This is a genomic window from Serratia aquatilis, assembly GCF_044865145.1.
Lineage (GTDB): Bacteria > Pseudomonadota > Gammaproteobacteria > Enterobacterales > Enterobacteriaceae > Chania > Chania aquatilis.
The window spans coordinates 4,142,134-4,199,804 of the sequence record NZ_CP173186.1 but is presented as its reverse complement, the minus strand read 5'-3'; the positions used below and the strand labels follow the sequence as shown (position 1 = coordinate 4,199,804).

Here is a 57,671-nt window from a genome sequence, read left to right as displayed (position 1 = left end):
TCCGTTCCGAGTTGCTACAAAAGGGCGTCGAAAAAGAAATCGTGCAGGCCGCCCTGGCAGAATGTGGCATCGATTGGTGCGAACAGGCCATGCGGGTTGCATGCCATAAATTCGGCGAGCCGCTTCCTCAGGAATGGAAAGAGAAAGCCAAATTGCAGCGCTATCTACTCTATCGCGGCTTTTATATGGAAGAAATTCACTCAATTTATCGCGATTTTGCACAATGAATGCACACGGGGTTTTACTTCCCTCCTAAGAAAATTTATCTTATCCACACTTTTAGTTCGTGAACCAGAGGATATCGTCAAGATATCGCACCTTTGATCACGCGTCGTTATCTAGCCTTTCCGGGAAAATTATGAGCAAGAGCACCGCTGAGATCCGTCAAGCGTTTCTCGATTTCTTTCATAGTAAAGGTCATCAGGTTGTAGCAAGCAGCTCCTTGGTGCCTAACAATGATCCGACATTGCTGTTTACCAATGCCGGTATGAACCAATTTAAGGACGTTTTCCTGGGGCTGGACAAGCGAGCATACTCGCGTGCAACCACGTCACAACGCTGCGTGCGTGCCGGTGGCAAGCATAACGATCTGGAAAATGTGGGCTATACCGCCCGTCATCATACCTTTTTTGAAATGCTGGGGAACTTCAGCTTCGGTGACTACTTTAAGCCGGATGCCATCAGCTATGCGTGGGAACTGTTGACCGGTGAAAACTGGTTTAACCTGCCAAAAGACAAGCTTTGGGTTACCGTCTATGAGACTGATGACGAAGCTTTCGACATCTGGCAACACCAGATTGGTGTTCCTGCTGAGCGCATTATCCGCATCGGTGACAACAAGGGCGCGCCTTATGCTTCAGATAACTTCTGGCAGATGGGTGACACTGGCCCATGTGGCCCTTGTACCGAGATATTTTACGATCATGGCGATCACATCTGGGGCGGGCCTCCAGGTAGTGCGGAAGAAGATGGTGATCGTTATATCGAGATCTGGAACATCGTGTTCATGCAGTTTAACCGCCAGTCTGACGGTACCATGCAGCCGCTGCCGAAACCTTCCGTGGATACCGGTATGGGTCTGGAGCGCATCGCTGCGGTGCTGCAACATGTCAATTCCAACTATGAAATTGATGTGTTCCGTACACTGATTGAAGCCATCGCTAAACTGACCGGCGCAACCGATCTGAGTAACAAGTCACTGCGCGTTATTGCCGATCATATTCGTTCCTGTGCTTTCCTGATTGCTGATGGCGTTATCCCTTCGAATGAAAACCGTGGTTACGTGCTGCGCCGTATCATTCGCCGTGCGATCAGACATGGCAACATGTTGGGGGCTCAAGATACCTTCTTCTATAAACTGGTTGCTCCACTGATCGAAGTGATGGGGCCGGCAGCGGATGAGCTTAAACGCTTGCAGACTCAGGTTGAACAGGTACTGAAAACCGAAGAAGAACAGTTTGCTCGTACGCTGGAACGTGGTCTAGCGTTGCTGGATGATGAACTGGCTAAACTGCAGGGTGATACCCTGGACGGCGAAACGGCATTCCGCCTGTATGACACCTATGGTTTCCCAGTGGACCTCACGGCGGATGTTTGCCGCGAACGCGGTTTAAAAGTCGATGAAGCCGGTTTTGAGCAGGCAATGGAAGCTCAGCGCCGCCGTGCACGTGAGTCCAGTGGTTTTGGTGCAGACTATAACAGCATGATCCGTGTTGATGGCACCAGCCAATTCAATGGATACGACTGCGAAGAGCAACTGGCTAAAGTGATCGCGCTGTTCCGCGATGGTCGGCCAGTGGAAGAGCTCCATGCTGGTGAAGAAGGCGTGGTGGTTCTGGATGAAACGCCATTCTACGCAGAGTCGGGCGGTCAGGTTGGTGATAAAGGTGTGCTTAAAGCTGCGGGGCTCGAGTTTGCTGTCAGCGATGTGCAGAAGTATGGTCAGGCAATTGGCCACTTGGGCAAACTGGCTACCGGTACGCTGAGATTGAACGACAGCGTCGATGCCGTTATTGATAGTGCGCGCCGAAACCGTATCCGCTTGAATCACTCTGCAACCCACCTGCTGCATGCAGCACTGCGCAAGATCCTGGGTGAGCATGTATCGCAGAAGGGGTCATTGGTTAACGATAAATACCTGCGTTTCGATTTCTCGCATTCTGAAGCAATGAAGCCTGAGCAAATCCGGCTGGTGGAGGATTTGGTCAATCAGCAGGTCCGTCGAAATCTCCCCGTGCAGACAGAAGTGATGGCGCTGGACGACGCGAAAGAGAAGGGCGCGATGGCGCTGTTCGGCGAGAAATACGATGACGACGTACGTGTGTTGTCCATGGGGGATTTCTCAACCGAGCTGTGTGGCGGGACTCATGCCAATCGTACCGGTGATATCGGTTTGTTCCGCATTCAGAATGAATCCGGCACCGCTGCGGGGATCCGCCGTATTGAGGCGGTAACGGGTGAAGAGGCGATTGCTACCCTGCACCAGCAGAGCGATTTGCTCCAGGATATTGCCCATCAGGTAAAAGGTGACAGCAATAGCCTGAGCGATAAAGTGCGAGCGGTACTTGACCGCACTCGTTCACTGGAAAAAGAGTTGCAACAACTGAAAGATCAGCAGGCTGCCTTGGAGAGTGCTTCTCTATCAAGCAAAGCGAAGCTGGTTAACGGCGTGAAACTGTTGGTTAGCCAATTGGATAACGTTGAGCCGAAAATATTGCGCACAATGGTTGATGAACTTAAGAATCAACTGGGATCCGCGATCATCGTTCTTGCAACGGTGGAAGAAGGAAAAGTCAGCCTGATTGCTGGTGTCACCAAAGATTTGACCGATCGGGTTAAGGCTGGCGAACTGATTGGTAACATTGCACAACAAGTTGGCGGTAAGGGCGGTGGCCGGCCAGATATGGCCATGGCAGGGGGGAATGATATCGATGCCTTGCCTGCAGCACTGAACAGCGTAGAAGCCTGGGTGGCCTCTAAGCTATGAAAATAAATAAATAGGCACAGAAAAACGCCATAATCCCGATAGGTTATGGCGTTTTAAACAGTGCTAACACAATGTAGTTACAATTACGGGAACAAAGTTTCTCTGGTCAGCTAAACTTATCTTCAATGTGGAGTGACACTAAGTCTACTTACATTTATTGTAGGGTATTGACTTACGTTTTCACTGTATATCATGGATAATAGCGGGGAAACTGAGAGACCCGACTCTTTTAATCTTTCAAGGAGCAAAGAATGTTAATTCTGACTCGTCGAGTTGGTGAAACCCTCATGATTGGCGATGAGGTAACGGTCACAGTGCTAGGGGTGAAAGGCAACCAGGTTCGTATTGGTGTGAATGCCCCCAAAGAGGTGTCGGTTCACCGTGAAGAAATCTATCAGCGCATCCAGGCCGAGAAGTCTCAACAGACGACTTACTGATTTCTAAGTAGCGTCTCGTTCCATAACGAGGCGCTATTGCTCTCCCGCTACAACGTTTTTATCTCTCCCCAGCTTTTTTTTCTAAAACTCATCTTTTTGTCAAAACTTTCACGTGCGGTGTCGCCGGGTTTTCTTGTTGATAAAACCCTCTTTTTGCCGTGAAATCATCCATGTTGCCTGTGAATTGTGCAAACGCGCATGAGTTGGGAAAAATTGTTTGACTTATAAGTCGGGGAAAGTAATATGTGCGCCACGCAGTGCCGATGAGCTTCTCTAAAAGCAGTTAGGCACAATTCGAAAGAAGCGTATGGTGAGGTGGCCGAGAGGCTGAAGGCGCTCCCCTGCTAAGGGAGTATGCGGTCAAAAGCTGCATCCGGGGTTCGAATCCCCGCCTCACCGCCATTTGCATCCATAGCTCAGCTGGATAGAGTACTCGGCTACGAACCGAGCGGTCGGAGGTTCGAATCCTCCTGGATGCACCATATCTAGCCATATGGTCAAGCTGTCAAAGTAGTACCATACGGTATCAAAAAGAATTCCTGTGCATCCATAGCTCAGCTGGATAGAGTACTCGGCTACGAACCGAGCGGTCGGAGGTTCGAATCCTCCTGGATGCACCATTCTTCAGTGCAGTTTCACGGAACGAAACACACTCGCTATAAAAATAAGACTGCATCCATAGCTCAGCTGGATAGAGTACTCGGCTACGAACCGAGCGGTCGGAGGTTCGAATCCTCCTGGATGCACCATTTAAGAAAAACCCGCCTTGGCGGGTTTTTCGTTTTACGACCGCGAGGAGAGCGGTTGGAGGTTCGAGCCGAGCGAAGCGAGACAACGTTGCTTTAGCAACGGCCCGAAGGGCGAGGCATAGCCGAGTTATCCTCCTGGATGCACCATTTAAGAAAAACCCGCTTTGGCGGGTTCAGACTGCTGACAACCCCCGTTATTAGGGAGAGCGTGCCGATGGGGTCGTAACGGCGTAAGCCGTCGGAGCGCCCCTCGGTGCGCTAGGCCCGGGTATCTCAGGTCAGAAGGCGACTTTGTCATCAACCTCAACCCGCTTTGGCGGGTTTTTCGCTTTATATCTCCAGAAACCTCATTTCAACTCAGCATTTTCCACCAGGTTGAAGCCGCGACAACCTTGCGGCTTTGCGCTAAAGTGGTTTTCCTTCCTTAATGGTCATGGAGTCACGATGTACGATCGCTACCAAGGTCTTATTTTTGACATGGATGGCACCATTCTGGACACTGAGCCGACGCACCGTAAGGCGTGGCATGAAGTGTTGGCACGTTATGGCATGAAGTTTGATGAAACGGCCATGGTGGGGCTGAATGGTTCACCAACTTGGCGAATTGCCCAGGCGATCATTGCCTCATATCAAGCAGATCTCGACCCTTATCATCTTGCCGCGGAGAAAACTCGTGCAGTCGAGGGAATGCTGTTGGACACAGTTCGACCATTACCGCTGATTGAAGTGGTAAAATCTTATTATGGCCGCCGTCCTATGGCGGTGGGAACTGGCAGCGAGCACCGAATGGCGGAGATGTTACTGAGTCACTTAGGGCTGCTTAACTGTTTTGATGCGCTTGTCGGTGCTGATGATGTTCAACGCCATAAGCCAGAGCCGGATACTTTCCTGCGCTGTGCTGAATTGATCGGCGTACCGCCAGAACGTTGTGTGGTGTTTGAAGATGCTGATTTTGGTATCCAGGCCGCCAGGAGTGCCAATATGGCAGTGGTAGATGTTCGTACGCTGTGAGTAGCACGCTGGCGGTCATGTCGCTGTTTGGTAGCAGTTTCCTCAGTGCTACACTGCTGCCGGGCAATTCAGAGATCGTATTGGTCGCGCTGTTGACCAATAGCAGTGTTTCACCAGGTTTTTTGGTGCTGGCTGCAACGTTGGGAAATACTCTGGGTGGGTTGACCAATGTAATTATCGGGCGCCTGCTACCGGCGATGAAACCGCAACGAGGGTTGGAAACGGCTCTTGGCTGGTTAAATCGCTATGGCCCGGCTGCGCTGTTGCTCAGTTGGGTACCGGTTGTGGGCGATTTGTTGTGCGTGTTGGCAGGCTGGCTGCGCATGCCATGGGCCCCCGTTACACTGTTTCTATGTGTTGGCAAGGCGTTGCGTTACATCATACTTACTATGATTACACTGCAGGGGCTTGCCTGGTGGCAATAGCCAAGTGAATATAACTCAATATTCTCTTGAGCGCAGATTCAGTATGCTTACGAGTTATGGATTTTAGAAGCGGGAGGTCAATTTGATCCCGGACGTATCACAAGCGCTTTCTTGGTTGGAAGCACACCCTCATGCTTTAAAAGGGATCCGGCGCGGTATTGAGCGTGAAACATTGCGAATTACCGCTGATGGCTCGCTCGCTAGCACAGGGCATCCGGAAAAGCTGGGGGCTGCATTAACGCACCATTGGATTACCACGGATTTTGCCGAGGCGCTGTTAGAATTTATTACGCCGGTTGATGACAACATCGATCACTTGCTGACGTTCTTACGTGACATCCATCGTCACGTTGCGCGCAATTTAGGTGAAGAACGCATGTGGCCGTTCAGCATGCCATGCTTTATCGAAAGTGAGCAGCATATCGAGCTGGCACAGTTTGGCACGTCCAATATTGGCCGTATGAAAACGCTTTACCGTGAAGGGCTAAAGAACCGCTATGGCGCGTTGATGCAGACAATTTCCGGTGTGCACTACAATTTTTCCTTGCCGCTTGAGTTCTGGCAGGCATGGGCGGGTGTTAAAGACGCCGAAAGTGGTAAAGAGCAGATCTCTGCGGGATATTTCCGCCTGATACGCAACTACTATCGCTTTGGTTGGGTGATCCCTTATCTGTTTGGTGCTTCACCGGCAATCTGTTCCTCTTTCCTGCAAGGGCGAGAAACCTCGTTGCCGTTTGAACGTAATGAGTATGGGATGTGCTATCTGCCTTATGCCACCTCACTGCGCCTGAGTGATCTGGGCTATACCAATAAGTCACAAAGCAACCTGGGCATTACCTTTAACGACCTGCAGAGCTATGTCAAAGGCCTGAAACGTGCCATTGCTACACCTTCTGAAGAGTATGCCAAGCTTGGCGTGAAAGAGGGCGATCGCTACCTGCAACTGAACAGTAACGTGTTGCAGATCGAAAACGAACTCTATGCACCAATCCGGCCAAAAAGGGTGACCAACAGCGGTGAAACACCGTCAGATGCCTTGCTGCGGGGGGGCATTGAATATATTGAAGTCCGCTCGCTGGATATCAACCCATTCTCGCCAATCGGCGTGGATGCGGTACAGGCTCGCTTCCTGGACTTATTCCTGGTGTGGTGCGCACTGGCGGATGCGCCGGAAATGAGTAGCGATGAACTACTCTGCACCCGCAAAAACTGGAATCGTGTGATCCTGGAGGGGCGCAAGCCGGGGCAGACTATCGGCATCGGTTGTGATGATACACGCAAACCGTTGAGTGAGGTGGGGAAAGCATTGTTCGGCGATCTGAAGCGGGTTGCTGAAGTGCTTGATAGTGAAGCCGGTAATCAACTATATCAACAAGTGTGCGATGAGCTGGTTGCCGCATTTGACGATCCGGAACTGACATTCTCTGCCCGTATCCTTAAAGTATTGAAAGCAGAGGGGGCGGGCCGTGCGGGCTTGGAACTGGCTGAACAATACCGCCAGATGCTGATGCAAGAGCCATTGGAAATTCTGACAGAAGAGCAACTGGCGCAGGAGCAGAAGGACTCATGGCAGCGTCAGCGCGACATAGAAGCCAGTGATACGCTAAGTTTTGATGAATTTCTGAAAGCAAACGGCGGAAGCTGAAAAAGAAAAAGGCCACATCAATGTGGCCAAATATGCATCTCTAATAGCAGGGATGATGATAACAAATGCGCGTCTTTCATATACTGAGACTCACTGGTTTGGAAAAGGTTTCCTTGAGTGGGAAAAATTTTTGAAATAATTACGCTTTAACGAGGAAATGACGATATGCCACTGCTGGATAGCTTTACCGTAGACCATACCCGCATGGCAGCTCCGGCTGTCCGAGTTGCTAAAACCATGAAAACGCCTCATGGCGATACCATAACCGTATTCGACCTTCGTTTTTGCCGCCCGAATCTGGAAGTGATGCCGGAGCGCGGAATTCATACGTTGGAACATCTGTTTGCTGGTTTTATGCGTGATCATCTAAACGGTAACGGCGTTGAGATTATCGATATTTCACCAATGGGATGCCGCACCGGTTTCTACATGAGCCTGATTGGTGTGCCTGAAGAACAACGCGTAGCTGATGCCTGGAAAGCTGCAATGGCCGATGTCCTGAAAGTCACCGACCAGCGCAAGATCCCTGAGCTTAATGAATTCCAATGTGGTACCTACCACATGCACTCACTGGAAGAGGCGCAGGAGATTGCCAATCACATTATCGAGCGGGGTGTGGTGGTTAATCACAACGAAGAATTGGCTTTGCCGAAAGATAAATTGCAAGAACTGCACATTTAGTTTCGGAATTGAAACCAATTAATGAAAAAAGACGCGGCTTTGCGTCTTTTTCTTTGCGTCTGACTAGTGGTTTTGCAGGCTAGACTGTAATGATTTTATCGGCGTCACGCGCACCTGTTTGATCATATTATCCTGCACATCGAGAATGTCGATATCATAGTGACCGATGCGCACTCTGGTACCTGTGCTGGGGATATCCTCCAACTCTTCCAGGATCATACCGTTAATGGTTCGCGCCTCAGTGGCAGGCAATGTCCAGTTGAACGCTTTATTTAACTCACGTACGTTTGCTGTGCCATCGATCAACACCGAACCATCGCTCTGAGGATTGACCTCTTCCGCCAGCGTTGGCGACATCGACGTTGTGAAGTCACCGACGATCTCTTCAAGGATATCTTCTACCGTGACCAGGCCCTGAATATCCCCGTACTCATCGACTACGATGCTGACCTTTTCTTTATTGCGCTGAAACTTCACCAACTGGATGCTGAGTGGGGTACCTTCTGGCACGAAGTAGATTTCGTCGGCGGCACGCAGCAGGTTCTCTTTATTGAACTCTTTTTTCTCGGTCATCAGGCGGTAGGCTTCACGCACTCGCAACATGCCGATGGCATCGTCCAGTGAGTCACGATAAAGCACAATGCGCCCATGTGGCGAATGTGTCAGTTGACGCATGATCGACTTCCAGTCGTCATTGATGTCAATACCGACGATCTCGTTGCGTGGCACCATGATGTCATCAACCGTCACCTTTTCCAGATCCAGTACCGAAATCAGCATGTCTTGATTACGGCGTGAAATTTGTGATTGGGATTCGTTCACTATGGTTCGCAGTTCATCCTTACTTAATGCACCGCTGATACGAACATTGGTGCGTATACCGAAAATACGCAGTAGCAGGGTAGTGATGCCATTGAGAAGCCACACCAGTGGGAACATGATCTTCTGCAAGGGGGTCAATAGGAAACTGCTTGGGAAGGCGATACGTTCAGGATAGAGCGCAGCAAAAGTTTTCGGTAATACCTCCGCAAACAGTAGCACGACAAAGGTCAGTATTCCGGTAGCAATGGCTACGCCAATATCACCATACAGGCGCATCCCGACGATAGTTCCCAAAGCTGAAGCCAAAATATTTACCAGGTTGTTGCCGATCAACACCAGGCCGATTAACCGATCAGGCTTCTGCATAAGCTTCTCCACCCGGCGAGCGCCTCTATTTCCCTGTTTTGACAGGTGACGGAGACGATAGCGGTTGAGCGTCATCATGCCGGTTTCGGATGCTGAAAAATAAGCTGAGATCACAATCATTAACACCAGAATGAAAATGAGAGTCCCTGTCGAAACGTGCTCCAACGCGGTATTCCTTATGTAGCTGAAAAGAAAGCCTAACCGGAGTCAGGGGTGCTAGATTCTATTTTAGCGCACCATGACTTCCTGGATCAGACGGCTGCCGAAGTAGGCCAGCGTAAGAAGAAAAGAGCCAGCGAAGCTGAACCAGACAACGCGCCGGCCACGCCAACCTTCATGATAATGCCCCCACAGAAGCACGATATAGACGAACCAGGCCATAATTGAGAGCACGGCTTTATGCACGTTCTCCTTGCTGAACAGGTTATCCATATAGAGCAGGCCGGTGCACAAGGTCAGCGTTAGCAGCACCACTCCAATCTGAGTGATGTGGAACATTTTACGTTCAATACTCATCAACGGTGGCATATCGGCACTGAAGTGGAGCTTCTTATGCTTGAGGAGGTAATCGAGCCAGGCGAGTTGCAGAGCGTATAACGTGGCGATAATTAACGTCGCGTATGCGAATAGCGCCAAACCGATATGGACCATCAACTCCGGGCTGGCTTCTAGATGGGTAATGAATTCACCTGGCAGAAAGCTGGCAAATGCCAGATTGATCATCGCAAAGCTGTAGACGATGGGCAGCAGGAACCAACCGCGATCGCGCGAAGCGACGAAGGTCATAACCGAACAGATAATCAGGCTGACGATAGATCCGATGTTCAGCAGACTCAGGTTTTGGCCGGCACTGACATCAAAAATACGCTGCTGCAGCGCAATGGCATGGCAGACCAGCGCCACAGCCGCTGAAAAAATAGCCAATCGACGGTATGCACTATTCTTCCGCAACAAACTGGGAATGATCAGTCCAAGGCTGAGCAGGTAGGCCATCAGAGCCACAATAGAAAAAACTGGCATAGCGTTATTTAGCATCGGCGTGGTTAATTTGAACGTCAGTATAGCGTTGAGCGAGTCTCACTCCAACCAATCTCCAACGCTGAAGCAGAGATCGTAGCAGCTTCGTGTTATAATCGCCGCAATTGTGTCGCCACTGCGGCCTGACTCTTACGTTGAGCATGAGACGATGTTTGAAAATTTAACCGATCGATTATCGCGCACTCTGCGCAATATCAGCGGCCGTGGCCGGCTGACAGAAGAGAACATTAAAGACACCCTGCGTGAAGTGCGTATGGCATTGCTGGAAGCGGACGTTGCGCTACCGGTTGTGCGTGACTTCATCAACCGCGTAAAAGAGAGCGCGGTTGGTCATGAAGTCAATAAAAGCCTGACGCCGGGCCAAGAGTTCGTCAAGATCGTCAAAAACGAACTGATTGCCGCTATGGGTGAAGTCAACACCGAACTGAATCTGGCTGCCCAGCCACCGGCAGTGGTTTTGATGGCGGGGCTACAGGGGGCGGGTAAAACTACCAGCGTGGCCAAGCTTGGCAAGTTTCTGAAAGAAAAACAGAAGAAAAAGGTTTTAGTGGTTTCTGCCGACGTGTATCGCCCAGCGGCGATCCGCCAGTTGGAAACTCTGGCTGAAGGTGTTGGTATTGACTTCTTCCCGTCAGATATCAAAGAAAAACCGATCGATATCGTTAACCATGCGTTGCAGCAGGCCAAACTGAAGTTTTATGACGTATTGATTGTCGACACCGCAGGTCGTTTGCACGTTGATGAAGCAATGATGGACGAGATCAAACAGGTACACGCGGCGATCAAGCCGGTTGAGACCCTGTTTGTCGTGGACGCCATGACTGGTCAGGATGCTGCCAACACGGCCAAAGCCTTCAATGAAGCACTGCCGTTGACCGGCGTGGTGCTGACCAAGGTCGATGGTGATGCTCGCGGCGGTGCAGCGTTATCTATTCGTCATATTACCGGCAAGCCAATCAAGTTCCTCGGTGTGGGTGAGAAAACCGATGCGCTTGAACCTTTCCATCCCGATCGTATCGCCTCACGTATTCTTGGCATGGGCGATGTGCTATCGCTGATCGAAGATATCGAAAGCAAGGTTGATCGCGCGCAAGCGGAAAAGTTGGCTAACAAGTTGAAGAAAGGGGATGGTTTCGATCTGACCGACTTCCTTGACCAACTGAAGCAGATGCGCAATATGGGCGGCATGGCTAGTATGCTGAGCAAACTGCCCGGCGCAGGCCAACTGCCCGATAATGTGAAATCGCAAATGGACGATAAAGTGTTGGTGCGTATGGAGGCGATTATCAACTCGATGACGCTGAAAGAACGTGCCAAGCCCGAAATCATCAAAGGTTCGCGTAAGCGTCGCATTGCTATGGGCTCGGGTATGCAGGTGCAGGATGTTAACCGTTTGCTGAAGCAGTTTGACGAAATGCAACGCATGATGAAAAAGATGAAAAAAGGCGGTATGGCGAAAATGATGCGCGGCATGAAAGGTATGATGCCGCCAGGTTTCCCGGGCCGTTAAGATCTGGCGCATTGATAATGCGCCAGGTTTACTGATTTACCATTCGTGGTAAAAACCGTCCGAAAGTGTGATGGCCGTAAAACGATTTCCTGGCAATCGACGCTTTAGATTGCTTTTTGCGCCAAAATGAGTAAAATTTTCGGGCTTTTTATATTGCAACCGGGCCCCGTTCCCTCAATGGGGCCCGGCTGTTTTATTAACTAAAGAGGATGTTATGGTAACAATTCGTTTGGCACGTGGCGGCGCTAAAAAGCGTCCGTTCTATCAAGTAGTAGTGACCGACAGCCGCAATGCTCGTGATGGTCGTTTCATCGAGCGTGTAGGCTTCTTCAACCCGATCGCATCTGGTCAGGCTGAAGCACTGCGTCTGGACCTGGACCGCATTGAGCACTGGGTTGGTCTGGGTGCAACCGTTTCTGATCGCGTTCACGCGCTGATCAAAGACGCTAAGAAAGCAGCTTAATCTGTCGCGGTGGTGGCAATGAGCAAGCAACTCAAACCGGTAGTACCGATCGCGCCGATTGTACTCGGTAAAATGGGGTCTACTTACGGCATTCGTGGTTGGCTCAGAGTGTTTTCATCCACCGAGAACGCCGAAAGCATATTTGACTACCAGCCCTGGTTTATCCAGCGCTCTGGTCAGTGGCAGCTTGTCGAGTTGGAAGACTGGAAGCGCCATAGTCAGGATCTGATCATCAAAATCAAAGGTGTTGACGATCGGGATGCGGCGAATTTACTGACGAATTGCGAAATCGTGGTGGATTCTGAGCAATTGCCTCCTCTGGAAGGCGATGATTATTACTGGAAAGACCTGATGGGCTGCCAGGTAGTCACCACCTCCGGATACGAGCTGGGTAAAGTCATTGATATGATGGAAACCGGTTCTAACGACGTAATGGTCGTGCGGGCAAACCTGAAAGATGCATTCGGTATGAAGGAACGACTCGTTCCGTTTCTTCATGGGCAGGTTATCAAGAAAGTCGATCTCGCTGCCAAAATCATTGAGGCAGAGTGGGATCCTGGTTTTTGACCTCCGAATTTAATGGTCGAAGCAAGTGGAATAACAAAATGGGGATTGGCTTGTGTTCATTGGTATTGTAAGCCTGTTTCCTGAGATGTTCCGTGCGATCACCGACTACGGGGTAACTAGCCGGGCGGTAAAAAATGGCCTGCTGAGCGTGCAGTGTTGGAGTCCACGAGACTTCACCTACGACCGGCATCGTACCGTGGATGATCGCCCTTATGGCGGTGGCCCGGGAATGCTGATGATGGTGCAACCTTTACGGGAAGCCATTCATGCAGCGAAAGCAGCGGCAGGCGAGGGAGCAAAGGTGATTTATCTGTCACCTCAGGGGCGCAAACTGGATCAAGCCGGGGTGTGCGAACTGGCGGCTAATCAGAAGATGATTCTGGTGTGTGGCCGTTATGAAGGGATAGACGAGCGCGTGATCCAAACCGAAATTGACGAAGAATGGTCAATCGGCGATTACGTTCTCAGCGGTGGTGAATTACCGGCAATGACCCTGATCGATTCGGTCGCCCGTTTTATACCGGGTGTTCTGGGCCATCAGGCTTCAGCAGAAGAAGATTCCTTTGCTGATGGATTGTTGGACTGTCCGCACTATACCCGCCCGGAGGTGTTGGAAGGGATGGAGGTTCCGCCAGTTTTACTGTCGGGCAACCATGCCGAGATACGTCGCTGGCGCTTAAAGCAGTCGCTGGGCCGTACCTGGCTTAGAAGACCTGAACTTCTAGAAAGCCTAGCTCTGACTGACGAGCAAGCGGTGTTGCTGGCCGAGTTCCAACGGGAACATCGTGCCAAGTAACAGGACTATGAAGGGAACGTCTGAGCATTGTCTCGACGAGACCGATATATCAGTTTACCTAGGGTAAGAGACATATTATGAGCAACATTATTAAGCAAATTGAACAAGAGCAGATGAAGCAAGACGTACCTTCATTCCGTCCGGGTGATTCCGTGGAAGTTAAGGTATGGGTCGTTGAAGGTAGCAAGAAGCGTCTGCAGGCATTCGAGGGCGTGGTTATCGCTATTCGTAACCGCGGTCTGCACTCTGCATTCACTGTTCGTAAGATTTCCAACGGCGAAGGTGTTGAGCGTGTATTCCAGACTCACTCCCCAGTAATCGACAGCATTACTGTTAAGCGTCGTGGTGCCGTTCGTCAAGCCAAACTGTACTACCTGCGTGAGCGTACTGGTAAGTCTGCTCGTATCAAAGAGCGTCTTAACTAAGATACAGCTAACGCTGCATCCAAAAGTTAATAGCTATCAGGGGTTTACCGTTATGGTAAGCCCCTTTTTTATGTTCTCGATTAACAGAGTAAAAAGCGCCGTTCAAATGTTGTTAATGGTAAGGCGACAATTGTCAGCAAAGTATGGGTGGATACAGGAAACTCATAGAAAGAGCCCATTATTGATGAGCTCAAGGAAGAGGTTAAAAAAGCCAGGTGTGGCTACAAACCATACACCAGCGTAACCGAGGTTGTGGTATCAGTGCTTTTTGGTGCCGAAGCTGGCGGATTGCTGTTGTAAGTTACCGTATAGGCGAGGCGCAGAGCGAAATCGTTATTGATCGAGACGTTCAGTGCGGTTTCAGAGTTCACCGTGGTTTGATCGTTAACCAGAGCAGATACACCCTCGGATAAGCGCGCGTTGTCTGTTAGCTTGTAAGAGTAGTTGGCTGCACCGTAAGCCAGAGCTCGGGTAGTGCGGCCACCACCACGGTATTCGTCATGGCGCACGCCAGGACCGAATTCCACACGCAGATCGTGAAGTGGGCCATTAAAGATCTGACGCCCGTAACCCCCTGTCATCGTTGAGCGTGAATCATAGCCGTTGTAACGATCGTTCAACCAGCCAAACTGACCAAACATATAGTTGCGTTCTGTCAGGTTGTGACGAGTACGGGCACCAGCCTGATATTTCTCTGAGGAACGTACGTTGGAAGAGGTGGTATTGTTCGCTGCTCCCCACAGGCTGTAAGCCGCTTCACTGGTAAACCAGGTCATGGAGGTGTTGGCCAGTAAAGTGGAGTTCTGTGAGTTGCCAGTCTGAGCGTTATAACCCGCTTGAATGTTACCATCAAAGGGCTTCTTGGCAGTTGAAGGGTCGTCCATTGCGGTGAACAGAGTATTATCGGCAAATACAGAAACACTGGTGAAGGCGGTCAAGCAGCTAAAAAATAGCGGAATGGCGCGACGAGCGCGTAAAGAGAGCATTTTGGATCCAGTTGTTAAGAGTGACAATAAGTGATAACCATCACATTATATCGTTTCATTACTGTAACAAAAATAGCCTTCATTAGCTCAAGTTATCAATTTTGTGCCGCTACTTATTCACTTTTCATCTACCTGGTTTTTCAGATGTTGGAGGTATTCGCCGCAGCAAATAAAGTATGTGATCTTTGAAGTAAGATACGGCAACGGAGATAACAGCCCGCTGCCGTAGGGGAAGTCATTAGAAGAAGGTAGTGACCAGAAGGTAACCGGTGATGCAAGAGCACAGCACGCCGATCAAGCCTGGAATAATGAAGCTGTGGTTGATGATAAATTTACCAATGCGAGTGGTTCCAGAACGGTCAAAGCCGATGCAAGCCAAATCACTTGGGTAAGTCGGCAATACAAAGTAACCGTATGCAGCTGGGAAGAAGGCAAGCAGCATTTTCGGGTCAACACCCAGTTGTAGAGCCATTGGAGCAATAGCCGTCAATGCAGCTGCCTGGCTGTTAACCAGTTTGGAAACCAGGAACAGCACGATCGCGTAGGTCCAAGGCTGGCTCTTCACCACATCTTCCAACAGTACTTTTAAATCCCCCATGTGGGCCTGGAAAAAAGTATCACTCATCCATGCCACACCGAACACGGAGAAAATAGCCACCATCCCCGCTTTGAAAACGGCACCATTGGCAATATCTCCTGGTTTGACTTTACATCCCATCAGGATAACTGCGCCTGCAATCAGCATCATCATCTGGATAACCAGGTTCATCGAAAGCGGTTTCAATGCACCTTTGGCATCGGCAAATGAAGGGCGCAGATCGGCAAAAGCACCGAGTAATACGACGATGGCGATGGCTGCGAAGAAGATCGCAGTAGACCAGTATGCCTGTTTAGGGAACTTCTGGTTGAGTAGTGTCTCGGTACTGCCATAAATATAGGCACGTTGTTCAGGATCCTGGATTTTTGCCTGGAATTCTGGGTCCTTATCCAGCTCTTTACCGCGACGCAGACTCCATAGCGCAGCCATCAAAACACCAACCAGTGAAGCTGGAATAGAGACGGCAAGTATTTCTAGCAGCGTGTAGGCTTTGCCAATACCGTGGCCAGCTGCAATGATTGAAACCAAGGACACAACGGCTACCGAAACCGGCGAGGCTGTGATAGCCATTTGTGAGGCGACGGAGGCAACAGCCATTGGACGTTCAGGACGGATCCCTTTCTTAATGGCAATGTCAGAAATAATTGGGAACATGGTGTACACCACATGACCTGTACCGCAAAGGAACGTCAGCGTCCAAGTGGTAAAGGGGGCAAGTAGTGTTATGTGCTGTGGGTGACGGCGTAGCAGTCTCTCTGCGTATTGCATCATAACGTTCAGGCCGCCAGCCGTCTGCAAAACCGAAGCGCAGCCGATCACGGCCAAAATTGTCAACATGACATCGACAGGCGGTTTACCAGGTTGCAATCCGAATATAAAACAAAGCAAGAATAAACCAATACCACTTATTAAACCGAGCCCCATACCGCCAAATCGGGTACCGACCAATAAGCAGAGAATGATAATTGTAAATTCCAGAGTGATCATGAGAATCCCTTAGTAAGAAAATAAAAAACTAGTACTCGATGCATTTTTAATGCAGGTTTTATGTAGCCTGTCTATGTAGATTGTCCGCTTAGTTTTGTAAGCCACGGGAGTGATGTTGGTATCCATGAACTGATTCATCTCGATATATCAATGAATTGTCAAAACCAAGTCACTGCCTGCCTGCATATTGAAATCTATAGGGTATCCCTCTAAAGAGGTGCTGATGATTGAGTGCCATGATTATTTATTTGTTAAGGGATAACTGTGAGATCCCGCAATTTTTATTCAATATTCATTATTAATATCGCATGACAAACAGAAATGAATATTGAATGAAAACCAATTGACGATTATTTGTACTTTATTTGTTTTTTAGTTGTTTAATTTATTGGTTTATTTAATTAGCCTACTAATAAATCTCTCTTTTACCCAAGTCACTTCAAGTTGCCGTTCGGTGGCAACTTAGCAAGATAGCAAAAACTTTAGTTCAACAAGATCTTTACCCTGAAACCAATACCTGACCCTTACCGCAACTTTATGAGCCAGTCTGAGGAAATACAATTCGTACAGATAGATTTACATATTGACCGCTTTGGTTAACGCGATAGTGACTGTTCATGTTTGCTTTTTTTCATTGGTTTTTTTATTTTTAATATAAAAATCAATTAATTATTTTTATTTTACAGGTGGGTGGACCTACTGTGACTTGCATGGTAAGTTTTTATTTACAACAAATGGATTTAAAACTTTACAACTCATGCTAAGGTAGTGCCCTGTAACGCTCAATGTTCTAACAACGCTCACGCATAACAAGCCCAAGACAGGAAACAGCATCATGCAAAAAGACGTGCTCAACAACGTACATATCAGTGCAGAACAGGTTCTGATCACCCCTGAAGAGCTAAAGAATCAGTTTCCGCTAAGCATTCGCGATGAAAGTGAAATTGCGGCCGCTCGTCAAACTATTGCCAATATTCTCAAAGGAAAGGATCACCGCCTGCTGGTGGTTTGTGGGCCTTGTTCAATTCATGATCCTGATGCGGCGTTGGATTACGCGCGTCGTCTGCAAACCCTTTCGGCTGAATTGAGCGATCAGCTGTATATCGTTATGCGTGTCTATTTTGAAAAGCCCAGAACTACGGTTGGCTGGAAAGGCTTGATCAACGATCCATACATGGACGGATCGTTTGATGTTGAAGCCGGTTTGCACATTGCGCGTCGCTTGCTGTTGGATTTGGTAGGTATGGGGTTACCGTTGGCGACTGAGGCATTGGATCCTAATAGCCCACAATTTCTGGGTGATTTGTTCAGTTGGTCGGCGATAGGGGCTCGTACCACCGAATCTCAAACGCACCGTGAAATGGCATCAGGTCTCTCAATGCCGGTGGGCTTCAAGAACGGTACCGATGGCAGCTTGGGAACAGCGATCAATGCCATGCGCGCAGCGGCAATGCCGCACCGTTTTGTCGGCATCAATCAGTCTGGGCAGGTTTGCCTGCTACAAACCCAGGGTAACCCTGATGGGCATGTGATCCTCCGTGGAGGCAAGACACCGAACTACAGTGCGGAGCATGTTGCTGCTTGCGAAAAACAGATGCAGGAAGCGGGACTCCATCCTTCCTTGATGATAGATTGCAGCCATGGTAACTCGAATAAAGATTATCGCCGTCAGCCTGCCGTTGCCGAATCAGTGGTGGAGCAGATTAAAGCGGGTAACCGCTCGATCACCGGTATCATGCTGGAAAGTAATCTGCACGAAGGTAGCCAGTCTTCTGAGCAGCCCCGTACAGATATGCGTTACGGCGTTTCGGTGACTGATGCCTGTATCAACTGGGAAAGCACTGAGGCTCTGTTGCGCCAAATGCACCAGGAGCTCGGCGCTGCGCTGATGGCACGCACTGGAGAGTAGGAAGTTATGGTGGCTGAACTGACCGCACTACGCGATCAAATTGACGAAGTAGATAAAGCGTTGCTGGCGTTGCTGGCAAAACGCCTGGCCTTAGTGGCAGAAGTAGGGGAAGTCAAAAGTCACTACGGCTTACCAGTCTATGTCCCTGAGCGAGAGGCGGCCATGCTGGCCTCTCGCCGCAAAGAGGCTGAAGGGCTTGGTGTTTCGCCGGATTTGATCGAAGACGTGCTGCGCCGCGTAATGCGTGAGTCCTATACCAGTGAGAACGATAAAGGTTTTAAAACACTGTGCCCGCAACTACGCCCGATCGTCATTATCGGCGGTAAGGGGCAGATGGGACGGCTGTTCAATCGTTTACTGACACTATCTGGTTATCAGGTAAAGGTACTGGATCAGGAAGATTGGCCACAGGCTGATGAGCTGTTGGCTGATGCTGGAATGGTCATCGTTAGTGTACCTATACACGTAACGGAGCAGGTGATAAGCCAACTGCCACCTTTGCCGGATGATTGCATTTTGGTCGATCTGGCTTCGATAAAGAATCGGCCACTACAGGCAATGTTGGCAAGGCATGGCGGCCCGGTGCTTGGGCTGCACCCGATGTTCGGCCCTGATGTTGGTAGCGTTGCCAAGCAGGTGGTGGTGTATTGTGATGGTCGCCAGCCGGAAGCTTATCAGTGGCTACTGGAACAACTGCAAGTGTGGGGCGCTCGGCTGCATCGCATCAGCGCCGTTGAGCACGATCAGAACATGGCCTTTATCCAGGCGTTGCGCCATTTTGCTACTTTTGCTTACGGCCTGCATCTGGCCGAAGAGAACGTGCAACTTGAGCAATTGCTGGCGTTATCTTCACCGATCTATCGGTTGGAACTGGCGATGGTGGGTCGGCTATTTGCTCAGGATCCGCAACTGTATGCGGATATCATTATGTCTTCAGAAGAAAATATTCATCTGATCAAACGTTACTACCAACGTTTTGGTGAAGCGATCACACTACTGGAGCTGGGTGATAAGCAGGCATTTATCCAAAGCTTCCAGAAGGTAGAGCATTGGTTTGGTGATTACGCTCAGCGTTTCCTGGTTGAGAGCCGCTCATTGTTACTGCAGGCGAACGACAGCCGCCAATAGCGTTCCTTAAACGCCGTAATTGTCAAGCTATCACGGACAATTAATGAGCACAGTCAGAGGGTTCGGCAATGCCGAACCCTTTTTATTTGCTAAGAAGGATCAACGGGTACAACGTTTTCGCTTGGGTAGCATCCCAAAACTTTTAATGAACGTGTAATCGGTGCTAAACCTTTCAGTGCCTTCTCCATCGCGTCAGAACGCAGGTTAGCTTGGACATCGATATAGAACATCTCCTCCCACGGGTTGCCATTGATCGGGCGTGATTCCAGCTTGGTCATAATAATGCCATTGTCACGCAGCACCAGAAGTGCCTCAACCAGGGCACCAGATTGTTGGCCAGTTGCCATAATCAAGGTGGTTTTAGCTGGAACCTGTTCGGAAACCTCAATGGCTTTGCGTGCCAGTATGATGAAACGGGTAATGTTCTGCTGTTGATTAGCCAGACTGTGCTCAAGAACCTGCAGATTGTACAATGCCCCGCCGGCCTCGCTACCTAAAGCAGCGGCTTTTGGCGATTTCAACTCGGCGACTTTCTCCATTGCGGCGGCGGTGCTTTCGCAATACTCAATTTTCCAATGCGGATAACGATTAATGAACTGGCTGCATTGCTGGAAAGGCTGCGGGTGGCTGTAGACGACCTCGATTTTGCTTAGGTCGGTTTCACCTGCTACCAACACGCAGTGATCGATTGGCAGAGTGAGCTCACCTACGAGGGAAAGACTGGTATGTTGCAACAGGTCATAGACATCATTAATTGAGCCTGAGCTGGTGTTTTCGATAGGTAAAATAGCGTAATCCGCCTGACCAGTCTCAACCTGAGTGAAGATATCTTGGAATTTCTGGCAGCCACATTCGATTAATTGATCGAAATGGCGGGCAGCGTATTGGCGCGCGGCCAAGTGAGAGTAGGAACCTTTTGGCCCAAGGAAAGCGATACGTGCAGAATGCTGACTGATGTGATTAAGCTGATGTTGTAACAGTGCCTGCTGGGTGAGTACGGAATCTTCTATAATCAGTTGAAACAGGCGGGTCACATAAAATCCGTCGAGATCATAAGGTTTGGCTGCTGTGATCAGGGCGTTCAGTAGATCCCGCTCACGCTCTTTATCGCGGATTGGGCGGTGTGAATGGAGTTTGGTTTTGCCTACCTCCACCGCCAGCTCACGGCGTTCGGCCAGCAGGGCCAGTAATTTCATATCCAGTGCGCTTATGCGTTCGCGTAGCACGAGTAATGGGTTATCAGTCATAATCAGCTTTGCCTTGTAATCTTATATTCCATCGTCTTTCAAGCTGCAGCGTTGTTACTCCAGATACCTAGCTCACTAAGTTTCGGGAGTTGGCCGCTAGGCTGCAACATGAAGTCCATAGGGTAGCGTTGTCAAATGGCCATAAAAAAAGCCTCCTGTCTCAGGAGGCTTTGTTGTTCGTCTTCGCATTCTTTATCACACGACGAAACGCCTCCCAATCAGGGGAAGGTAAAAAAGAATGCGAAGAAAAACGTTTTGTGGTTCATAGCTATCCAAAAGTGCGCCAATCAGGCTTTAAAGTAACCGCTGGCTTTTCTCTCTGTCAATAAAAACCGCCAGCAAAAAACGCGCCCTTCGGCGCGTTTGATGCGAAACAACCTGTTACTGGGCTATTCCTCTTCCGGAATCACTTCAGGAGCCAGATCTTTCACACTGGCGTATGCGCGGCGCGCTTCGCTTTTGTGCTGTACTTTGTTCAACTGCCGCTCAAGCTTGGCGATTAATTCATTAACCGCAGCATACATGTCCTCATGTTTTGCGTTAGCAACCAGCGGGCCGTTAGGTGTGGTAATGGTAGCATCTACGGAAAACCCTTTAGGCTCTTTCGATAAAACAATATGTGGGTTAATCAGTTGTGCCTGCCATTTATCCAGTTTGGTGAGACGGTCTTCGACGTGGCTACGTATTGCGGGGGTAATATCCATTTGTTTGCTGGTAATGTTGATTGTCATATAACCTACCTCTCTGTCTTTCCGTCTTGGATAGATTGAGCATACCTCGCTTTTTACCGAATTGCGTGAGAGAAATCACTTTTTTTTGTCACTTTTTGTCCAGTTAACTTAATCTGTGATTCAGCAACTGAAACAGTCATCTAATGCTTGAGTCTTGGCAGTAAATCGCGCATTATCGATAGGTTAACCGTTGGTTTGAACTTCCTAACACAGTGTTTTTATTGTGTATTTATCCAAGGCCGATAGAGTTGACAGCAAATGAAAACGGCAGCCTAGGCTGCCGTTTTGTATTGTATAGCGTGTATGTATGACTTAAGACGGGTTAGCAGCGATAATTTTTGCCACTTTGTCAGCTTGCGCATCCAATTGTAACTGGCGATAGGCGTTTTCCATCAGCGGCAACGCATCGCGGGTCGCTTTGGTATCCGGGAATTCGCGCATCATCTGCTCAACACGATTAACAACCGCGACGTACGCACCACGTTTAGTGTAGTATTCCGCCACTGAGAGTTCATACTTTGACAAACGGTCCTTCAGGAATACCAGACGTTTGTAGGCATCGCTTGCGAATTGGCTGTTCGGATATTGCTGAATCAACTGGCTGAAGTCGCGGAATGCGGTGCGAGCATGTTGTGGATCCCGATCGGAACGGTCAACCCCAAAGAAGCCCTGCAGCGCACTGTCATCCAGCGCCATATCCGTCAGACCGCGCATGTACATGACGTAATCAATGTTCGGATGTGTCGGGTTCAGGCGCATAAAGCGATCGATAGAGGCTTGTGCCAACGGTAAATCGGCAGATTTATAGTAGGCATAAATCAGATCCAACTGGACCTGTTGAGAGTACGGCCCGAATGGATAGCGGTTATCTAAAGCTTCAAGTTGCGTAATCGCGCCCTTAAAGTTACCGTCCTGCAGTTTTTGCTGTGCAGTAGCGTAGATTTCCGCAGGCGGGCTGTCGGGAACTGCATCTTTGGATGTGGAGCAACCTGCCAGCGCCAGGCTCAACGTGGCTGCCGCCACCAGATATTTCATACGCGTCATGACGTTTTGATTATCCTCAGGGTGTTATTTCGGGAGACTGTCCGTTAAGCTCCCGACAAAAGACCAGTTACAATAACACAATATATTAAACGGCATCGCCGTGAAAACCCAACGTTAACGAAGAAGCTGCATATGGCACAACAAGTACAACTCACCGCAACGGTGGCCGAAACTCAACTCGGACAACGTTTAGATCAGGCTTTGGCCGAATTGTTCCCTGATTATTCACGATCACGCATAAAAGATTGGATCCTGGAAGATCGGGTACTGGTCAATGGCAAAACGGTAAACAAGCCGAAAGAGAAAGTGTTGGGAGGAGAAACAGTCGCCATTGATGCACAGATAGAAGAAGAGGCCCGTTGGGAAGCGCAGGATATCGCCTTGGATATCGTTTATGAAGATGCAGATATCTTGGTGATCAACAAACCGCGCGACTTGGTTGTACACCCTGGAGCGGGTAACCCTGATGGCACTGTGCTTAATGCACTACTGCACCACTTCCCGGCGATTGCCGATGTGCCGCGTGCAGGTATCGTTCATCGTCTTGACAAAGATACTACCGGTCTCATGGTGGTAGCAAAAACCGTTCCGGCACAAACTCGCTTGGTAGAGGCGCTTCAGGCGCGCGATATCACCCGCGAATATGAAGCGGTAGCGATTGGCACCATGACCGCTGGTGGAACTGTTGAAGAGCCGATTGCGCGCCACTCGACCAAGCGAACTCACATGGCTGTGCACCCGATGGGTAAACCCGCGGTGACCCATTACCGTATTATGGAGCATTTCCGTGCCCATACCCGCCTGCGTTTGCGCCTGGAAACAGGCCGTACGCACCAGATCCGCGTGCATATGGCACACATTAATCATCCACTAGTAGGTGATCCACTCTATGGTGGCCGTCCGCGTCCACCGAAAGGTGCCTCGGAGATGTTTATCAATACGCTGCGTGGTTTTGATCGTCAGGCGCTACATGCAACCATGCTGCGTCTTTACCATCCTATCAGCGGCATTCAAATGGAATGGCATGCGCCGTTACCACAGGATATGGTTGATCTTATCGATGCGCTGAAAGCGGATACGGAAGAATTCAAAGATCAGATGGACTGGTAATGAACTCACTTATTCTACCCGATTGGCCGTTGCCTGCCGGCGTTAGGGCTTGTAGCACTACCCGCCATGGTGGTATCAGTTTGCCACCTTATGATTCGCTGAACCTGGGAGCCCATGTTGGTGACAATCCACAGGCAGTGGAGCGCAATCGCCAATTGTTGGTAGAAAAAGCGGGTTTGCCGCAGATGCCACTTTGGCTTGAACAAGTTCATGGAACCAGGGTTCTGACGCTGGATGTGCAAATGCCAGCAGATTTGCGGGCTGACGCGGTTTACACTAATCTTTCAGGGCTGGTATGTGCAGTAATGACTGCAGATTGCCTGCCCGTTTTGTTTGCTTCACAAGCGGGCGACGAGATAGCTGCTGCTCATGCTGGCTGGCGAGGGCTATGTCATGGTGTGCTGGAAAATACAGTTGCGCATTTTTCTGCTGTGCCAGACAAAATCACTGCCTGGCTTGGTCCTGCCATTGGCCCACGCCAGTTCGAAGTTGGTGCAGAAGTGCGGGATGCATTCATCGCCGTTGACAAAGCGGCGGCCGATGCATTTATCCCTCATGGTGAAAAATTTCTCGCGGATATTTATCTTTTGGCTCGTCAGCGCTTGCAGCGGGCCGGTATTTTCGCCATTTATGGCGGGGAACGCTGCACTATGACTCAAATGAGTCATTTTTTCTCCTATCGACGCGATGGAGTAACAGGACGTCTGGCAAGTTTGATCTGGGTGATATAACCTACTGCCCTAGGACGATCCACAGATGCATGACGTTGTACTCATAATATAGTGTCGAGATAACCTTGAAAATTTGAGGGATGACCTCATTTAATCTCCAGTAGCAATTTTGACCTATATCGGAGGTGTTATGCGTCTGGATCGTCTTACTAACAAATTCCAGCTTGCCCTCGCCGATGCCCAATCTTTAGCCCTTGGGCGCGACAACCAATTTATTGAACCGTTACATCTGATGAGCGCCTTGCTTAATCAGGATGGGGGCACGGTTCGTCCATTACTCACATCAGCCGGGATCGACGCTGCGCGTGTTCGCACAGATATCGATCAGGCTTTGACGCGTCTGCCGCAAGTTGAAGGTACCGGTGGGGATGTTCAACCGTCCAATGAATTAGTTCGCGTACTCAATTTGTGCGACAAGTTGGCGCAAAAGCGCGCGGATAAATTCATTTCTTCCGAACTGTTTGTGCTGGCGGTGCTTGAGGATCGCGGTAGTTTGACCGATCTGTTGAAAGCGGCGGGTGCGTCGGCAGAAAAAGTCTCTAAGGCCATTGAACAAATGCGGGGTGGTGAAAGCGTGGATGATCAAGGTGCTGAAGATCAGCGTCAGGCATTGAAAAAATACACCATTGACCTTACCGAGCGTGCCGAGCAGGGCAAGCTTGATCCGGTGATTGGCCGTGATGAAGAGATCCGTCGAACCATTCAGGTATTGCAACGTCGGACCAAAAACAATCCAGTGTTGATTGGTGAGCCAGGTGTCGGTAAGACCGCCATTGTTGAAGGCTTGGCACAACGCATTATCAACGGTGAAGTGCCCGAAGGGCTGAAACATAAGCGTGTGCTTTCCCTAGACATGGGCGCTTTGATTGCCGGTGCCAAATATCGTGGTGAGTTTGAAGAACGCTTGAAAGGGGTACTGAGCGACCTCTCTAAACAGGAAGGCAGTGTCATTCTGTTCATTGATGAACTGCACACCATGGTGGGTGCTGGTAAAGCTGATGGTGCGATGGATGCTGGTAATATGCTCAAGCCGGCGCTTGCGCGTGGTGAGCTGCACTGCGTCGGTGCGACCACATTAAATGAATATCGCCAATATATAGAAAAGGATGCTGCGCTGGAGCGCCGTTTCCAGAAAGTCTATGTCGCTGAGCCGAGCGTTGAAGATACCATCGCTATTTTGCGTGGTCTGAAAGAACGCTATGAATTGCATCATCATGTGCAGATTACTGACCCGGCGATTGTCGCTGCTGCGACTCTGTCGCACCGTTATGTTTCCGATCGCCAGTTGCCGGATAAAGCCATCGATCTGATCGATGAAGCGGCATCCAGTATTCGTATGCAGATGGATTCCAAGCCTGAGTCTCTTGATCGCCTGGAGCGCCGTATTATTCAGTTGAAGCTTGAACAGCAGGCGCTCAACAAAGAATCGGACGACGCCAGTAAGAAACGTTTGGAAATGCTGAGCGACGAATTAGAGCAGAAAGAGCGAGAGTATTCGGAACTGGAAGAGGAGTGGAAAGCAGAGAAAGCGTCTCTTTCCGGCACCCAGAATATCAAAGCAGAGTTGGAACAGGCCAAGATCACGTTGGAACAGGCGCGCCGCGTGGGTGACCTTGGGCGTATGTCTGAACTACAGTATGGCAAAATCCCTGAGCTGGAAAAACAGCTTGCGGCAGCAACCCAGGCCGAAGGTAAAACCGTCAAATTGCTGCGCAACCGTGTTACCGATGCGGAGATTGCTGAGGTGTTGGCAAAAGCGACCGGTATCCCTGTTGCCAGAATGCTGGAGGGCGAGCGTGACAAACTGCTGCGCCTGGAACAAGAACTGCATTCACGCGTGATTGGCCAGAATGAGGCAGTAAATGCGGTGTCGAATGCTATTCGCCGTAGCCGCGCAGGTCTTTCTGATCCTAACCGCCCGATCGGTTCGTTCCTGTTCCTTGGTCCGACTGGGGTAGGGAAAACTGAACTGTGCAAAGCGCTGGCTTCGTTTTTGTTTGATAGCGACGACGCCATGGTACGTATAGACATGTCCGAGTTTATGGAGAAACATTCCGTATCGCGGCTTGTGGGTGCCCCTCCAGGCTATGTCGGCTATGAAGAGGGCGGCTATCTGACAGAAGCTGTTCGCCGTCGCCCTTATTCAGTGATACTGCTCGATGAAGTGGAAAAAGCACACCCGGATGTGTTCAACATTCTATTGCAAGTGCTGGACGATGGTCGTCTTACCGACGGACAAGGTCGTACCGTTGATTTCCGCAATACAGTGGTAATTATGACCTCTAACCTAGGCTCCGATATGATCCAAGAGCACTTTGGTAAGGTTAACTATGCGCAGATGAAGGAATCGGTTATGGAGATGGTAAGCCATCATTTCCGTCCAGAATTCATCAACCGTATAGATGAAGTCGTGGTCTTCCACCCGTTAGGTCAGAAACACATTGCGCAGATTGCCAAGATACAGTTGGCACGGTTGTACAAACGTCTGGAAGAGCGTGGTTATGAAGTCAGCATTACAGAGCCAGCGCTAGAGCTGTTGGGTAAAACTGGTTACGACCCAGTTTATGGGGCTCGACCATTGAAACGCGCTATCCAGCAGGAAATCGAAAACCCGCTGGCACAGCAAATTCTGTCCGGCAAGCTGATTCCAGGTAAACCAGTGACGTTGGATGTAGAAAACGACCACATTGTTGCCAAGCAATAAGCTTCATAGTTGTTTGTAGCTATATAGAGGGGCGGTTTTTACCGCCCCTCTACTATTATGTTTTGCCAAATTTGCCTGGATTCGCTTTCTTTAGCTCTTAAAGCTCCATTTTTTAGTGTATAAAACATCCTGAAATGCCATTTTTGGTTGTTATTTGTTCGCTTGAGTGATTTTTTGAAATTAGGGGTTGCGGCGTTCTCAGAACTCCCTATAATGCGCCTCCACTGACCGGGAACAACGACTGACAAGTCGCCCAGCCAAGAAGCAGCAAGCCGATGAAAACACCACTTCTTAATAAGAAAAAGGCTTGACTCTTCAGCGGGAAAGCGTATTATCTGCCTCCCGCGTTACCGAGAAACATAACGGTAACCGACGCTCTTTAACAATTTATCAGACAATCTGTGTGGGCACTCACAAGACGATATCCAGCTGCTTCGGTAGCAAAAAAATATCAAGTCTTGAAGAGTGACCAAGCAATAATTCATGCGAATGAATTATTACGAAAGTTAATTTTCGAGCATCGCTGCACGAGTTGCAGCAAATCAAGCTTTTAATTGAAGAGTTTGATCATGGCTCAGATTGAACGCTGGCGGCAGGCCTAACACATGCAAGTCGAGCGGCAGCGGAAAGTAGCTTGCTACTTTGCCGGCGAGCGGCGGACGGGTGAGTAATGTCTGGGAAACTGCCCGATGGAGGGGGATAACTACTGGAAACGGTGGCTAATACCGCATAACGTCTTCGGACCAAAGTGGGGGACCTTCGGGCCTCACACCATCGGATGTGCCCAGATGGGATTAGCTAGTAGGTGGGGTAATGGCTCACCTAGGCGACGATCCCTAGCTGGTCTGAGAGGATGACCAGCCACACTGGAACTGAGACACGGTCCAGACTCCTACGGGAGGCAGCAGTGGGGAATATTGCACAATGGGCGCAAGCCTGATGCAGCCATGCCGCGTGTGTGAAGAAGGCCTTCGGGTTGTAAAGCACTTTCAGCGAGGAGGAAGGGTTTGGTGTTAATAGCACCATTCATTGACGTTACTCGCAGAAGAAGCACCGGCTAACTCCGTGCCAGCAGCCGCGGTAATACGGAGGGTGCAAGCGTTAATCGGAATTACTGGGCGTAAAGCGCACGCAGGCGGTTTGTTAAGTCAGATGTGAAATCCCCGAGCTTAACTTGGGAACTGCATTTGAAACTGGCAAGCTAGAGTCTTGTAGAGGGGGGTAGAATTCCAGGTGTAGCGGTGAAATGCGTAGAGATCTGGAGGAATACCGGTGGCGAAGGCGGCCCCCTGGACAAAGACTGACGCTCAGGTGCGAAAGCGTGGGGAGCAAACAGGATTAGATACCCTGGTAGTCCACGCTGTAAACGATGTCGACTTGGAGGTTGTGCCCTTGAGGCGTGGCTTCCGGAGCTAACGCGTTAAGTCGACCGCCTGGGGAGTACGGCCGCAAGGTTAAAACTCAAATGAATTGACGGGGGCCCGCACAAGCGGTGGAGCATGTGGTTTAATTCGATGCAACGCGAAGAACCTTACCTACTCTTGACATCCACGGAATTTGCTAGAGATAGCTTAGTGCCTTCGGGAACCGTGAGACAGGTGCTGCATGGCTGTCGTCAGCTCGTGTTGTGAAATGTTGGGTTAAGTCCCGCAACGAGCGCAACCCTTATCCTTTGTTGCCAGCACGTGATGGTGGGAACTCAAAGGAGACTGCCGGTGATAAACCGGAGGAAGGTGGGGATGACGTCAAGTCATCATGGCCCTTACGAGTAGGGCTACACACGTGCTACAATGGCATATACAAAGAGAAGCGACCTCGCGAGAGCAAGCGGACCTCATAAAGTATGTCGTAGTCCGGATCGGAGTCTGCAACTCGACTCCGTGAAGTCGGAATCGCTAGTAATCGTAGATCAGAATGCTACGGTGAATACGTTCCCGGGCCTTGTACACACCGCCCGTCACACCATGGGAGTGGGTTGCAAAAGAAGTAGGTAGCTTAACCTTCGGGAGGGCGCTTACCACTTTGTGATTCATGACTGGGGTGAAGTCGTAACAAGGTAACCGTAGGGGAACCTGCGGTTGGATCACCTCCTTACCTAAAGATATGCAGTTGAGTGCAGTGTCCACACAGATTGTCTGATGAAAAGTAATGAGCAAAAAACCTGTGGTATGGGTGGTTAAGTGCTGTGCGGTTTGTGGCTGTCAAGTGCAGTGACAAACCACAATGGCGCTCGATTTTTCTTGAAAAATCTCACCTTTACCCGAAATTATCGGATCACTGATCCGATAAGCGAATTTCGGGTCCCCATCGTCTAGAGGCCTAGGACACTGCCCTTTCACGGCTGTAACAGGGGTTCGAATCCCCTTGGGGACGCCAATCCGATAATGAGTGAAAGACATTATCACCGAATATCTTAAAGATGACTTCCAAGTCATGTTTAAGATATTGCTCTTTAACAATCTGGAACAAGCTGAAAATTGAAACCTGACAGCTGAAACTTATCTCTCCGTAGAACTATTGAGATAAGAACTAACCTGTCAGAGAGTCTCTCAAATGTTTACAGCACGAAGTGCGTCGAAAGACACCTTCGGGTTGTGAGGTTAAGTGACTAAGCGTACACGGTGGATGCCTAGGCAGTCAGAGGCGATGAAGGGCGTGCTAATCTGCGATAAGTGTCGGTAAGCTGATATGAAGCGTTACAACCGGCAATACCCGAATGGGGAAACCCAGTGCAATTCGTTGCACTATCGTTAAGTGAATACATAGCTTAACGAGGCGAACCGGGGGAACTGAAACATCTAAGTACCCCGAGGAAAAGAAATCAACCGAGATTCCCCCAGTAGCGGCGAGCGAACGGGGAACAGCCCAGAACCTGAATCAGGGTGTGTGTTAGTGGAAGCGTCTGGAAAGTCGCGCAGTAAAGGGTGATAGCCCCGTACACTAAAATGCACATCCTGTGAGTTCGATGAGTAGGGCGGGACACGTGACATCCTGTCTGAATATGGGGGGACCATCCTCCAAGGCTAAATACTCCTGACTGACCGATAGTGAACCAGTACCGTGAGGGAAAGGCGAAAAGAACCCCGGCGAGGGGAGTGAAATAGAACCTGAAACCGTGTACGTACAAGCAGTGGGAGCCTTCTTAATGGGGGTGACTGCGTACCTTTTGTATAATGGGTCAGCGACTTATATTTTGTAGCAAGGTTAACCGTATAGGGGAGCCGTAGGGAAACCGAGTCTTAACTGGGCGAATAGTTGCAAGGTATAGACCCGAAACCCGGTGATCTAGCCATGGGCAGGTTGAAGGTTGGGTAACACTAACTGGAGGACCGAACCGACTAATGTTGAAAAATTAGCGGATGACTTGTGGCTGGGGGTGAAAGGCCAATCAAACCGGGAGATAGCTGGTTCTCCCCGAAAGCTATTTAGGTAGCGCCTCGTGAACTCATCTTCGGGGGTAGAGCACTGTTTCGGCTAGGGGGCCATCCCGGCTTACCAACCCGATGCAAACTCCGAATACCGAAGAATGTTATCACGGGAGACACACGGCGGGTGCTAACGTCCGTCGTGAAGAGGGAAACAACCCAGACCGCCAGCTAAGGTCCCAAAGTCATGGTTAAGTGGGAAACGATGTGGGAAGGCATAGACAGCCAGGATGTTGGCTTAGAAGCAGCCATCATTTAAAGAAAGCGTAATAGCTCACTGGTCGAGTCGGCCTGCGCGGAAGATGTAACGGGGCTAAACCATGCACCGAAGCTGCGGCAGCGACGCTTAGGCGTTGTTGGGTAGGGGAGCGTTCTGTAAGCCGTTGAAGGTGGACTGTGAGGTCTGCTGGAGGTATCAGAAGTGCGAATGCTGACATAAGTAACGATAAAGCGGGTGAAAAGCCCGCTCGCCGGAAGACCAAGGGTTCCTGTCCAACGTTAATCGGGGCAGGGTGAGTCGACCCCTAAGGCGAGGCCGAAAGGCGTAGTCGATGGGAAACAGGTTAATATTCCTGTACTCGGTGTTACTGCGAAGGGGGGACGGAGAAGGCTAGGCTAGCCGGGCGACGGTTGTCCCGGTTTAAGCGTGTAGGGGGTGTGACCTGGTAAATCCGGTTGCATATCAACCCTGAGGCGTGATGACGAGTCACTACGGTGGCGAAGTGGTTGATGCCAAGCTTCCAGGAAAAGCCTCTAAGCATCAGGTAACATCAAATCGTACCCCAAACCGACACAGGTGGTCAGGTAGAGAATACTCAGGCGCTTGAGAGAACTCGGGTGAAGGAACTAGGCAAAATGGTGCCGTAACTTCGGGAGAAGGCACGCTGGCGCGTAGGTGAAGAGACTTGCTCTCGGAGCTGAAGCCAGTCGCAGATACCAGCTGGCTGCAACTGTTTAATAAAAACACAGCACTGTGCAAACACGAAAGTGGACGTATACGGTGTGACGCCTGCCCGGTGCTGGAAGGTTAATTGATGGGGTTAGCGGCAACGCGAAGCTCTTGATCGAAGCCCCAGTAAACGGCGGCCGTAACTATAACGGTCCTAAGGTAGCGAAATTCCTTGTCGGGTAAGTTCCGACCTGCACGAATGGCGTAATGATGGCCAGGCTGTCTCCACCCGAGACTCAGTGAAATTGAACTCGCTGTGAAGATGCAGTGTACCCGCGGCAAGACGGAAAGACCCCGTGAACCTTTACTATAGCTTGACACTGAACATTGAGCCTTGATGTGTAGGATAGGTGGGAGGCTTTGAAGTGTGGACGCCAGTCTGCATGGAGCCAACCTTGAAATACCACCCTTTAATGTTTGATGTTCTAACTCGGCCCCGTAATCCGGGGTGAGGACAGTGTCTGGTGGGTAGTTTGACTGGGGCGGTCTCCTCCCAAAGAGTAACGGAGGAGCACGAAGGTTAGCTAATCACGGTCGGACATCGTGAGGTTAGTGCAAAGGCATAAGCTAGCTTGACTGCGAGAGTGACGGCTCGAGCAGGTACGAAAGTAGGTCTTAGTGATCCGGTGGTTCTGAATGGAAGGGCCATCGCTCAACGGATAAAAGGTACTCCGGGGATAACAGGCTGATACCGCCCAAGAGTTCATATCGACGGCGGTGTTTGGCACCTCGATGTCGGCTCATCACATCCTGGGGCTGAAGTAGGTCCCAAGGGTATGGCTGTTCGCCATTTAAAGTGGTACGCGAGCTGGGTTTAGAACGTCGTGAGACAGTTCGGTCCCTATCTGCCGTGGGCGTTGGAAGATTGAGAGGGGTTGCTCCTAGTACGAGAGGACCGGAGTGAACGCACCACTGGTGTTCGGGTTGTCATGCCAATGGCACTGCCCGGTAGCTAAGTGCGGAAAAGATAAGCGCTGAAAGCATCTAAGCGCGAAACTTGCCTCGAGATGAGTCTTCCCTGGGCCTTTAAGGTCCCTGAAGGAACGTTTAAGACTAAGACGTTGATAGGCTGGGTGTGTAAGTGCAGCGATGCATTGAGCTAACCAGTACTAATGATCCGTGAGGCTTAACCTTACAACACCGAAGGTGTTTTGGATTTGAGAGAGAAAGATTTTCAGCGAAGTTCCTAGATTGGTTCTGATGGCTGTACGCGAGTGAGCGTGAAGCGGTTGGAATGAAACGAATTTGCCTGGCGGCCATAGCGCGGTGGTCCCACCTGATCCCATGCCGAACTCAGAAGTGAAACGCCGTAGCGCCGATGGTAGTGTGGGGTCTCCCCATGCGAGAGTAGGACACTGCCAGGCATCAAACAACGTTATCAGAGTGACACCTGGTAATGAGCAGGATCGCCAAGAGCGGTTTTGCCGGCATCGAAAGATGCAACGTAAAAGAATCGGTGGAGCGGTAGTTCAGTTGGTTAGAATACCTGCCTGTCACGCAGGGGGTCGCGGGTTCGAGCCCCGTCCGTTCCGCCACTTAATTGATAAGCCCTGAGTCTATGACTCAGGGCTTTTTCATATACAAATTTTTCGATTCCAGCTAATTAGCCTTCCCTAATCGGCATTCATTGCCTGTCTATTATTGCTTTAAAATCAAAATTCTTATGCTCAATAGCGTATTTTTGATCAACAAAACCGCTGCCATAATCTTCCCATACTGTTTTTATCGACAAACTGAGAGAATAAAATTATGGGCATCCCTACATTTGGTTTGGGTACTTTCCGACTACAAGATCAAGTAGTCATAGATTCCGTGAGCACGGCTTTGGAACTGGGTTATCGTGCTATCGATACTGCACAAATCTATGGAAACGAAGCTGACGTTGACAGAAGCTGAGATGGAGGAAATTGCTGTACTAGAACGCAATGAGCGTCTGGTTAGTCCGGAAGGTTTGGCACCAAACTGGGATTAATGTCGCAGCTGTCTGTAGCTCTATTGCTACAGACAGCCAGCTTATTCCTAGCGAGCGATTTTTTGGTGCAACGCGATGATCTCACGCCCCATTTCCATCAACATAATCGCGTTCATCAAGTGATCCTGCGCGTGTACCATTACCAAATGAACCGGGATTTTACCGCTTCCCTCATCCATTTCTATCAGCTTGGTTTGAACGTGATGAGCACCAGAGAGCGCTTCTTGCGCCTCCTGCATATATTGTTCGGCCTGCGTGAAATCCTCGTCTTCACGAGCACAGCGTATGGCTTGAAACACTAGGCTTCGGGCATAGCCAGCATTGGCGATCAGCTCCATAACTTCGTTTTCCAGATCCATTTCAGGCTTCCTCGATCAATGCTAATGCTTGATCTAAGACCTTATCCCCTTTCATGGTGCCGTAGGCCATCATATCGATACAGGCGATTTTTTTATTGTGCTGATTGGCGATCTTCTCGCACTCGGCCAACTTATAACGGATCTGTGGCCCTAGCAACGCGACGTCGAACTCTGCAACTGCGGTTTTATAATCACGTATCGATTTGGCACAGATCTCTGCATTGATGCCACGTGCCTTGGCTGCTTCCTGCATTTTCTTCACCATCAGACTGGTGGACATACCTAAATCACACACTAACAGGATCTTTTTCATATTAATTCTCCAGACGTTCCAGCAGATGCTGGACTAAAAGTGGAATGGGTCGGCCTGATGCCACACTGTGGCCGTTTTCTCGCCAAAGTGCACTGCCGCTGATATCAAGGTGTGCCCAGGGGATATCCGCAGGGCAGAAACGGCTGAGGAAATAGGCAGCAGAAGTACTGATAGCCGCATTGTTGGTTGGGGTATTGCACAAATCGGCAATATTGCTTTCTACCTGTTTACTGAAACGGGCATCCAACGGTAATGACCACACAGGATCGCCGCTGCGTAACCCAGCTTTAGTGAGAGTGCTGCGCAATAACTCATTCTCGGTCATCAACCCACTGAGATCGTAACCCAATGCTTTGACCACTGCGCCGGTAAGCGTCGCCAGATCGACCACGTATTCCGGCTGCTGACCTCCGTTGGAGAGCTTGCTGCCATAAGCGATGGCATCGGCCAGCACCAATCGTCCTTCTGCATCGGTGTTGTTGATTTCAACTGTTAACCCGCTGTAGCTGGTTACTACATCGCCAGGGCGCATTGCCGCTGGACCAACCATATTTTCTGCCAGAGCAAGCACGCCAACCAATCGTACAGGCAACTTCAGTTCTGCTACTGCCAGCATTAAACCAAATACGTTTGCAGCGCCACACATGTCGTACTTCATGGTGTACATGCCATCGCCACTCTTGAGCCACAAGCCACCGGTATCAAAAGTGATGCCTTTACCAACGTAGGCGCTGAATGGGCCGTCGTCACTCCCCTGATAACGTATGACTACCAGGCGCGGAGGGTTAACAGCGCCTTTACCCACCGCTTGCAGCAGGCCAAGACCTTGCTGGGCTATTTGCTGTTCATCCAGCACTTCGCAGCTCAGGCTTGGGTATTGTGCTATCTGGCTCGCTACCTCGCTGGCAAAAAATGCCGGGGTACAGCGGTCGCTTGGCACATCAGAGAGGCGACGTGCTGCCATCATTCCCATTGCAGCGGCGGCAGCTTGTGGGACACAGGTTTGCAGTGTTGCCAACTGTTCGGGCAGACAGAAGAAAACCAACTGCTGGATGCGCGGTGTGGGTACAGTTGCTTCCCTCTTAAAACCCAGGTCGCTTAACTGATAATCCTGATTGAACAGAAAGTGCAGTAGATGGCACATAACTGCTCTATTGCTGTCATCAAACAATGTGCAGTCAACGATCAGCCGAGAACTCGTTGGACTACGCAGTAATGAACGCAATGCTGCTGTAAGAGTATTGGTTTGTGCGTCGTGCCACAATTTTTCGGGGAGCAGAGTAATGCGACCTGCCGGAGCACAACCATAGAGGCAATCTGCGGTTTGACTATGGGCTTTGGCTTGCAGAGCCTGTAACAAATCGCTATTGAATGGGAGTTGCAGCAAGTGACTTGCTGCATGGCTAATTACGTGGCTGTTGAGATCCAGCTCAGGTATCTCGATCACTAGCTGGTAATTAATCATAATGAATTTCCTCAATCGGAGCGCGAATACGTTGAGCATATTCCTGCAGCCATTGCTCACTGGCTGGAGTGAAGTGAGTATGCTCAGCTCGGCGCTCCGCCAGAAATACGGTGGGTGGCAGAGTGGCGCTGGCAGCCACGAAAGAGAAGGTTTTAATATTGGTGGAGATACCGAACTCACCTTGCCGATTCATGCAGACCACCGAAAGATCGCCCACCCGACCAAAGCGGGAAATCAGTTTGTCCTCCAGCTCAAACACTACTGAGTCCGCCGCCTGCTGTGGCGACATGCCTTGCTGCATTCGGCGGACAATTTCATAACTGGTGCAACCCTTCATCAAATCCTCGCCCACACCAGTCGCAGTCGCAGCACCGATTTGGCTATCGCAGTAGAAACCAGAACCAATCACTGGCGAATCACCTAGGCGGCCACGGCGCTTCATGAACAGCCCACTGGTTGAAGTTGCCACGCTCATTGAACCTTGCTGATCCAGGCTGATAATACCGACGGTGTCATGGCCATCATATGGGCTAAGACCTTTATCGATGGTTTCTCGGCACCGCTTGCTGTAGTGCTGTGTGGCTCGCTCGGTGAGCATTTTCTTGTCGGCAAAGCCTTGGCTAAGTGCCCATTCGCGTGCTCCGGTTCCAACCAGAACACTGTTAAAACGCTCGCGACTCAAGGCCTGTGCAACTTTCACCGGGTTCGCAATATCCACCAGATTACCGACGGCACCAAAGGCAAGAGTATCTCCATCCATAAAGGCAGCATCCAGTTCTACCTCACCGTTTTCGGTAGGTAACCCGCCATAACCCACTGATTTGTAGAATGGGAAGTCCTCTACGTTGGCAACTGCGCTCACAACGCTTTGTGCGGCGCTTGCACCATGTTTAAGCGCTTCGCTGGCTTCAGTTACCCCTTCCAGTGCCATACGCCAGGTTGCAATCATTCCCCACATGTCATACTCCTGATAATTAGCCGATAACGTTTGTCGCCTTTAACAGCGCGATTGATCTCTGGCATTACTGTGCTTCGCTCTGGCGATACTGTTTGTCTAGAATGCGTAGGAAAGGCAGATAGAGCATGGCACCAATAAACAGATTGACGATCTGCATCAGGCTACCGCTCAGATGGCCAGTTACGATGAACCCGCTGATAACTGGTGGTAGCGTCCATGGAATGAATACACCGGTGGTAACGGCGACTGCACCCAGTTTCATTGCTACGTATTGCACGGTAACCAACACTATTGGCACCAGATTGAATGGGATCAGCATGATTGGATTCATGATCACCGGCAGGCCAAACAGGATCGGCTCATTAATATTGAAGATCGAAGCACCGGCTCCTAAACGTCCGACTTCGCGGATACTTTTACTGCGGGCGAAAAACAGAATAGCGATCACCAGTGACAGGGTTGCTCCGGCACCGCCCATCCAGATCATATCGAAGAACTGTTCTGTAATGATGTGTGGGGGGGTTACGCCAGCCTGAATAGCCGCAATATTGTCTGTTTGGTTTTCCATCCACAGTGGGCGAATGATGCCGTTGACCATAGAACCAGAGTTGATACCAACCGACCACAGAATAGTGATACTCAGCACCGTCAACAGTGCGCCAACGTAGGAGGTCCCAAAGTGGCGTACCGGCGTAGCTACAACGTCATAAATAAACTGATGAATGGTTTGATAAGAGGTGTGCTCGAACAAAATACGGATTGCCAGCACCAGAATAATCACGAAAAGCGCCGGTAAAAGGGCTGCGAAAGATTCCTGTACCGCAGGAGGAACGCCTTCTGGCATTTTGATGATTACATTACGGCGTTTCAGGTAACAGAACAGCTCAGTCCACAGCAGTGAACCGATCATCGCCACAAACAGACCTTTGCTGCCTATCCACTCTGTTGGGATCACGGTGATGTTGCCCAGCGCTTCTACCTTGATAAATGGTGTAAGGATCAGAAAACATACCAAAGCCAGAATACCGCTGGAGATCCGATCTTCTTCGTAATGTTCAGCCAGACGGTAAGCAGTGAGAAAGCTGACGAACAGTGACATGGTGGAGAATACCGCGTTAAACGGGATCTCAATGATATTGCTCCAACTGGCACCGAATAGGCCGGTCATAAACTGCTGATAGCTCTGGTTAGGAAACGAAGAAATGACCAGCAGGATTGAGCCAACAATAATGAACGGCATAAAAGAAACATAGGCACCGCGGATTGCGCACAAATGTCTCTGCTGCGCGGCTTTCGCTGCCAGAGGCATGAGCTTGGCTTCAAGAAATCCCAGAACATTGTTCATGGTGAACCCCGTAAGTGTGCTTATTAGATAAGAGGGTAGGTTTGATGATTTATCGATTTGGATTATCAGTGAATGGATTTTATAGAAAGGTGAAATAGTTCACAGTGTGACGCAAAATTATAAAATATCTCACAAGATTGGTTATCATAAAGTATCGTTTTTAGCACAGGACAAACCATGGAAATCAAGCTGCATGCAAATGCGACCACTACGCCACGGGTGCGGCGCTATATCCAAAAATCTGACAAAAGCGACCGTGTATTGGCGCAAGAACTGGGTATTTCTGTGGCCACAGTGCGCCGCTGGCGTCAGCGGCAGGATGTTACCGATCGTCATACCAAGCCAAAAAATGTTCGTAAAGTATTAACGGATGAACAAAGCCAACTGATCAACTGGCTGAGACAAAAGTTACAGTTGCCGCTGGATGAAATGCTGGTAATAGTCAATCAAGGCATGCTACAGCCGATCTCCCGAGCTGGATTGGACCGTTACTTACGTGGCGTGGGCCAGCGTAGTGAAGACGAAAATAAAATATTGCGCGGTAAGAAGGCGCTTAAAGCGGGTGAGTTGCCGGGAAATCTTTCTCTTTTTTATCAGAGGGTCAGCCTGTTGGCTGAAGATGGTGGGGAGCAACATATCTTGTGGGCACAGGAGCAAGTCAGTGGCTGGTTAAGTGCGCGTGCGTTTGCGGGAGCGTCACCGATGCTGGTGGTTAATTGGCTGAAGGAAGTGTTTCAGCTTTGCCCTGGTGATATACAATCTATTGAGACTGAAAATAAAAAGCTGTTTGGCAATAGTGAATCTGAAACCTACCCGCTGCAGCAATGGTGTATTGCGCAAGGGGTGACGCTGAGGCAAGCCCCTTCACCACAGATGGAACTGGTATTGCGGTTGGATGTCTCTCTCGCAGAATTGTTACCTGTGGCCAAAAATGGATCGCTGGATGCCATATTGCAGGCTATATGTGCTAGCTTTAATGAACAGTGGCCGCAGAAAAAACTGGGTGATCAAACACCCAGCGCATTTTGGTTGCAACATTTGCCAAGCTGACGGTGACACAATGTGGTTTCAGAGGAACAGGATCCGCTGTATGGCCTACGGCGGCGTTCGCGGCAACAAACGATATAAATTCTGTTCCATCGATTTTCACGGTCAAAACTTGCGGGGTTATTCGCATAAAGCGCTCTTCAAGGCCAACCTTTACAGACATATACGTTTAACCGATTGAAATCAGCCAAGCTCACCCCTATAACAAGAGGTAATGTATTCCCTAAATGCCATGCTGGCTGGGCGATGCAGGCGTATAATCATTTCATTAACTGTGGCAATACTGCTGCCAGTTTCATACGAATGCGAAATAGGCGAATAACGTGCCGAAACGAACTTATGCAATGAGGTATGTTGCAGGTCAACCAGTTGAGCGAGTTTTCCCTGGTGCTCTCAACCAGCCGTTACCCCTCGGGGCGGCGCTGCCATCATCCAGCGTGCTGCGAGTGATGGTGTGGAATATTTTCAAGCAACAACGTGCCGATTGGCTTTCTGTATTGAAGAACTACGGTAAAGATGCCCAACTGGTTCTATTGCAGGAAGCGCAGACCACGCCTGAATTGGTCAATTTTGCCACCTCCAACTATCTAGCGGCCGATCAGGTACCTGCTTTTGTATTGCCGCAGCACCCCTCGGGAGTCATGACGCTGGCTGCTGCGCATCCGGTTTATTGTTGCCCGTTGCGCGAACGTGAGCCATTGCTACGTCTGTCCAAGTCTGCATTGATTACCGTTTACCCGCTTTACAGTGATCAACTTCTGATGGTGGTAAATATCCATGCGGTGAACTTCAGCTTAGGGGTTGATGTTTACAGTAAACAGTTGGGGCCAATAGGGGAACAGATCGCCAGCCATAAAGGGCCGGTGATCATGGCTGGGGATTTCAATGCCTGGAGCCGCAAGCGCATCAATGCGTTATATCAGTTTGCTGGTGACATGTGTTTGCACGAGGTTAATTTCCCCCATGATCATCGCAGCAAAGCGTTTGGTCGCCCGTTGGACTTCATCTTTTACCGTAATCTTGGTGTGGCGCAGGCATCGGTATTGGTGACTAAAGCCTCAGATCACAATCCGTTGCTGGTAGAGTTCCATCCAGAAGCCGATAAGCCGGTTTGGTAAAATAGACAGACAATAAAAAAGCATCCCGAAGGATGCTTTAAAATGCTCTTTGTGCCTAGATTTAGCTATCAGGCGATGTCTTGTTGTTCACGAACAAGGTCAGGTTAAGACCTGGCTGCAGACGACTGGCTTTGGCAAGTGCTGAGTTCCAGCGCTTTACGTCGTTAATATCAACACCGTGTCGGCGCGCAATACTGGCCAGCGAATCACCTTTACGGACCTTATAGGTAATACTGCTGTCATTTTTTCGAGTATTGCTAACTTTGCTAGTCTTAGCACTCTTGCTGCTGTTGCTCGTATTGTTTGCTACCTGCAGGCTTTGCCCAATCTTAAGCTTGCTTTTACCACGCAAGTTGTTCCAGTTCTGCAGATCGCTGGTCTTGACATTCAACCGCTTGGCGATAGTGGATAACGTATCACCTGAACGAACTTTATACGCACTTCCGCCAGATAGGCCGCTGTTTTTGGCCAATTGACTGACCTTGGGTACAGTAATTTGCCCATCGGCCAACGAGTCTTTCAATTGATCGGCATGCCCCTTGGGAACCATGATGTAATGGGGCCCGTTAGGTGCGGTTACGCCTTTCTTGTAACCAGGGTTATAAGCTTTCATTTTGGTAATTGAAAGCCCAGCCATCTCAGCCGCCTGAGTGAGTTCGATCTGCTGCCCGACATCAATCCGCGCCAGTGCACGGGTTTCATCAGTTTTCGGTAACCTGATGCCGTACTTTTTGCTGTGCTTAATAATATCGCTTAGGGCCAGCATTTTAGGGACATAGATCGACGTTTCACGTGGAAGCGACAATGCCCAGAACTCAGTAGACCTACCTTGGCGTTTATTTGCCTTAACCGCTTGCATTACACGGCCCTCACCGCTGTTGTAAGCCGCGATGGTCAGTAACCAGTCGCCGTCAAACATGCGGTTTAACCGTTGCAACATATCAAGCGCTGCGGTTGTCGAGGCAACAACATCACGCCGCCCGTCATACCACTGGTTGTTCTTCAAACCATAATTGCGACCCGTTTGAGGCACGATCTGCCATAACCCTGCGGCATTGGCATGTGACGTGGCGTGTGGGTCAAAAGCGCTCTCCACTATGGGTAGCAGTACCAGTTCCATCGGCATATTACGTTTCTTAATCTGCCCGACAATCCAGTACATGTACGGCTCTGCCCGTAATGTTACATCGTGGAGATAGCTCTTACTGTTTAGATACTTTCTTTTTTGCTCACGGATCCGGTAATTATCCGGAACCTCCATCTTCAGCTCGTCGCTAATGAAGTTCCACAGGTCTTTTTGCGCGGCACCGCTATTGCTTAGCCACTGCGCCGAGCTCGCTCGACCATTCGCTGTGTACTCTCCTGCTTCACCTTCTTGACCTGCCGAAGACAAACTCTGTGCATGCTGTTCTGGTACCGATACGCCCTGCTTGGACGCCTGGCAACCTACTAGCAAGACCGAGGCGAGAATTATCGCTTTAGTCTTCATATGTGTGTCAATTTAGTTGCTTAAAAGACGAGCAATAATACTTTGCTTCGCAAAAAAACACAACTAAAAGGTTAGAAGCGGTCCTTTCGTAGGCGTAATTCAGAAAAAACCGAATGAAGTGTTTGTGGTGGCAAGTGAAAGCCTATTTCTTTTTGTAAATCAGTATCATGGCAGCGTAAAAAGAGATTAATTCTACGCTCTAATTGTAGAGTTGTGGGGACGCTAGGTGTGCCTTTTGCGCGTAACATCTCAACTTGTTGCTGATATGTTTCAATTTCTCGATCTTGTGGCAAAATAGCCCGCGCAAACTTAAGATTCGACAGAGTATATTCGTGTGCGCAACAAATTAAGGTTTCATCGGGAAGTTGCGCGAGTCGTTGAAATGAGTGGTACATTTGCTCTGCTGTCCCTTCAAAAAGCCTGCCGCAGCCTGCAGAAAACAGGGTGTCCCCGCAGAAAATATAAGGTGCACTGTAGAATGCAACATGACCCAGGGTATGGCCGGGAACAGCAATTGTTGTGAACTGAAACCCATTAATCTTGACAACATCGCCATCGTTGACAATGCGATTTGAGCCCTTGGTCGCAGTTTCTTGTGGTCCATAGACAGCCAACTTTGGATATTGAGCAGTAATCCCCGCCACGCCGCCAACGTGATCGTTGTGATGGTGGGTCAGCAATATAGCATCGGGGGTGAGATGCTGGCGGGACAATGCCTCCAGAACAGGGGCTGCGTCTCCGGGGTCGACGATAACACAGTGCCCTTGCTGATTATCCAATAGCCAAATGTAATTGTCCTGAAAAGCAGGAATGCTGATAAGATTCATAGTAAACCTCTCGTTGGCAACGGCTTGAAAGAAGAAAATAAATCATGAAACCAGCCCATACTCTGCAAAATCTCACTAGCCCACACTCATGGGCTGAGTTGCCGTGGGGGGAATACTATCGTGGGGCGCTTGAGCAGCAGTTGCAACCCTGGTGGCCAAAACTGTTTGGTTTCCACCTACTGAAAATCGGTAATCTCAGCGCCGCGCTGGACACTGAAAAGTGTGTTATTTCGCATCAGGTTAAAGTCGGTTTGCAAGGTAGCAATCTTGATGTACTGGCAGACCCATACCAATTGCCCTTTGCCGCAAAATCGGTTGATGCCTGCCTGTTGGCCCATACGCTCTCTTATGCCGACAATCCGCACCGCATGTTGCGAGAGATTGACCGGGTGATGATTGATGATGGCTGGTTGATTATCAGTACTTTTAACCCTTTCAGTTTACTGGGGCTAGGCAAACTGATCCCAGGATTACGCCAGCGCCAGCCTTATGTCAGCCGGATGTTTAGCCAGATGCGTTTGCTGGACTGGCTCAGCCTGCTGAATTATGAAGTGATGGAGCAGTCGCGTTTCCATGTGCTTCCCTGGCAGCGAAAAGGAGGTACTTTCCTGGGCACCCACTTGCCGGCGCTTGGTTGCCTGAGCGTTATTGTGGCACGGAAGAGAACCCTGCCACTCACGCCAACACCGATGAAATTCGGTGTAAGGAAGCCTTCCCTCAGCCGCGCGGTGGGGGCAACCAAGAGTTACCGCAAACCGGGTAATGCCCCTTAAGCCTCAGGCTGATAGCCCAAGTCATCTTGCGTCGGGTTACCGGCCGCATCGCGCGCCAGCACATCACAGCGTTCGTTTTCCGGGTGGCCGGCATGGCCTTTGACCCACTCCCAACGGATGGTATGGTCGCCAATAGCTAAATCCAGACGCTGCCAAAGATCGACGTTCTTCACCGGCTTTTTATCGGTTGTTTTCCAGCCACGTTTTTTCCAGTTATGGATCCAATTGGTGATACCTTGACGGACATATTGGCTATCGGTGCTCAATATCACTTCACAAGGTGTAGTCAACGCTTCGAGTGCGACAATGGCCGCCATTAACTCCATACGGTTGTTGGTAGTCAAGCGGAAGCCCGCACTGAACATTTTTTCGTGTTGCTTGTACCGCAAAATTGCGCCGTAGCCACCGGGGCCCGGATTACCGAGGCAAGATCCATCGGTGAAAATTTCTACCTGTTTGAGCATCTCTGGTAGACTCTTCCTATCAGTTTTATAAAGGCCAAGTCTGACATAAACGAGCGCTATGAGCACTGCAATATGATCTCTACACCAACCAGACAGATTGTTCTTGATACCGAAACCACCGGTATGAACAAATTAGGGGTTCACTACGAGGGCCACCGCATCATCGAGATCGGCGCCGTTGAGGTGATCAACCGTCGCTTTACCGGGCGAAACTACCACGTTTACGTCAAGCCAGATCGGCTGGTGGATCCTGAAGCCTATGGTGTTCATGGTATCAGCGATGAATTCCTGGCAGATAAGCCAACTTTTGATCAAATCGCCGATGAGTTTCTGGATTTTATTCGGGGCAGTGAGTTAGTCATTCATAATGCGGCGTTCGATATCGGCTTTATGGACCACGAGTTCCGTATGCTGCAGCAGAATATCCCGAAGACGGAAACCTTCTGCACCATAACCGACAGCCTATTGATGGCTCGTCGCCTGTTTCCAGGCAAGCGTAACAACCTTGATGCGCTGTGTGGCCGCTATGAGATAGATAACAGCAAACGAACGCTTCACGGCGCTCTGCTCGATGCCGAGATCCTGGCCGAAGTCTATCTGGCGATGACCGGGGGGCAAACCTCGATGGCCTTCCAAATGGAGGGGGATACTCAGCAAACGGATTCAACGCAGGAAATTCAACGGATCGTAAGGCCTGCAACGGCAATGAAAGTGGTGTATGCCAGCGATAACGAATTGCGTGCTCATGAGGAGCGCCTGGATCTGGTAGCCAAGAAAGGGGGGAGTTGCCTGTGGCGTACAGAGGCTGAATAATAGCGTATTCAGTGTGAAAAGGCCTTGAACGCGCTAAAATGCCGCAGCCTCCGTTGAAAAACTGTGCAAACGACTCTTTTTATAAGAAAATACGTTGACGGAATGCAGGGGCAACCGTAATATTCGCCTCGTTCCCTCACAGGGGAACAGTTTGTGGAGCGGTAGTTCAGTTGGTTAGAATACCTGCCTGTCACGCAGGGGGTCGCGGGTTCGAGCCCCGTCCGTTCCGCCACTATTAAGAAGCCCTGAGTTAGCGATAACTCGGGGCTTTGTCTTTATATCTCTTTGTGATTTCTACACCGCAATCGTGCGCAGTTTCCCTGCATGAAAATGTAGGTGCTCCCCAGCTATACGGAACAGGTAGCGTTTATCATTGAAATGCACTTTGCCACCGGGCTCAACCAACAAGAAACGGTTAACGGCACCTTCTGGTGTTTTCAGCGCCAAACTGCCGCTGATTAACGCATCTGTTTTCACGGCCAAGTGTGTAGCCAGCCTATAACCTGCTATTTGGGCAGAGCGCTTTCACTCGTATCCAGTAGTAAACATTTCCAGCAGTACGATCAGATCGCGCTGGGCTATGGCAGATAAATAGGCATCGAACTTGCAACGGTTGGCCACACCCTGTCGTCAGAACAGTGGCTACTGTAACAGGGCGATTTTTAGAGTCGACATAGCTTCTCCGCCGCGCTATTCAACGTTGCATCTTGTTTAGCGAAGCACAGCCGGATTAATTTATGTGGAAAAGGCTCAGCACAGAAAACGGATAGTGGGATTGCCGCTACCCCGGCGTACTCGGTTAACCAATGGCAGAAAGCCACGTCATCCAGATCGGAAATGGCGCTGTAATCCGCCAGTAAGAAGTATGTTCCTTCGCAGGGAAGTATTTCCAGCCGGCTGTTAGCCAGTGCCTGTATAAAACGATCGCGTTTAGCACGGTAGAACGCTGACAACTGTTGCCAGTGTTCAGGTTCGGCACGCAGCATATCGGCCAGTGCCAGTTGTGCAGGGGTATTTACCGAGAATGTCAGATATTGGTGGACCTTGCGCACTTCTGTGCTCAACGCTCTAGGAGCCACACAGTAGCCCACTTTCCAGCCGGTCATATGGAAGGTTTTACCAAATGATGAGACAGCGATAGCACGCTGGCGCAGCTGTGGGTGGGCCAGCACGCTGGCATGCCCACCTTTGGCAAAGCAGATGTGTTCATAGACTTCGTCACTCAGGATGTAAATTTCCTGCTGCGCGATGGCTGCCCACAATTGCTGCATATCCTCTACCGCCCAGGCTGTAGCCGAGGGATTCTGCGGGGTATTCAGGATCACCAACCGGGTACGGGGCGAAAGCTGCTCGGTGAAGCCTGGCCAATCCACTTTGAAGGCGGGAGGTTGCAGGGCGATTCGCTTGAGTATGCCTCCGCAAAGTTGCACCGCAGGGGCATAGCTGTCGTAGCTTGGATCGAAACAAATCACTTCGTCGCCGGGGCGTACCAGAGCACTGATCGCGGCGAATAAGGCCTCGGTAGCCCCGGCGGTGATAGTTACCTCGCTATTGGCATCCGGCTGCCAGCCATAAAGCTGGGCGGTTTTATCTGCAATAGCTTCACGTAGCGCGGCGACACCGGTCATCGGTGCATATTGGTTGGCCCCCTGGCTGACGTGCCAATTCAAGCGCTCTTTCAAATATGCCGGGCCATCAAAATCTGGAAATCCCTGTGACAGGTTGATTGCTTGATGCTGCTGCGCCAGTGCACTCATTTGAGTAAAAATTGTGGTGCTGAGACCGGGCAATTTGCTGGTTGGGGTCGGGGCTTCAGTGCTCATTTCCGGCTAATACTCCTGGCGCTTATATTGCCAACACTATAGCACGATGTTAGTCTTTGGCAATCAAGACGTTTAGATGGCTATATGCTTATCACTACCTTGCAGGGAACAGAGTAAATGACGGAAAACCCGCAACTACATGCCTTATTGGCTGCCTGCCGCTGGATTGGTGAAAAAGGCTGGTGCCCGGCGACCGGCGGCAATATGTCGCTGCGCCTTGATGACAAACACTGTCTGGTGACCGAGTCAGGTAAGGACAAAGGGAGCCTGACCGAACAGGACCTGCTGCTGGTGGAAACGGCGACCAGCTATGTTCCTAGCGGTCGAACCCCTTCGGCAGAAACCGGCCTGCATACGCTGATCTACCGCTTGTACCCACAGATCGGTGCGATCCTGCATACCCATTCAGTCAACGCTACCGTGCTTTCCCGCGTAGAAAAAAGTGAAGCGCTGGTTCTGCAGGGTTACGAAATGCAGAAATCCCTCAGCGGGCAAAAGAGCCATCTTGATTGCGTCAACATTGCTATTTTTGATAACGATCAGGATATTCCGGCGTTGGCCGCAAGAGTGGCCACGTTTGCCGAAACGACGCCATTACAGTATGGCTTTCTGGTACGTGGCCACGGTTTGTATTGCTGGGGCAGACAGGTGGCGGAAGCACGCCGCCATCTTGAAGGGCTGGAATTCCTGTTCCAGTGTGAACTACAGCGCCGTTTACTGGAGGCCAAATGATCCGCGCCATTGTTACCGATATTGAAGGAACTACCAGCGATATTCGCTTTGTCCATCAGGTGCTGTTTCCTTATGCCCGTGAACGGTTGGGGGAGTTTATCCGTAACCATTTCGACGAGGCAGAAGTTGCGGCACCACTGGCGGCGCTTCGTGAAGAGATAGCTCAACCGGATGCCGATAATGAACAGCTTATTGCCACGCTTTACCGTTTTATGGATGAGGATTGCAAATCTACCGCGCTGAAAGCCTTGCAAGGGATCATCTGGCGTAGCGGCTATCTTAATGGTGACTTCAAAGGGCACCTCTATGCTGAAGTCGCTGAACAGTTGGCTATCTGGCAGCAGCAAGGGCTGAAGTTGTACGTCTATTCTTCCGGTTCGGTCGAGGCACAAAAGCTGCTGTTTGGGTATAGCGATGCTGGTGACCTGCAGCCATTATTCAGCGGTTACTTCGATACTCATGTCGGGGCGAAGCGTGAGACGGCATCGTACCAGAATATCGCCAGGGCAATAGGTATTCCCCCGGCGGAGTTGTTATTCCTTTCTGATATCCATCAGGAACTGGATGCGGCGCAGGCTGCGGGTTGGCATACCTGCCAACTGATCCGCGATGCAGCCGATCCACAAAGCCGGCACCCGCAGGTAAACCGTTTCGATCACATCAAGTTAGGGGAGTTTGTCTCATGAGTGGATTGACCATTTTTAGTGATAAAGAGCCGCAGCAGGTGCTGTGGCAGAGCAATGACGCTCAGGCTATTCAGCAGCAACTTGCCCAGATTGGTGTGCGTTTTGAACGTTGGCAGGCTGACCGCCAGTTGGGAAACGATCCGCAACCAGAAGCGGTGATTGCCGCGTATCAGCATGAAATCGATCGGCTGGTGGCAGAGAAGGGTTATCAGAGCTGGGATGTGATCAGCATGCGGCCAGACAACGCCCAACGTGAAGTGCTACGCGAAAAGTTTCTTGCCGAGCATACTCATGGTGAAGATGAAGTGCGTTTTTTTGTCGAAGGAAAGGGGTTATTCTGCCTGCACCTGGAAGGGAAAATTTTCCAGATCCGGTGTGAAAAAAACGATCTGCTCTCTGTGCCTGCCAATACCCGCCACTGGTTTGATATGGGATCTGCGCCAAATTTCACCGCTATCCGCCTGTTTGACAATCCGCAGGGGTGGGTGGCCCATTTCACCGGGGACAAGATTGCTGAGGCTTACCCGCGTCTGGATTAACCTTTATTCTCTCCTGCCTTTGGGAGTGCGTTTCTCCTGCCCATTTGCCGGGCAGGAGAAACGAAGTAGGTCAACGGTTCTGGTACTTGATTATCAAGATCGGCAACGCAAACAGCAACGTCAGCAGATTAGCCAGGCTAACCGCCAGGTTTTCGATTAAAACCCCATAAATCAGCCACATCAGCACCCCCACAACAAACATGCCATACATCAAGAGCGAGATCCCTTGAGTGTTGCGGGTTGAGATCACCTTGATGGCCTGCGGTAGAAACGAAAGTGTTGTCAGGCACGCCGCCACGTAACCGATGAGAGAAATCCACTCCATGCTTACCCCTTTGCCTCGGGTATCAGAATGTGCTTGATATCGGGAGTGTGCACCTCCTGAACCTGATGATATTTATCCTGCAAATGGGTTTGGATGGTGTGTTGGAAGTTGCCATTGAGTTTATAAAACCGGAAGTAAATAAATAGCGTAACGCAGAAGAACAGAGCGGGCAGGGCGATCATGATGATCTGCATGCCGAAAACGGTCTCTGGTGACTGCGCGGCGTTGGGAACATAGCCGACGATGCCAAGTACTACGCCGATAAAGAACGCCGACAACGCCGAACCGGCTTTCACCACCAGAGTTTGCACCGAGTAAGCAATACTCTCGCAACGAACGTTCAGCTTATATTCACCATAGTCGACGGTATCTGCCACCATGATCACCTGCAGCACCCAGAACAAAGCAGTGCCGATATTGAATAACACCCCGGCCAACGAGATTAGGAACAGATTGTGGTATCCCACAGTAGCAATCGCCAGTAACACACCACTGCCGAGGATCGGCATGATCGAGGCTCCTGCCCACAGTGCACGGCGCGAAAGCGTTTTCACCAGGCGTGGGAACAGGATCAGCGTAATCAGGTTGGCTGCCCCCGCGTAAGACATGTAGTAAGGGAACAGCGCGGCATCGCCAATCACGTAGGTAAAATAATAAATCGCAAAGCCGGTGATAACGTTGGAAGCGATGTTGTAGGCAAGTGCCATACCGAGCAGACAGGAAAGCTGATCGTTCTTGTAGATCAGCCCGATCATGGTCTTCAGATTAATTCGGCTTGATTCTGCCGCCGGGTTGTCGGACGAATACACTTCTTTGACGTTGCGCAGGGTGATGATGGTGGAAACGACGAAGAACGCGATCAATACCAGCGTAAACATCTGAAAGCCGAAACCGCGATCTGCACCGCCGACATAATTGACAAATGGCAGTGTCACACCTGCGGTCACAAAACCGGCCAAGCTGGCGAAGAAACGGGGATAAGGCACCAGCTCTTCACGCTCACGTTTATCTAACGTGATGGTCGGTACCAGCGACCAGAATGGAATATCCATCAAGGTGTAGGTCATACCCCAGAGGATATAGGTGACGATGACGAATATCAGTTGCCCTTGGCCTTCGAAGAGATGGGCGCTGAACAGCATAAACAGCACGATGGAGTTAGTGATAGTGCCAATCAGGATCCAGGGTTTGAATTTCCCCCAGCGGGTGCGGGTACTGTTGACAATCCACCCCATGATGGGGTCGTTGAGGGCATCCCAAATCCGGGCAACCAGGAACAACGTACCGACTACTCCCACCGATAAGCCGACGACGTCGGTGTAGTAGTACATCAGGTACATGTAAACAATACCGATGGCGAAATCTTTACCGAAAGCGCCAAAACCGTAGCTGATCTTTGTGGTTATTGAAACACTCATAGGCTATAGGGCTACTGTTACCAGCTGCCCTCCTGTTATTTAGTGAAGGGGCCAGGCGTTTGATCGCCCGGCGTTCGCAAAACGGTATTGCGGTATTAGTGCAGCCAGGCCGGCAACCAGTCGCCGTGAGCGGCAATCAGATCGTCCACCAGTGCATAAATCTCCTCGATACCCAATACGGCAGCGGTATGCGGATCCAGCATTGCTGCGTGGTAAACAAAATCTTTGTTTTCGGTCAGAATGGCCTCGGTGAGCAACGTCTGTACGTTGATGTTGGTCTGCATAAGCGCGGCGAGGTGCGAAGGAAGTTTGCCCACTTTGGTTGGGCGGATCCCATTAGCATCCACCAGGCAGGCTACCTCGACACAGCATCCTTGCGGCAGGTTATCGATCAGGCCATCGTTACGTACGTTGCCATAGATGACGTTAGGTTCGCCGGTCCACAGTGAGTTCATGATGGTACTGGCGTACTCGTTGGACTGTTTGATATCAATGCGTTCTGCCGTTTTGTATTGCTCAAGTTCCTTGTGCCAGTTCGCCAGTTGTTCCACGCAGCGCTTCGGATATTCATCCAGTGGCACCTTGTAGCGTTCGATCAGGTCATTGCGTCCAGGCTTGATAAACCACGGGGTATATTCGGCAAAATGCTCGGAAGACTCGGTCACAAAGTAGCCGAGCTTCTTGAACATTTCGTAACGCACAATGTTCTTACAGCGCGGGTTACCGTGAATGTTATCTTTCGGCGCCTGACCGGCCGCATAGGCAGCCAACAGATCGGGATAAATGCTGCGGTAGTGCCCACTGGCATCCTTTTTCTCCAGCTCCAGGTAGAAGGCCATATGGTTAATTCCAGCGCTGCGGTAGCGTAATTCACTGGCGTCGATATTCAGATCCCGTGCCAGTTCCTCCGCCGTGCCCTGTACGGAGTGGCATAGCCCGACCTGTTTAATCTGCGGATAACGGGCAAACATAGCCCAGGTATTCATTGCCATTGGATTAACGTAATTGAGCATGGTGGCATCCGGACACACTTCCGTCATATCGGCGCAAATCTGCCACAGATGTGGAATGGTGCGCAGGGCACGCATGATGCCGCCTGGGCCCAAGGTATCCGCAATAGTTTGTTCCAGACCGTGGCGTTTACACACTTCAAAGTCCGTAACGGTACAGGGTTCATAGCCGCCGATCTGAAAGGCGACAACCACAAAATCGGCCGCGTTGAGGGCGGCTTTCTGATCGGTATGGCAAGTGATATGCCCGTTGGCACCGGCTGAATCCATCAGTTTACGCACCACAATGTGCGACTCTTCCAAACGTGTTTCGTCAATATCCATCAGCGCGATATGCGCAGATTTAAAGGCCTGACGATGAAACACATCACCGAGGATGTTTTTGACAAAAATGGTAGAGCCAGCACCGATAAAGGTGATTTTTGGGACCGACATATTTTTCTCCAGTGGCATGTTGAGATAACGCCATGGTGGCATGAGGTGAAGTGGTAACGCTTCCATGTTCCTGATTGAGCATTCCCATAAGCTCAGATTCTGCGCACTGCTGTTCTAAAACTGAGGTTATGGGATAAAAAGTGCAGGAAAGCAGAGAATATGGTGAGTTTCCGGCAAGGTTCTTGATTGGGATGTGGCCTCGATCCCGCCGAAATGTCCTGTGCTGTGCCATTATTCTGATAATTCAGGAACAGGAAGACGATTGCTATGGAAAACCCTGCGGTTCGCGTTCTAACGCCCGATCCCGATATGTGTAGCAGTACTGACCCAGTGGCACGCAGCCCTCTGTCGCTCTATTCCGATTATCAACGGATGGACATTGAGTTACGTGCTCCGCTGGCCATGACTTCCAGCCACTGGCATGGTCAGGTGGAAGTTAATGTACCTTTCGATAGTGACGTGGAGTACGTGATTAATGACGAAGTGGTGCAGATTAAGCAGGGGCACATCACGCTATTTTGGGCATGCGTACCCCACCAGCTCACGCGCCCGGGCAACTGCCAGAGTATGGCTATCCTGAATTTGCCGATGCATCTTTTCCTCTCGTGGCCGTTGGATCGGGAATTGATCAATCATGTTACTCACGGCATGGTGGTGAAATCGCTTACATCTCATCAAATCAGTGCCTTTGAGGTACAGCGTTGGCAGGAAGAACTCACCAGCTCTGATGAGCAAATCCGCCAGTTAGCGATTGACGAAATAGGGCTGATGCTCAAGCGTTTCAGCCTTTCCGGCTGGCAGCCTATTCTGCTCAATAAAGCCTCGCGCACTCACAAGAACGGCGTTTCCAGGCACGCGCAGTTTTATGTGAGCCAGATGTTGGGATTTATTGCTGATAACTATGATCAGGCGCTTACCATTGAAAGTGTGGCTGAACATGTGAAGCTCAACCCCAATTATGCGATGGGTATTTTCCAACGGGTGATGCAACTGACCATGAAACAGTACATCACCGCGATGCGTATCAATCATGTTCGGGCGCTGCTGAGCGATACGGATAAAACCATACTGGATATCGCACTGACCGCAGGTTTTCGTTCAAGCAGCCGTTTTTACAGCTCCTTTCAGAAATATGTTGGCATGTCGCCGCAGAAATACCGAAAACTCAGCCAGCTACGCAGACAAAGTTTCTTTTGAGCCCATTGCCTGCAGAAAAATACCGTCAGTGACCTGCTCTGGAGTGATCAGGCCACAGTCCAACACCCAACCGCTAATCAATGCCGCAGGCGTGACATCGAAGGCCGGATTATAGGTGGGGGCATCAACCGGTGCCCACTGGCAAGAGCCAAAACTGCCGCTGACGCCGGTCACTTCTGCCGCTGCCCGCTGTTCTATGGGAATAGCCGCGCCGTTCGGGCAGTCGGGATCGTGAGTGGTGTGTGGGGCGGCAACGTAAAACGGAATACGGTGATAATGAGCCAGTATCGCCAGGCTGTAAGTACCGATTTTATTGGCTACATCACCATTGGCGGCAATACGGTCGGCACCCACCCACACTGCATCAACCAGCCCTTCGGCCATCAGGCTGGCAGCCATAGAGTCACAAATCAGCCGATAAGGAATGCCTAATTCACCCAACTCCCAGGCGGTGAGGCGCCCTCCTTGTAACAGAGGCCGGGTTTCATCGACCCAAACCTGGGTTATCTTGCCTTGCTGGTGTGCGCGTAACAGAACGCCGATGGCAGTACCGACACCTGCCGTAGCCAACCCGCCGGTATTGCAGTGGGTCAGTAGGCGGCTGCCCGGCTTCACCCACTCCGCGCCGTTATCGGCGATACGATCGCATAGGATACGATCCTCATCCACCAAGCGCAGCGCCTCTTCAGCCATGGCCGCCACCCAATCTGGCTGCGCTAACGCGAGCTTCATGCGATCCAGATTGTTCATCAGATTGACCGCCGTTGGGCGGGCGGCACGTAACGTCTGCAGCGCTTGTTTCAGTTCGGTTCTTGGCAGTCCGCGTTCGGCCAATAGCGCGATCAGCAGGCTGGCAGAGAGCCCAATCAGTGGCGCACCACGAACCCGCAAGGCACGGATATGCCCGACCAATTGCTCAACGTCGTCACAGGGTAGCCAGCATTTTTCCTGTGGGAGAGCCTGTTGATCGAGGATCCAGAGTCGGTTTTCTTTCAGGGTCAGACTGGTGGTGTTAACTGTTTGCATCGGTCGTTAAATCCTCGTGTCTTTTTTATTGCATCTGTAAAGTCATTCTGCCAACATGATATTCGGAAGTATAGACGTCTAAACGCTTTTGCGTCTAAAAAATGGAAATTATCGCGACTGACCGGAAAGAACACAGGGGTTAGGAATGTCACAATATCGTACGTTTACTGCGAATGATGCCGTTGAATTCGCGCGTCAATACGGGCAGTTAGCCGATCCGCAGGCGCTGGTGAGTGCCGATGAGATTGGTGATGGTAATCTGAACCTGGTGTTTAAAATCCGCGATCGTGCAGGAGTCAGCCGGGTAATTGTCAAACAGGCACTGCCGTATGTGCGTTGCGTAGGTGAGTCTTGGCCGTTGACGCTGGATCGGGCGCGTATCGAAGCGGAGACTCTACTGATCCATGGGACGCTATGTCCGCGCCATACGGTACGGGTACTGCATCACGATCCTGTGCTGGCGGTGATGGTGCAAGAAGATCTGTCTGACCACCATATTTGGCGTAACGAACTGATAAAAGGGCACTACTATCCGCTGGCGGTAGGGCAGCTTGCGGAATATCTGGCGCAAACGTTGTTCCACACCTCCGATTTTTACCAGGCAGCGCAGGCAAAAAAAGCGGAAGTCAGCCGCTTTACCAACCCAGAGTTGTGCCAGATCACCGAAGATCTATTTTTTACCGATCCTTATCACGACCATGAGCGTAATCAGTTCGACGATGCGCTATTGCCTCAAGTCACGGCGTTAAGAAAAGATCCCGCTCTGAAACTGGCCGTTGCCGGGCTGAAACATCGCTTCCTGAGCAAGGCTGAAGCACTGTTGCACGGCGATATTCACAGTGGCTCAATTTTTGTTGGGGAGGGCAGACTGAAGGCGATTGATGCCGAGTTTGGTTTCTATGGGCCAATCGGCTTTGATGTTGGTACCGCACTAGGCAACCTGTTGCTGAATTACTGTGGCTTACCGGGATTACTCGGCCCGCGTGAGGCTGCGGCTGGCCGTGAACAGCGGCTACAGGATGTGCGAGAACTTTGGCTGATCTTTGCCGACCGTTTTTTGGCTTTATGCCAGCAACGCAGCCGTGATGCTACCTTGGCAATGCCGGGCTATGCCGAGCAGTTTTTGCAGCAGGTATGGCAGGACGCGGTTGGCTATTGCGGAACTGAGCTGATCCGCCGAACTATCGGTTTGGCGCATGTCGCCGATCTGGACAGCAGTGCCGATCCCGAAATGCGTGCTGAGTGCCAAAGCAGTGCTCTGACCCTTGGCCGCGTGTTGATCGTTAATGCAGCACAAATAGAGCATGTTGATGCACTTTTGGCGCGTATTCGCCAACACGGTTGAATGAGTCTATTCCTCTAAAAGAGAAAGGGGCGATCTGCATCGCCCCTTGGGGATCCAAGACCCGCAGCTGTTATGCAGCTTCAGTCTGTTGCTGGCGTTTTTCTTTCTTTACCGATTTCTCCGGCTTATGTGCCGCCAGTGCATCTGGTGCAAAGTCATCAACGTTAATTGAACGCAGTCTGCTTTCTTCCGCTTTCACCAGGATCTTGGCTTCATCGGCACTGATATTGCCAGCTTCCAGTGCGCGCTGTGCCAGACGATCAAGACGAGTGAAAGGCAGATTCTTGCCAGCCTGCTTACACAGACGCTGGTGGATAGGTTCTGCCGCCATCACGTCAACCAATGCGGCTTCCATCAAGCCCACCGGGTTATGCTCGCTCGGTGTCAGGTATTGGCCCCGGCCAAGACGGCTACGGGTTGCCGAAGGCTGCTGGATAATCTTCGCCAACTGGTGATCGAGACGATCCGATGGCGCTGAATGCACGCGTCCGAATGGGAAGACAACCAAGCGCATGGTCCCGGCGATAAAGCGATTCGGGAAATTACGCAGTAAGTCGTCCAGCGCCTGCTCAGCCTGATTCAGGCAATCTTGCACCCCCCAGTGTACCAGCGGCAGGTCTTCTTTCTGGCGCCCTTCATCTTCATAACGTTTCAGGGTTGCCGAAGCCAGATACATTTGGCTGAGTACGTCCCCCAGACGCGCAGAGATGCGCTCACGGCGCTTCAGGCTACCGCCCAGCACCCCCATGGAAACGTCAGATAGCAGCGCCAGGTTGGCACTCAAACGATTCAACTGCTGATAGTAACGGCGTGTTGCGTCCTTGGTTGGAGTACTGCTGGTACGGCCATTGGTCAGGCCAAGCCACAGGCTGCGAACCTTACAACTGGCAACGTGACCAAGGTGGCCGAACAGCGCCTCGTCAAAGGAATTCAGGTCATGATTCTGCGCTGCCGCCATTTCTGTCAGAACATAAGGATGGCAGCGGATAGCTCCTTGACCGAAGATCATCATGGTACGAGTGAGGATGTTGGCTCCTTCAACGGTAACCGCAATAGGCGCGCCCTGATAGGCTCGAGCCAGGAAGTTGGAGTTGCCAAGCATGATGCCCTTACCGCCGGTAATATCCATCGCATCAATGATGGCCTGCTGACCACGGTGGGTACAATGGTATTTGACAATCGCTGAGAGCACCGCAGGTTTCTCGCCCTGCATCAACGCGTAGGTGATCAGTGAAGCCGCCGCGTCCATGACATAGGTGTTACCGGCAATGCGGGCCAGCGGTTCTTCAATCCCTTCCATTTTGCCGATTGAGATTTTGAACTGGCGACGGATATGAGCGTAAGCACCGGTTGCCAAGGCAACGGATTTCAGGCTACCGGTTGAGTTGGAAGGCAAAGTGATCCCCCGGCCTACCGACAGACATTCAACCAGCATACGCCAGCCCTGACCGGCCATTTTTGGCCCACCAATGATGTAATCGATCGGTACGAACACGTCGTTGCCACTGGTTGGGCCGTTCTGGAACGGTACGTTCAGTGGGAAATGGCGATTGCCAATCTCCACCCCTGGGGTGTTGGTCGGGATCAGCGCACAGGTAATACCAGGGGATTCGTTATCGCTTAACAGACGGTTCGGATCCTGCAATTTAAAGGCAAGACCAAGAACGGTAGCAATAGGAGCCAGGGTGATGTAGCGCTTGTTCCAAGTCAGGCGCATACCCAGTACCTGTTTACCCTGCCATTCCCCCATGCACACGGTGCCTACGTCCGGGATTGCCCCTGCGTCGGAACCGGCTTCAGGGCTGGTGAGTGCAAAACAAGGGATCTCTTCGCCACTCGCCAAGCCAGGCAGATAGCGATCTTTTTGCTCTTCAGTGCCGTAATGCTGCAGCAGTTCACCTGGGCCGAGGGAGTTAGGCACACCGACGGTAATCGCTAGAATACCGGAAACTCCTGCCAGTTTTTGCAAAACAAGCGCTTGAGCATAAGGCGAGAAATCCAGGCCACCATATTCTTTCTTGATTATCATGGCGAAGAAACGGTGCTCTTTCAGATAGGCCCAAAGTTCTGGTGGCATATCGGCCAACTCATGAGTGATTTGAAAATCGTTGGCCATGCGGCACGCTTCTTCTACCGGACCGTCGATAAAGGCTTGTTCTTCTGCGGTCAGTTTAGGCTGCGGGTAATTATGCAGTTTATTCCAGTCTGGTTTGCCACGGAATAAATCGCCTTCCCACCAGGTGGTTCCGGCTTCGATTGCTTCTTTTTCCGTGGTGGACATTGGCGGCATCACTTTGGTGAAAGCACGTAGTGCCGGTGCTGAAAGCAGAGAGCGGCGCAGGGAAGTGACGTTTAATGGCAGCAGTACGATTGCCAGAGGCAGCAGCATCCAGTAAGTCCAGATGCCAATAGCGCCCATGATCGCCGTATAGGCCAGCAGAACGATACTGCCGAGCGTTAGGCTCACTCGGTGATAAAACACTACACCAATGAGTGCGAGTAAAACAACGATACTGAGAACCATCATAAGAAGCTCCAAAGTAGTAAGAGGTCCGACCTGTTGTAGCAATATAATGGTTTTAGTACACACTCATGTTTTTATCAATGTATTTACACTTTAATTACAACTTAGATCACAAACTGACAGGGGGGACAGTGAAAAGCGTCAAATCCGCGTCTACGCAAACGCCGTTTTATTCACAGTGCTTCTCGGTTTTTCTTC

At 50.5% G+C, this 57,671-nt stretch carries 48 protein-coding genes, 7 tRNA genes, 3 rRNA genes, 1 other RNA gene, 2 pseudogenes and 1 other annotated feature (1 of these 62 running past the window's edge); of the genes and pseudogenes, 38 read left to right on the top strand and 23 right to left on the bottom strand.

Annotation, left to right across the window (positions count from 1 at the left end):
• The 12 genes from recX to luxS form a co-directional block, all read left to right on the top strand.
• Positions 1–227: the 3' end of a recombination regulator RecX gene (gene recX, locus SAQUA_RS18990; protein ID WP_380678345.1), read on the top strand. The gene continues 289 nt to the left of window position 1, outside the view; the window shows 227 of its 516 coding nt (coding positions 290–516); its start codon lies beyond the left edge, outside the window; it ends in the stop codon at positions 225–227.
• 131 nt (positions 228–358) lie between these two features.
• The gene (alaS, locus tag SAQUA_RS18985; RefSeq protein WP_380678343.1) at positions 359–2,986 is read left to right on the top strand and encodes an alanine--tRNA ligase; all 2,628 of its coding nucleotides are present in this window, start codon (positions 359–361) and stop codon (positions 2,984–2,986) included.
• Positions 2,987–3,237: 251 nt separating this feature from the next.
• Positions 3,238–3,423: a carbon storage regulator CsrA gene (csrA, locus tag SAQUA_RS18980; RefSeq protein WP_004091602.1), complete on the top strand. Its 186-nt coding sequence runs from the start codon at positions 3,238–3,240 to the stop codon at positions 3,421–3,423.
• 309 nt (positions 3,424–3,732) lie between these two features.
• A tRNA-Ser gene (locus SAQUA_RS18975) sits at positions 3,733–3,825 on the top strand.
• Positions 3,826–3,828: 3 nt separating this feature from the next.
• A tRNA-Arg gene (locus SAQUA_RS18970) sits at positions 3,829–3,905 on the top strand.
• 61 nt (positions 3,906–3,966) lie between these two features.
• Positions 3,967–4,043, top strand: a tRNA-Arg gene (locus SAQUA_RS18965).
• 52 nt (positions 4,044–4,095) lie between these two features.
• A tRNA-Arg gene (locus SAQUA_RS18960) sits at positions 4,096–4,172 on the top strand.
• A gap of 27 nt (positions 4,173–4,199) precedes the next feature.
• A non-coding RNA gene (locus SAQUA_RS18955) (RtT sRNA) lies at positions 4,200–4,319 on the top strand.
• A 297-nt stretch (positions 4,320–4,616) separates the two neighbouring features.
• Positions 4,617–5,183 carry a fructose-1-phosphate/6-phosphogluconate phosphatase gene (gene yqaB / locus SAQUA_RS18950; RefSeq protein ID WP_380678338.1) on the top strand — a complete coding sequence of 189 codons (567 nt, stop codon included), beginning with the start codon at positions 4,617–4,619 and terminating at the stop codon, positions 5,181–5,183.
• Entirely contained in the window at positions 5,180–5,608 is a 429-nt protein-coding gene (locus SAQUA_RS18945) for a YqaA family protein (protein ID WP_380678336.1), read from the top strand. The genes yqaB and SAQUA_RS18945 overlap by 4 nt, the downstream gene beginning before the upstream one ends.
• Positions 5,609–5,690: 82 nt before the next feature.
• The gene (gshA, locus tag SAQUA_RS18940; protein WP_380678334.1) at positions 5,691–7,253 is read left to right on the top strand and encodes a glutamate--cysteine ligase; all 1,563 of its coding nucleotides are present in this window, start codon (positions 5,691–5,693) and stop codon (positions 7,251–7,253) included.
• Positions 7,254–7,418: 165 nt separating this feature from the next.
• Positions 7,419–7,934 (top strand): S-ribosylhomocysteine lyase, encoded by a 516-nt coding sequence (gene luxS, locus SAQUA_RS18935; protein WP_380678332.1) that lies wholly within the window; start codon positions 7,419–7,421, stop codon positions 7,932–7,934.
• A 63-nt stretch (positions 7,935–7,997) separates the two neighbouring features.
• Here luxS and SAQUA_RS18930 read toward each other — a convergent pair whose 3' ends face one another.
• Together SAQUA_RS18930 and SAQUA_RS18925 are read right to left on the bottom strand one after the other, a co-directional pair.
• The gene (locus tag SAQUA_RS18930) at positions 7,998–9,287 is read right to left on the bottom strand and encodes an HlyC/CorC family transporter (protein WP_380678330.1); all 1,290 of its coding nucleotides are present in this window, start codon (positions 9,285–9,287) and stop codon (positions 7,998–8,000) included.
• Between the two features lie 63 nt (positions 9,288–9,350).
• Positions 9,351–10,142 carry an inner membrane protein YpjD gene (locus SAQUA_RS18925; protein ID WP_380678328.1) on the bottom strand — a complete coding sequence of 264 codons (792 nt, stop codon included), beginning with the start codon at positions 10,140–10,142 and terminating at the stop codon, positions 9,351–9,353.
• 166 nt (positions 10,143–10,308) lie between these two features.
• Between SAQUA_RS18925 and ffh the strand changes: the two genes are divergently transcribed.
• From ffh to rplS, 5 genes are all read left to right on the top strand, one after another.
• Positions 10,309–11,670, top strand: a complete 1,362-nt coding sequence (gene ffh, locus SAQUA_RS18920) for a signal recognition particle protein (protein WP_380678326.1) — start codon at positions 10,309–10,311, stop codon at positions 11,668–11,670.
• 214 nt (positions 11,671–11,884) lie between these two features.
• Positions 11,885–12,133 carry a 30S ribosomal protein S16 gene (gene rpsP, locus SAQUA_RS18915; protein WP_004932501.1) on the top strand — a complete coding sequence of 83 codons (249 nt, stop codon included), beginning with the start codon at positions 11,885–11,887 and terminating at the stop codon, positions 12,131–12,133.
• Between the two features lie 18 nt (positions 12,134–12,151).
• A complete protein-coding gene (rimM, locus tag SAQUA_RS18910) occupies positions 12,152–12,700 on the top strand; it encodes a ribosome maturation factor RimM (protein ID WP_380678312.1) in 549 nt (182 codons plus the stop codon).
• Between the two features lie 52 nt (positions 12,701–12,752).
• Positions 12,753–13,496: a tRNA (guanosine(37)-N1)-methyltransferase TrmD gene (gene trmD / locus SAQUA_RS18905; RefSeq protein ID WP_380678310.1), complete on the top strand. Its 744-nt coding sequence runs from the start codon at positions 12,753–12,755 to the stop codon at positions 13,494–13,496.
• A 77-nt stretch (positions 13,497–13,573) separates the two neighbouring features.
• Positions 13,574–13,921, top strand: a complete 348-nt coding sequence (gene rplS, locus SAQUA_RS18900; protein ID WP_380678308.1) for a 50S ribosomal protein L19 — start codon at positions 13,574–13,576, stop codon at positions 13,919–13,921.
• Positions 13,922–14,142: 221 nt separating this feature from the next.
• On the opposite strand, the gene SAQUA_RS18895 is transcribed toward rplS, so the two are convergent.
• Together SAQUA_RS18895 and SAQUA_RS18890 are read right to left on the bottom strand one after the other, a co-directional pair.
• Positions 14,143–14,907, bottom strand: coding sequence for a YdiY family protein (locus SAQUA_RS18895; RefSeq protein ID WP_380678306.1), 765 nt, complete (start codon positions 14,905–14,907; stop codon positions 14,143–14,145).
• A gap of 238 nt (positions 14,908–15,145) precedes the next feature.
• Positions 15,146–16,492, bottom strand: a complete 1,347-nt coding sequence (locus SAQUA_RS18890) for an anaerobic C4-dicarboxylate transporter (protein ID WP_380678304.1) — start codon at positions 16,490–16,492, stop codon at positions 15,146–15,148.
• 835 nt (positions 16,493–17,327) lie between these two features.
• Here SAQUA_RS18890 and SAQUA_RS18885 point away from each other — a divergent pair.
• Positions 17,328–18,401, top strand: coding sequence for a 3-deoxy-7-phosphoheptulonate synthase (locus SAQUA_RS18885; protein ID WP_380678302.1), 1,074 nt, complete (start codon positions 17,328–17,330; stop codon positions 18,399–18,401).
• 6 nt (positions 18,402–18,407) lie between these two features.
• Positions 18,408–19,529, top strand: a complete 1,122-nt coding sequence (tyrA, locus tag SAQUA_RS18880; RefSeq protein ID WP_380678300.1) for a bifunctional chorismate mutase/prephenate dehydrogenase — start codon at positions 18,408–18,410, stop codon at positions 19,527–19,529.
• A gap of 89 nt (positions 19,530–19,618) precedes the next feature.
• Here the strand turns inward: tyrA and pheA are convergent, their stop codons facing one another.
• The 4 genes from pheA to bamD form a co-directional block, all read right to left on the bottom strand.
• Positions 19,619–20,776, bottom strand: coding sequence for a bifunctional chorismate mutase/prephenate dehydratase (gene pheA / locus SAQUA_RS18875; RefSeq protein WP_380678298.1), 1,158 nt, complete (start codon positions 20,774–20,776; stop codon positions 19,619–19,621).
• Positions 20,777–20,917: 141 nt separating this feature from the next.
• Positions 20,918–21,043: a sequence feature (Phe leader region), on the bottom strand.
• Positions 20,995–21,042, bottom strand: coding sequence for a hypothetical protein (locus tag SAQUA_RS18870; protein ID WP_380678568.1), 48 nt, complete (start codon positions 21,040–21,042; stop codon positions 20,995–20,997). Its footprint overlaps the feature before it by 48 nt.
• Positions 21,044–21,165: 122 nt before the next feature.
• The gene (raiA, locus tag SAQUA_RS18865; RefSeq protein WP_380678296.1) at positions 21,166–21,507 is read right to left on the bottom strand and encodes a ribosome-associated translation inhibitor RaiA; all 342 of its coding nucleotides are present in this window, start codon (positions 21,505–21,507) and stop codon (positions 21,166–21,168) included.
• A gap of 312 nt (positions 21,508–21,819) precedes the next feature.
• On the bottom strand, positions 21,820–22,551 hold the full coding sequence (gene bamD, locus SAQUA_RS18860; protein ID WP_380678294.1) for an outer membrane protein assembly factor BamD: 732 nt from the start codon (positions 22,549–22,551) through the stop codon (positions 21,820–21,822).
• A 132-nt stretch (positions 22,552–22,683) separates the two neighbouring features.
• On the opposite strand from bamD, the gene rluD reads away from it, so the two are divergent.
• From rluD to SAQUA_RS18815, 9 genes and pseudogenes are all read left to right on the top strand, one after another.
• A complete protein-coding gene (gene rluD / locus SAQUA_RS18855) occupies positions 22,684–23,661 on the top strand; it encodes a 23S rRNA pseudouridine(1911/1915/1917) synthase RluD (RefSeq protein WP_380678292.1) in 978 nt (325 codons plus the stop codon).
• Positions 23,661–24,392, top strand: a complete 732-nt coding sequence (gene yfiH, locus SAQUA_RS18850) for a purine nucleoside phosphorylase YfiH (RefSeq protein WP_380678290.1) — start codon at positions 23,661–23,663, stop codon at positions 24,390–24,392. Before rluD ends, yfiH begins: the two co-directional genes overlap by 1 nt.
• Positions 24,393–24,522: 130 nt before the next feature.
• Positions 24,523–27,096, top strand: a complete 2,574-nt coding sequence (clpB, locus tag SAQUA_RS18845; protein ID WP_380678288.1) for an ATP-dependent chaperone ClpB — start codon at positions 24,523–24,525, stop codon at positions 27,094–27,096.
• A gap of 551 nt (positions 27,097–27,647) precedes the next feature.
• A 16S ribosomal RNA gene (locus tag SAQUA_RS18840) occupies positions 27,648–29,190 on the top strand.
• A 206-nt stretch (positions 29,191–29,396) separates the two neighbouring features.
• Positions 29,397–29,472 (top strand) — tRNA-Glu (locus tag SAQUA_RS18835).
• A gap of 222 nt (positions 29,473–29,694) precedes the next feature.
• Positions 29,695–32,604, top strand: a 23S ribosomal RNA gene (locus SAQUA_RS18830).
• Positions 32,605–32,718: 114 nt separating this feature from the next.
• Positions 32,719–32,834: ribosomal RNA gene (rrf, locus tag SAQUA_RS18825) — 5S ribosomal RNA — on the top strand.
• Together the 16S, 23S and 5S rRNA genes with 2 tRNA genes alongside form the textbook arrangement of a ribosomal RNA operon.
• A gap of 94 nt (positions 32,835–32,928) precedes the next feature.
• Positions 32,929–33,005, top strand: a tRNA-Asp gene (locus tag SAQUA_RS18820).
• 214 nt (positions 33,006–33,219) lie between these two features.
• Positions 33,220–33,363, top strand: a pseudogene (locus SAQUA_RS18815) (aldo/keto reductase); the annotation flags it as partial.
• A gap of 126 nt (positions 33,364–33,489) precedes the next feature.
• On the opposite strand, the gene SAQUA_RS18810 reads toward SAQUA_RS18815, so the two are convergent.
• The 5 genes from SAQUA_RS18810 to SAQUA_RS18790 all read right to left on the bottom strand — a co-directional run bounded on the left by SAQUA_RS18810 (position 33,490) and on the right by SAQUA_RS18790 (position 37,882).
• Positions 33,490–33,801 (bottom strand): PTS lactose/cellobiose transporter subunit IIA, encoded by a 312-nt coding sequence (locus SAQUA_RS18810; protein WP_380679112.1) that lies wholly within the window; start codon positions 33,799–33,801, stop codon positions 33,490–33,492.
• Between the two features lies 1 nt (position 33,802).
• The gene (locus SAQUA_RS18805) at positions 33,803–34,114 is read right to left on the bottom strand and encodes a PTS sugar transporter subunit IIB (protein WP_380679109.1); all 312 of its coding nucleotides are present in this window, start codon (positions 34,112–34,114) and stop codon (positions 33,803–33,805) included.
• 1 nt (position 34,115) lies between these two features.
• Positions 34,116–35,579, bottom strand: a complete 1,464-nt coding sequence (locus SAQUA_RS18800) for a M17 family metallopeptidase (protein ID WP_380679106.1) — start codon at positions 35,577–35,579, stop codon at positions 34,116–34,118.
• Positions 35,572–36,537, bottom strand: a complete 966-nt coding sequence (locus tag SAQUA_RS18795; protein ID WP_380679103.1) for a N(4)-(beta-N-acetylglucosaminyl)-L-asparaginase — start codon at positions 36,535–36,537, stop codon at positions 35,572–35,574. Before SAQUA_RS18795 ends, SAQUA_RS18800 begins: the two co-directional genes overlap by 8 nt.
• A gap of 64 nt (positions 36,538–36,601) precedes the next feature.
• Entirely contained in the window at positions 36,602–37,882 is a 1,281-nt protein-coding gene (locus SAQUA_RS18790) for a PTS sugar transporter subunit IIC (protein ID WP_380679100.1), read from the bottom strand.
• Positions 37,883–38,059: 177 nt separating this feature from the next.
• On the opposite strand from SAQUA_RS18790, the gene SAQUA_RS18785 reads away from it, so the two are divergent.
• Positions 38,060–38,932: a hypothetical protein gene (locus SAQUA_RS18785; protein ID WP_380679097.1), complete on the top strand. Its 873-nt coding sequence runs from the start codon at positions 38,060–38,062 to the stop codon at positions 38,930–38,932.
• A gap of 341 nt (positions 38,933–39,273) precedes the next feature.
• On the top strand, positions 39,274–40,047 hold the full coding sequence (locus SAQUA_RS18780; protein ID WP_404413093.1) for an endonuclease/exonuclease/phosphatase family protein: 774 nt from the start codon (positions 39,274–39,276) through the stop codon (positions 40,045–40,047).
• A 61-nt stretch (positions 40,048–40,108) separates the two neighbouring features.
• On the opposite strand, the gene mltD is transcribed toward SAQUA_RS18780, so the two are convergent.
• Positions 40,109–41,536, bottom strand: a complete 1,428-nt coding sequence (gene mltD, locus SAQUA_RS18775) for a murein transglycosylase D (RefSeq protein WP_380679091.1) — start codon at positions 41,534–41,536, stop codon at positions 40,109–40,111.
• A 71-nt stretch (positions 41,537–41,607) separates the two neighbouring features.
• Positions 41,608–42,363, bottom strand: coding sequence for a hydroxyacylglutathione hydrolase (gene gloB / locus SAQUA_RS18770; RefSeq protein ID WP_380679087.1), 756 nt, complete (start codon positions 42,361–42,363; stop codon positions 41,608–41,610).
• A 44-nt stretch (positions 42,364–42,407) separates the two neighbouring features.
• On the opposite strand from gloB, the gene SAQUA_RS18765 reads away from it, so the two are divergent.
• Positions 42,408–43,136: a class I SAM-dependent methyltransferase gene (locus SAQUA_RS18765; RefSeq protein WP_380679084.1), complete on the top strand. Its 729-nt coding sequence runs from the start codon at positions 42,408–42,410 to the stop codon at positions 43,134–43,136.
• Here the strand turns inward: SAQUA_RS18765 and rnhA are convergent.
• Positions 43,133–43,600 (bottom strand): ribonuclease HI, encoded by a 468-nt coding sequence (gene rnhA, locus SAQUA_RS18760; RefSeq protein WP_380679081.1) that lies wholly within the window; start codon positions 43,598–43,600, stop codon positions 43,133–43,135. The genes SAQUA_RS18765 and rnhA overlap by 4 nt on opposite strands.
• A gap of 72 nt (positions 43,601–43,672) precedes the next feature.
• Between rnhA and dnaQ the strand changes: the two genes are divergently transcribed.
• Together dnaQ and SAQUA_RS18750 are read left to right on the top strand one after the other, a co-directional pair.
• Positions 43,673–44,413, top strand: coding sequence for a DNA polymerase III subunit epsilon (dnaQ, locus tag SAQUA_RS18755; RefSeq protein ID WP_380679078.1), 741 nt, complete (start codon positions 43,673–43,675; stop codon positions 44,411–44,413).
• Between the two features lie 155 nt (positions 44,414–44,568).
• Positions 44,569–44,645 (top strand) — tRNA-Asp (locus tag SAQUA_RS18750).
• Positions 44,646–44,716: 71 nt separating this feature from the next.
• Here SAQUA_RS18750 and SAQUA_RS18745 read toward each other — a convergent pair.
• Both SAQUA_RS18745 and SAQUA_RS18740 read right to left on the bottom strand, forming a co-directional pair.
• Positions 44,717–45,052: pseudogene (locus SAQUA_RS18745) on the bottom strand (amidohydrolase); the annotation flags it as partial.
• A gap of 23 nt (positions 45,053–45,075) precedes the next feature.
• Positions 45,076–46,236: a pyridoxal phosphate-dependent aminotransferase gene (locus SAQUA_RS18740; protein WP_380679075.1), complete on the bottom strand. Its 1,161-nt coding sequence runs from the start codon at positions 46,234–46,236 to the stop codon at positions 45,076–45,078.
• 117 nt (positions 46,237–46,353) lie between these two features.
• Between SAQUA_RS18740 and SAQUA_RS18735 the strand changes: the two genes are divergently transcribed.
• Genes SAQUA_RS18735 through SAQUA_RS18725 form a run of 3 tightly spaced genes read left to right on the top strand, consistent with a single transcriptional unit; the run spans position 46,354 to position 48,193 of the window.
• Complete coding sequence (locus SAQUA_RS18735) at positions 46,354–46,968, top strand: methylthioribulose 1-phosphate dehydratase (RefSeq protein ID WP_380679072.1); 615 nt, start codon at positions 46,354–46,356, stop codon at positions 46,966–46,968.
• Positions 46,965–47,654, top strand: a complete 690-nt coding sequence (gene mtnC / locus SAQUA_RS18730; RefSeq protein WP_380679069.1) for an acireductone synthase — start codon at positions 46,965–46,967, stop codon at positions 47,652–47,654. Before SAQUA_RS18735 ends, mtnC begins: the two co-directional genes overlap by 4 nt.
• Positions 47,651–48,193, top strand: a complete 543-nt coding sequence (locus tag SAQUA_RS18725; RefSeq protein ID WP_380679066.1) for an acireductone dioxygenase — start codon at positions 47,651–47,653, stop codon at positions 48,191–48,193. Before mtnC ends, SAQUA_RS18725 begins: the two co-directional genes overlap by 4 nt.
• Positions 48,194–48,263: 70 nt before the next feature.
• On the opposite strand, the gene SAQUA_RS18720 is transcribed toward SAQUA_RS18725, so the two are convergent.
• From SAQUA_RS18720 to SAQUA_RS18710, 3 genes are all read right to left on the bottom strand, one after another.
• Complete coding sequence (locus tag SAQUA_RS18720) at positions 48,264–48,518, bottom strand: SemiSWEET transporter (RefSeq protein ID WP_380679063.1); 255 nt, start codon at positions 48,516–48,518, stop codon at positions 48,264–48,266.
• 2 nt (positions 48,519–48,520) lie between these two features.
• The gene (melB, locus tag SAQUA_RS18715; protein WP_380679060.1) at positions 48,521–49,936 is read right to left on the bottom strand and encodes a melibiose:sodium transporter MelB; all 1,416 of its coding nucleotides are present in this window, start codon (positions 49,934–49,936) and stop codon (positions 48,521–48,523) included.
• 95 nt (positions 49,937–50,031) lie between these two features.
• Positions 50,032–51,381 carry an alpha-glucosidase/alpha-galactosidase gene (locus SAQUA_RS18710; protein ID WP_380679057.1) on the bottom strand — a complete coding sequence of 450 codons (1,350 nt, stop codon included), beginning with the start codon at positions 51,379–51,381 and terminating at the stop codon, positions 50,032–50,034.
• Positions 51,382–51,648: 267 nt separating this feature from the next.
• Between SAQUA_RS18710 and melR the strand changes: the two genes are divergently transcribed.
• Positions 51,649–52,578, top strand: coding sequence for a transcriptional regulator MelR (gene melR, locus SAQUA_RS18705; protein ID WP_380679054.1), 930 nt, complete (start codon positions 51,649–51,651; stop codon positions 52,576–52,578).
• On the opposite strand, the gene mtnA is transcribed toward melR, so the two are convergent.
• Entirely contained in the window at positions 52,555–53,604 is a 1,050-nt protein-coding gene (gene mtnA / locus SAQUA_RS18700) for an S-methyl-5-thioribose-1-phosphate isomerase (RefSeq protein ID WP_380679051.1), read from the bottom strand. The two genes, melR and mtnA, sit on opposite strands and share 24 nt — an antisense overlap.
• 145 nt (positions 53,605–53,749) lie before the next feature.
• Here mtnA and mtnK point away from each other — a divergent pair, with 145 nt between their 5' ends.
• Positions 53,750–54,949 (top strand): S-methyl-5-thioribose kinase, encoded by a 1,200-nt coding sequence (gene mtnK / locus SAQUA_RS18695; protein ID WP_380679048.1) that lies wholly within the window; start codon positions 53,750–53,752, stop codon positions 54,947–54,949.
• Positions 54,950–55,019: 70 nt separating this feature from the next.
• On the opposite strand, the gene fadE is transcribed toward mtnK, so the two are convergent.
• Positions 55,020–57,476, bottom strand: coding sequence for an acyl-CoA dehydrogenase FadE (gene fadE, locus SAQUA_RS18690; RefSeq protein WP_380679046.1), 2,457 nt, complete (start codon positions 57,474–57,476; stop codon positions 55,020–55,022).
• Positions 57,477–57,671: the final 195 nt, after the last annotated feature.

Coding starts and splice junctions, on each gene's coding strand:
- SAQUA_RS18780 (WP_404413093.1), top strand. CDS start 39,274: ATGAGGTATGTTGCAGGTCAACCAGTTGAGCGAGTTTTCCCTGGTGCT.
- SAQUA_RS18810 (WP_380679112.1), bottom strand. CDS start 33,801: ATGGATCTGGAAAACGAAGTTATGGAGCTGATCGCCAATGCTGGCTAT.
- mtnC (WP_380679069.1), top strand. CDS start 46,965: ATGATCCGCGCCATTGTTACCGATATTGAAGGAACTACCAGCGATATT.
- SAQUA_RS18740 (WP_380679075.1), bottom strand. CDS start 46,236: ATGAGCACTGAAGCCCCGACCCCAACCAGCAAATTGCCCGGTCTCAGC.
- gloB (WP_380679087.1), bottom strand. CDS start 42,363: ATGAATCTTATCAGCATTCCTGCTTTTCAGGACAATTACATTTGGCTA.
- SAQUA_RS18885 (WP_380678302.1), top strand. CDS start 17,328: ATGCAAAAAGACGTGCTCAACAACGTACATATCAGTGCAGAACAGGTT.
- SAQUA_RS18795 (WP_380679103.1), bottom strand. CDS start 36,537: ATGTGGGGAATGATTGCAACCTGGCGTATGGCACTGGAAGGGGTAACT.
- melR (WP_380679054.1), top strand. CDS start 51,649: ATGGAAAACCCTGCGGTTCGCGTTCTAACGCCCGATCCCGATATGTGT.
- SAQUA_RS18890 (WP_380678304.1), bottom strand. CDS start 16,492: ATGATCACTCTGGAATTTACAATTATCATTCTCTGCTTATTGGTCGGT.
- SAQUA_RS18925 (WP_380678328.1), bottom strand. CDS start 10,142: ATGCCAGTTTTTTCTATTGTGGCTCTGATGGCCTACCTGCTCAGCCTT.
- mltD (WP_380679091.1), bottom strand. CDS start 41,536: ATGAAGACTAAAGCGATAATTCTCGCCTCGGTCTTGCTAGTAGGTTGC.
- mtnA (WP_380679051.1), bottom strand. CDS start 53,604: ATGCAAACAGTTAACACCACCAGTCTGACCCTGAAAGAAAACCGACTC.
- SAQUA_RS18800 (WP_380679106.1), bottom strand. CDS start 35,579: ATGATTAATTACCAGCTAGTGATCGAGATACCTGAGCTGGATCTCAAC.
- rpsP (WP_004932501.1), top strand. CDS start 11,885: ATGGTAACAATTCGTTTGGCACGTGGCGGCGCTAAAAAGCGTCCGTTC.
- SAQUA_RS18765 (WP_380679084.1), top strand. CDS start 42,408: ATGAAACCAGCCCATACTCTGCAAAATCTCACTAGCCCACACTCATGG.
- SAQUA_RS18720 (WP_380679063.1), bottom strand. CDS start 48,518: ATGGAGTGGATTTCTCTCATCGGTTACGTGGCGGCGTGCCTGACAACA.
- SAQUA_RS18785 (WP_380679097.1), top strand. CDS start 38,060: ATGGAAATCAAGCTGCATGCAAATGCGACCACTACGCCACGGGTGCGG.
- rluD (WP_380678292.1), top strand. CDS start 22,684: ATGGCACAACAAGTACAACTCACCGCAACGGTGGCCGAAACTCAACTC.
- fadE (WP_380679046.1), bottom strand. CDS start 57,476: ATGATGGTTCTCAGTATCGTTGTTTTACTCGCACTCATTGGTGTAGTG.
- SAQUA_RS18895 (WP_380678306.1), bottom strand. CDS start 14,907: ATGCTCTCTTTACGCGCTCGTCGCGCCATTCCGCTATTTTTTAGCTGC.
- ffh (WP_380678326.1), top strand. CDS start 10,309: ATGTTTGAAAATTTAACCGATCGATTATCGCGCACTCTGCGCAATATC.
- csrA (WP_004091602.1), top strand. CDS start 3,238: ATGTTAATTCTGACTCGTCGAGTTGGTGAAACCCTCATGATTGGCGAT.
- rimM (WP_380678312.1), top strand. CDS start 12,152: ATGAGCAAGCAACTCAAACCGGTAGTACCGATCGCGCCGATTGTACTC.
- rnhA (WP_380679081.1), bottom strand. CDS start 43,600: ATGCTCAAACAGGTAGAAATTTTCACCGATGGATCTTGCCTCGGTAAT.
- SAQUA_RS18790 (WP_380679100.1), bottom strand. CDS start 37,882: ATGAACAATGTTCTGGGATTTCTTGAAGCCAAGCTCATGCCTCTGGCA.
- tyrA (WP_380678300.1), top strand. CDS start 18,408: ATGGTGGCTGAACTGACCGCACTACGCGATCAAATTGACGAAGTAGAT.
- dnaQ (WP_380679078.1), top strand. CDS start 43,673: ATGATCTCTACACCAACCAGACAGATTGTTCTTGATACCGAAACCACC.
- raiA (WP_380678296.1), bottom strand. CDS start 21,507: ATGACAATCAACATTACCAGCAAACAAATGGATATTACCCCCGCAATA.
- pheA (WP_380678298.1), bottom strand. CDS start 20,776: ATGACTGATAACCCATTACTCGTGCTACGCGAACGCATAAGCGCACTG.
- SAQUA_RS18735 (WP_380679072.1), top strand. CDS start 46,354: ATGACGGAAAACCCGCAACTACATGCCTTATTGGCTGCCTGCCGCTGG.
- yfiH (WP_380678290.1), top strand. CDS start 23,661: ATGAACTCACTTATTCTACCCGATTGGCCGTTGCCTGCCGGCGTTAGG.
- luxS (WP_380678332.1), top strand. CDS start 7,419: ATGCCACTGCTGGATAGCTTTACCGTAGACCATACCCGCATGGCAGCT.
- SAQUA_RS18805 (WP_380679109.1), bottom strand. CDS start 34,114: ATGAAAAAGATCCTGTTAGTGTGTGATTTAGGTATGTCCACCAGTCTG.
- melB (WP_380679060.1), bottom strand. CDS start 49,936: ATGAGTGTTTCAATAACCACAAAGATCAGCTACGGTTTTGGCGCTTTC.
- alaS (WP_380678343.1), top strand. CDS start 359: ATGAGCAAGAGCACCGCTGAGATCCGTCAAGCGTTTCTCGATTTCTTT.
- SAQUA_RS18710 (WP_380679057.1), bottom strand. CDS start 51,381: ATGTCGGTCCCAAAAATCACCTTTATCGGTGCTGGCTCTACCATTTTT.
- bamD (WP_380678294.1), bottom strand. CDS start 22,551: ATGACGCGTATGAAATATCTGGTGGCGGCAGCCACGTTGAGCCTGGCG.
- mtnK (WP_380679048.1), top strand. CDS start 53,750: ATGTCACAATATCGTACGTTTACTGCGAATGATGCCGTTGAATTCGCG.
- clpB (WP_380678288.1), top strand. CDS start 24,523: ATGCGTCTGGATCGTCTTACTAACAAATTCCAGCTTGCCCTCGCCGAT.
- SAQUA_RS18725 (WP_380679066.1), top strand. CDS start 47,651: ATGAGTGGATTGACCATTTTTAGTGATAAAGAGCCGCAGCAGGTGCTG.
- rplS (WP_380678308.1), top strand. CDS start 13,574: ATGAGCAACATTATTAAGCAAATTGAACAAGAGCAGATGAAGCAAGAC.
- yqaB (WP_380678338.1), top strand. CDS start 4,617: ATGTACGATCGCTACCAAGGTCTTATTTTTGACATGGATGGCACCATT.